Raw genomic sequence first — 56,157 nt, 5'->3', positions numbered from 1 at the left:
CGACGCTCGGCCCGTGGGGAACTTCACGAGACCGAACGTTGAACATCGTGCGCTCGCAAAGCCCTTGCGGCCCGCGGATGTCAGGCGGCGGACTGCTCGGTGGTGTCGGCGCTCTCGTCCACCGGCAGGGTGATGAAGAAGCAGGTGCCGCGGCCCACCTCGCTCTCGACGCGAATGTCCCCGCCGAGAGAGGTGATGATGCGGTGGCACACAGACAGCCCCAGCCCCGTGCCCACACCGACGGGCTTGGTGGTGAAGAACGGGTCGAAGATGCGCCGCAGGTGCTCGGCGGGGATGCCGGAGCCGGTGTCGCGCACCTCCACGGTGACCAGACCGGGGCTGGAGATGCTCGCCACCACGCGAATCTCGTTCTCCTGGACCCGGCCCGGCTCGATGGCGTGCGCCGCGTTGATGAACAGGTTGAGGAACACCTGCCCCAGGCGCGCCGCGTTGGCCCGCACCGGAGGTACCCCGCCGCACTCCTCCACCAGACGCGCCCGGTCGCGGACCTCGTGCCGGGCCATCTTGGCCGAGCCCCGCACCACCGACGCCACGTCCACCGGGCCGAGCGCCACGTCATCCGGCCTCGACAGCGACTTGAGGTCCTGCACGATGAGGCGCACGCGCTCGGCGCCCTCGCTCGCCTCGGAGAGCGCCGCCAGCATCTCCTGCCGGGTGTCCTCGGCCGGAGCGCCAATCAGGTCGCGCATCTCCTGGTGGACGTAGCGGAGGTTGCTGAGGATGAAGGCGAGCGGGTTGTTGATTTCATGCCCCACGCCCGCGGCGAGCCGGCCCACGGAGGCGAGCCGGTCCGCGAAGAGCAGCTGCTCCTGGGCGGCCTGGAGCTGCTGGATGCTGTCCTGCAAACGGGCGTTGGTCTCGGCGAGCTCGGCGGTGCGCTCGAGCACCGTCTTCTCCAGCAGGGCGTTGTAGCGGCGGGCCTCGCGCTCGGAGACCTCGGCCTCGGCGCGGATGAGCCGTTGCTTCTCCTCCAGGGACTCGCGCAGTTCCCGGGCCATCCGGTCGAAGGCGCGCGCCAGCACGCTCAGCTCATCGTGGCCCACCCCGGAGGTGTGGATGTCGAAGTCGCCCCGCCCGATGCGCGCCGCCACGGAGGTGAGCTCCTTGAGCGAGCGCCGCATGGGGGCGATGATGGCGAAGGCGAGCGCCAGCACGAGCACGAAGCACAGCACGGGGAAGAACATCGCCAGCATCTGGCCGAGCCTCGCGCTCTCGTCCCACCGGCGCCGCAGCTCGCCCAGCTCGGCGCGCTCCTCCCTCTGAAGGTCTTCGATGTGCACACCCACGCTCTGCTCGAAGCGCGTGTACAACAACCACTCCACCGTGGACCCCACCGAGGTGCCCTCGGGGAGGGCGCGCACGCGCGACTCGGCCCACTCCGCCCAGGCCTGCAGGGCCACCCGGAGCTCCTGGTACTCGTGGCGCTCGTGCTCGGTCGTCCGATCCTCCAACCACCGGAACTCCCGGGACAGGGTGTCCTCGAGCCGCACCATCTCCGCGTCCACCCGGGCCATCAGCTCGCGCCGCACGAGCGCGGTGTCCCCCCCCGACAGCCGCGTCTGGGCAAGCTGGTTCAGGTAGGGCCAGGCGAGCGCGTGCAACCGGCCATAGGTGTCGAGCTGATCCTGGGCAATCGTCACCTGGTCGCGGATCATCTGGCTTCGACGCGAAGCGTCGAACAGATGGATGCCCATGAGGCAGACGAGCACGACCGCCAACAAAGCGAACAGGAACACCTTGGCGCGAATCGTCATGGCCCGTCCCCGGGTCGACCCACCAGCACCCGCCCATGCTCTCATGGAGGACCCGCACCACGCGAGTGGGGGTGCCCGAGTATTGGGAGGAAGGGGCGGTCAGGACGCCCGAACGCCCCCCGTCAGCGCCCCGCCATGACCGAGCAACCCCTCCCCTCCTTCGAAGCCATCCCCGTCCCGTCCGCGCTGGGACACCTGCGCCGCTTCCCGATGGATGGCGCACTGCTGCTCTTCGAGCGGGACAGCGGGCTGAACGCGCTGTGCGAGGGACAGGAGACGGCGCACCTGCGCCAGCGCGCGCCGAGAGCACTCCAGTTCGGCATCACCAATCGGTGCAACCTCGCGTGCACCTTCTGTTCACGGGAGGTGGGAGCCCAGAGCGCCTGGACGGCGGACGAGGCCTTCACGATGCTCGCGGGCCTGGCGGAGGCGGGAGTGCTGGAGGTGGCCTTCGGAGGGGGTGAGCCGTGGGTGTTCCCCCGTTTCGAGGAGCTGGTGTGTCGGCTGTACGACGAGACGCCGCTGGCGGTGAGCTTCACCACCAACGGGCTGGCGCTCAATGCACGGCGGCTGGCGGCCATCCGGGGCCGCTACGGGCAGTGCAGGCTGTCGCTCTACGATGACAATGATTGGCGGCGGAAGGTGGCGGAGCTGGCGGACGAGGGAGCGCGCTTCGGCGTCAACTACCTGGTGACCCCCGGACGCCTCGAGTCGATGGAGACGGTGGTGCTGGAGCTGGTGTCGCTCGGCTGCCGGGACGTGCTGTTGCTCAGCTACAACGGAGCGGACCGCTCGCTGCACCTGTCTCCCGGACAGGCGAGGGACCTGGCACGGCGAGTGGGCCTGCTGGGGCGGGGACTCGAAGGCCGATGCCAGCTCAAGCTGGACGTCTGCTGGGGCGAGCGCATGGAGGGAGTGCCCCGGCTGTTCCAGCGCTCGGACTGCGGCGCGGGGCGGGACTACCTGGTGCTCACGAGCGACCGGAAGGTGATGCCGTGCAGCTTCCACCACGTGGCCATTCCGGTGGGGGACGCGGCGGACGTGATGCGGGTATGGCACGAGCGGCGGACGGAGCTGTCCTCGCCCTCGCGCCTGCCGGGGTGCGCGCGCGTGTCTGGCTATGGGCTGGAGATGTACGCGGGAGCCGGGTCATGAGAATCCACCTCTGGAACGCCTTCGCGAGCAACAACAGCGGCAGCTTCACCATCGTTGGCCGGTTCCCCTCGGAGGAGCTCGCCCGGCAGGTGGCGGCCGAGCTGTCCGAGGTCCTCTCCGCGCATGCGAAGTGGCGCATGGCGACGGCAGGCACCCGGAACAGGGAAGAGTCGGAGACCGTCTCGCCGATCCGGACCTTCGTGCGGGAGCACAGCCTCACGGAGTGCGAGAACGACCTGGCGGACCAGGGCCAGCTCCACGCCTGGAGCACGGGTCATCAGGTCTTCCTCTATGACCCGAACGCCCTCTGGCTGCTGGACTCCTTTACGGAGTTCCTGCGGATCCGAGGCGGGAAGCTGGAGACGCGCATCAACCATGCCCACGGCAACATCGTGAGCATCTTCGAGCTGCGTGGAACACCGCCGAAGAAGGAGAAGTCCGCGATGGTCTCCACCCTGGTGGAGGAGCTGCACGCGGACGATGGACCCCTGTTGAAGTGGGCGGCCTTCCGCATCCGCCCCACGTGGAGGGAGGGCTTCAAGCCGGGCGAGCCGGTGCTGACGCTCGGCACGGTGTTCCGGAACCTCGCCGCGGGCTTCACCGGCGTGGAAGAGATTGCCCGCCGCCATGGCTTGGAGGTCTCGGTGCGGCTCTTCGAGGAGCATCACCCGAAGGATCCGCTGGCCTCGCTCCGGCCGAGCCGTCCGCCGCTCAAGCGCAAGCTGTTCGACGTCTGGATTCTCGATGCAGGGCACTCGCCGAAAGAGGTCGCGCACCGGTTGGTCCAACTGAGGTCCGGTGAGCACATCAGCCAGGGAGACTTGTTGAGGCTGATTCCGGAGGCGATGCTGCGACGGCTCGGCAAGACCCGGGCCGAGGAGGCCGTGCGGTTGCTGCGCGAGGCCGGCGCGGACGCGGAGTCACGCCCCTCGGACCTGTAGGACTCAAGGACGCGGGGCCCGGACGATCCTCCCCTGCAATCGCTTGTAGATGTCGAGCACGAGCCGCAACTCGTGCTCGGTCCGCTGCTCGATGGCGCCGTAGTCCCGGCTCTCGTAGCTCTCCCAGACGCCCTTGCTGGAACCCTTGCGCTCGCGCAATCCCAGACGCCCGGCCATCTCCCGCGTCGTCTTCGGATAGAGGACGGGCTCCTCGGGGAACAGGAAGCTGGCCTCGTTGGCGAGATCGATGGGACGCGCCTTGAAGAAGACCTCGAACAACTCGTGCGGACTGGCGATCTCGTTGAAGAGGGCCCGGCAGTAGAGCGCCGGCAGGTCGAACTTGGCGATCCCCGCGCCACAGACGACGAGGTCCACCGCCGGCTTGCCAAGAATCCGGACGTTCTCCTCGCGCTGCCGCCTCCACTCCTCCTCGAACCGCGCCTTGATGGCCGAGAGCAGGGCGGCCTCGGAGCCGAAGTTCCAGAGCCAGAGCCCCTGGAACTCGGGGGCGTCCGGGATGGGGTCCTCGAAGCGCTTGCTGAAGAAACAGCCGCCCAGCAGCACGTGTCCCGGCCGCGCGGGGTTGACGACGAGCGAGCTCAGGCTCGCGGTACGGTCGTCCGGAGGCGCATAGGCCTCCAGGTCCAGGAACAGCATGAGACACCTCGCCGGAGCGGGGGAACACCGACAGGACGAAGGCTACCACTCCGCTGGCACGCGGGGAGCGGCGTGAGACTGACGACACTCGCGGCGCCTGGGTTCAGGACATGGACACTCCCCTTGTCCTGCATGCGTCACCCGTTCGGAGAGTGGCGGCCGGGTGGATCGGAAGATGTTTGGATGAATCGGCGCGGACCCGCATTCCCAGGAGGACCCCCGTGCCGACCCTCAAGCAGATGCTGTGTGCCGCGGTTGCGGCAGGGTGTTTCTTCAGCCCCGCTCCGGCCGGGGCCCGTTTCGGCAAATCGGGTGGCTCCGGCTCCTCCGGTTCCCGCCCGTCTGGCGGCTCCGGCGCCCGTGCTTCCGGTGGCGCCAGTGCCTCCGGCTCTCATGCCTCCGGCCGCTTCACCGAGTGGAGGGTCCGTGAGCACCGCAGCAGCGGCGAGCAACAGAGGGTCCACGACGCCACGCCGGTGGGCCAGGAGTCCAACGGCGGCTCCACTCCGGACAATGGAGGAGGACGCCCGGACCGGGGTCCTCGACGGACCATCATCGTTCCGACTCCGGCGTGGATTCCTCCCCATGGAATCTACGCCTCGCACTACCGCCAGAGCGGCCCGTATCCGGTGGAGACCGAGGAGCCGGACGAGCCGAGCCATCCAGTCATGGTGCGGATGGGCGTGGAGGGCAACCGCCTGAAGGATGGCAAGACCATGAGCTTCAACCTGGGCATCGAGGAACGGCGCTGGGGCGTCGCCACACGGCTCACGGCGCTGACACTGCATGCGGACGACGGCTCGGACGAGACGGACCACATCCAACTGGTGGAGGCACACGTGACGCTCGCCCCGCTCGTGGGCGAGCACGGCCGGCTGAGACTGGAGGCGGGCGTGGCCGCGGCACGGGCCCCGGACGTCACCTTCGTGGGACCGAGCATGGCGGTGTCCTTCGAGCGCTGCCTCATCGGCGCGATGGACCTGGAGGGCCGGCTCCAGTGGGTCCCCATGCCGCACCTGCAGTTGGACGGACAGGCGGGACTGGCGGTGCACATGGGTGTGATGACCGTGCGCGCCGGCTGGCGAGGGCTGCTGCTGGATGATCGCGGCCTCGTGGACGGCGTGGTGCACCGGGACACGCTGGGCGGCCCGTTCGCGGGAGTCGGCCTGAACTTCTGAGCGAGTCATTTTGCCGCCCCGCGTGAGGGCCTCTCCCCCTGTCTGGTTGGGTGCCCTGCATTCTATTCTTCAGGGTTGTCTCACCTGGGGAAAGGCCAGCGCCATGGCGAATGACTACCGAAGTCCTGGGGCGGGGGATGGCGGCGGTACGCAGCTCGAGGCTCGGAGAGGGAGGACGGGGGGCCCGCCGCGCTGGGCACCCGCAGGGGCCTTCGGGCTCATCGTGCTCTTCCTCTTCGCGGCGTGCACGACGCACGCACCGATGGCGGGGATGGGCGGAGTGCAGAGCCGCAGCTGGCGGGAGCAGCCCGAGGACGACGCGGCCCAGGCCGGGCCGGTGACGGAGCCGGGACTCGAGGGCGTTCCAGTGCTCGATGTGGTGGTCCTCGAGCCCGGGCGGGTGAGGACAAGGCCCGTTCCCATCACCAAGGCGGAGTTTCGGGAGCACGTCGAGCGGCTGGCGCACGGCCAACAGGGCCAGGGCAGTCCCCAGGAAGTGGCGGCGGCAGTGCTCAAGGTCCAGGAGTTGCTGCGCCAGGCCGGTGAGGCGAGGCCGGTCTCGGACGTGGAAGGGGCGGGGAGATTTACCGGGGAGTGGGAACCGTGGGCCGAAGGAGGACGGGGACGGGTGAACGCCCTTTTGCCCGAAGAGCAGTGGGGGCCCGTCCGGCTCGAGCCGCAAGCCGAGGCAGAGCTTCGGGCGAGGTACGAGCGTTTCTGCATCGTCCGAGGGGGCGGTGACTGTCTCGAGCTGTTTGCGGATGGTCCCTACCTTCGCTCGGATGACAGGAGCACTCTCGCCCTGGCCCTGGCCTTCGGCTCAGTCCTGGACGAGACGTATGCAGCGCTCGGGCGGGAGCTGAACCCCAAGGCGCTCCTGGCCTCTATCGTGTGGATGGCGAGCATCTACATGGGCCTGTGGCTGTTGCCGGAGCCGGTGACGAAGGGCGTGGCTGCGGTGCTCACGGTGGCGCTGGTGGCCTGGCTCGGCATCGACACCGTGTGGGGCCTCATGGACGGCTGGGCGGAGCTCGTCATGAAGGCGCGGGTAGCCACCACCTTTGACGAGTTGCGTGAGGCCGGGGCGGGCTTCGCCAAGGTGCTGGGGACGGACGCGGCCCGGGCGATGATCATGGCGGTGACGGCGCTGACGGGGCGGACGCTGGCGGAGGTGGGCCCGGCGTTGCGCTCGCTGCCGAGCTTCCGGCTCGCGCAGGTGCAGCTCGCTGAGCAGGGAGGCCCGGCGTGGGTGTTCGTGCGGGTAGAGCAGGTGCAGACGGTGGCTGCCTCGGCGGAGGGCGCCCTGGCGATGACAGTAGGGCACGAGGGTGCACTCGCTGGCGCGATGATGAGCAGCAACAGCGCGGCGAGCGCCACCTCAAACGGGTCTCCCGGCAACGAGGTGTACCGGCACCGCAGTGGCAACAGGCAGGTGGAGCGAAACGGCGAGCGGTGGCACCTGCCACGGGGAATGTCCGTCAACGACATTCCGGCCTCGGACCCATTGGGAGACCAACTCCAGACGGCGGCGAAGGAGGTAGCGGCCAGCTGGAGCAAGGAGACTTACGGGCCGAAGGTGACAGCGGCGATCCAGCGAATGCTCAAGAGAGGACTTGTGCATCGTGCGGAGCTTCTTGAGCGCCAGGCGCGAGGACGCTGGGTGGAGGAACAATTGCGGCTACGCTTCCCCCATTTGAAGTGGAACAGAAGGGGCGTTGACGTCACCGGACCTTCGGGCCAGAAGTACCACTACGAGATTCTCTCGGGCACCGAGTCGAACTTCGAGATTCATGGGCGGCGGTTGGCGAGCACGTTCTTTCGTATGATCTTCTTCTGAGGGCCCGTGACTCCGAACATCCACTACGAGAACCGAGAGATTGAAGGGGAGCGGCTGGAGCTGACGGATAACACCGCCATCTACTGGCTCGGGCCGAACATCACGCTGCGCGGGTGCACCGTATTACTCGGTGTTCCGGGACGGTGGCTGAGCCTCGTGTCGGGACGACTGATCGACTGCACCATCCAGGTGAAGCGAGAGCTCGCGGACTCACGCTGGACAACGATGGGATTGAAGGGCTGTCGTTTCAAGGGCCGGTTCAGCGGAAACGAGTTCGGGCACCGCCGCGGGCACCTGGACAATTGGCAGTTCGGGGGCGTGGAGGACTGTGACTTCTCCGAGGCCCGGCTGGATCTGTGTCGATTTCACGGCTGTGACATAAGTACGGTTCGCCTGCCGAAGTGGCCCTGCTTCACCATTGTGGACCCTCTCAAACACGGGCCGGAGCTGCTGAGCGTGCCATGGCCTGGGGACTTTACTCCGGTCATCCTCGAGGGGCCGCTCCAGGAACAGCCATCCACGGTCGCTCTGACGTTCTACGCACCTGCGGAGGCCAAGCGCTCGAGGGCGACGCTAGAGGAGTTCAAGGCGGCCGTGGAGCGGTTCGACTTCATCGTGCGGTGATGGGCCGGTGAGCAACGATGACCACTCGAAGTCGCCTCCATTTGACTGAGCGTCTACGCGCCAGCGTGTTGGCGGCTTCCTGACCCCTCGTTCGCACCAGGCGCCTCGGACGTCATCCATCGAATCGCCTCCTTGCCTGCCTGGGCGGCCAGGGGGGACCCCGCCTCCGCCACCGAGGAGGACTCCCGGAGCGGGGGCTTTCACGATATGTGGGGCGGACCCCAGGAGCCCGCCGCCATGACCCACCGTCCTCCCTGCCGCCCGCTGCCCGCGGATGGCCGTTTCCTCCAGGCGATCGCCCCCACGCCGCTCGTCCCCGTCCGACTGGAGGCGGAAGGCCCGACCATCTGGTGCAAGCTGGAGTTCCTCAACCCGAGCGGCTCCACGAAGGACCGCATCGCGCGCTACATGCTGGAGAAGGCGTGGCGGCTGGGCGAGCTGTGCCCGGGCGGCGAGGTGGTGGAGGCCTCGAGTGGCTCGACGAGCATCGCGCTGGCGCTGGCGTCGGCGCAGATGGGCTTGAAGTTCACCGCGGTGATGCCCGAGGGCGTCACGGGCGAGCGCGTGCTCACCATCCGGGCCTACGGCGGCAACGTGGAGCTGGTGCCGCGCGACACGGGCATCCGGGGCGCCATCGCGCGAGCGGAGGAGATTGCCCGCGAGCGCAAGGCCTTCGCGCCGCGCCAGTTCGAGAACCCGGACAACGCGGAGGCGCACCGGGTGTGGACGGGCCAGGAGATTCTCTCCCAGGTGCCGGGCGGGCTGGTGCACGCGGTGGTGAGCGGCGTGGGCACGGGCGGCACGGTGGTGGGGCTGTACCAGGCCTTCGCCGAGGCGGGCTGTCCGGTGGTGCCCTTCGTGGCGCGGCCCATCTCGGGGCTGGGCAGCGACATGGAGTGTTGCAGCTTCAGCTCGCGAGTGCCGGGCGTGGTGGACGGCCTGTCGAGGCTGTACCGCGAGGCGGACCTGCCGGGGCTGGTGGAGCTGAACGTCTCGGACGAGGTGGCGGTGTGCACCGCGCGAGCGCTCATCCGCCGGGGCTTCCCGGTGGGGCCCTCGTCGGGGCTCAACTACGCGGCGGCGGTGGAAGCGGCGAAGCGGCTGGGTCCGCAGGCGCAGGTGGTGACGCTCTTCCCGGATCGGATGGAGCGCTACTTCTCCACCGAGCTCATCCAGCCCGAGAGCGTCGCCTGAACACGGGACGATGAGGGGGCACCCATGACCGTCACCCGGGCCACCACGGTGGCCGCTGAATCCGAGCTCGAGGAGCTCCGCATGCTGCACGCGCTCAACCGCCAGGTGGACTCGCTCCTCGAGGAGTGCATGCGGGAGCAGTGCTCGCTGGCGCAGACGTTCCACCGGGTGCTGCCGGCGGTGTTGCGGGAGCTGGGCGCGCAGGGCATCGCGGTCACCACGCGCAACGAGGAGCTGACCGAGCAGACCTTCCACGCGGGGGACTTCGGCGGCGTCTTCCCGGGCACGCTGCTCACCGGGGCTCGCGGCACGCGGCGCGAGGGCGACGGAACCCTCGTGAGCCAGGACCTGGACGTCATGGGCCAGACGGTGGGGCGCATCGGCCTGTACCTCGCGGGAGACCACACCCGGCCCGAGCAGTCCGAGCGCCTGGAGCGCATGCTGGACACCGTGGCCGAGCAGCTCGACACGGTGCTGCTGCTCGTGCACACCGCGTGCGAGAAGCAGGAGCTGATCCTCCGGCTCAACCACCTGCTGTCCAACCCCGTCTTCGAGGCGGGCATGGATCAGGTGGTGCTGACCCTGGCGCAGCGGGTGCGGGTGCCGGGCTTCCTGCTGATGTACCGGGACGCGGTGAGGCCCTCGGTACTGCACTACCGCACGTACCGGCACGGGCACCTGGAGCATGAGTCGGGCGACAAGCCCTCGCCCGAGCTGGACGCCCTGCTGCGCGCGCACGGCACGGAGCTGATGAACCCCGGAGACGAGCGGCTCAAGCGAGCGCTGGGCGAGCCCCGGGTGCTGGAGGCGGTGCTCATCGCGGGCCACCTGCAGAGCAACCAACTGGGCCGCATCCTGCTGTGGTCGGGCGAGGAGGGCTTCTCCAGCTACACGATGGACCTGGTGCGGGTGCTGGCCTCGACACTGAGCCAGCGGCTGGTGGACTACAACCGCGAGCGCACGCACCTGTCCCAGTTCTTCTCGGCGGACACCATCGACGAGCTATTGCAGTCCGCGGACTACGCGACGCGCTACCTGACGAGCCGGGACGAGGAGGTGGGAATCCTCTTCGCGGACATCAACGGCTTCACGCGGCTGTGCGAGCAATTGGAGAGCCCGGCGCGCATCGGCCGCTTCGTGGACCGGTGGAGCGCACGGATGGTGGAGCTGCTGTGGCGGCACGGGGGCGTGTTCGACAAGATGGTGGGCGACTGCATCATCGGCCTGTTCGGCCCGCCGTTCTTCCGAGGCACCCGGCGCGAGCGGGCGGAGGCGCTGGTGCGGGCGGCCTGTGACATCCAGCGCGTGACGGCCTCGATGAGCACGGACCCCGAGGTGCGGACCATCTGCGAGCGGGTGGGGATGCAGGGGCTGGGAGTCGCGGTGGGACTCAACCTCGCGCCGACGCTGTGCGGCCTCTTCGGCCCGAACCAGGACTACACGGGCTTCTCGACGGGGATGAACCAGACGGCGCGGCTGCAATCGCTGGCGGGCTTCCGTGAGACGTTGGTGATGGAGTCGGTGAAGCAGGCGCTGGAGGGAAGCCAGGACCCGTTCATCCACTCCCTCACGTACGGCCCGCTGACGGAGACGCCGGTGAAGAACGTGGCACGTCCCCTGCGCCACCACCGCCTGCTCCTGCCGGATTGAGCCCGGCAGCCCGACGCAGCACGCGCACGCGGTGCAGGGGCAGCACGAGCGCCGTCAACTGCACCTGCAGGAGGCACAGGGGCACGAGGCTCACCAGGCCGGAGCCTTGCCGTTGCAACACGACGGCGTACGAGGCCACGACTCCGCCGACCACCGCCACGACAAGCCACATCACCCGGGAGCCCATCTTCATCGTCATCGTGCCAACCTCGTGAGCAGGACGGCCGGGTACATTGCGACCTGCGTGCCACCCACGCCCCGCCTCGGAGGCGACCGATGCGAGGCGGGAGCACCGAGGCGTTTCGCCACGGGGAGGGGTGCGGCATTCTGGGAGACTGTGGCGATACGCCACAGTGCCCTGGGGTGAGCCAGCGCCTACGTGCGGAAGGGCCCGGTCACCTCGAAGGTGATGCCGCCGCTGCTGGAACCGGAGGTGCCACGCTGCGAGCTGAAATACAGCCGTTTCCCATCCGGGCTGAACGCGGGGCCGGTGATCTCCGAGCTGTTGTGACCCACGAGTTGGATGAACGGGGCCACCACGCGGTCCGGAGTGATGATGCAAAGCTGCAGGTCGCCCCCGTCCTCGGCCACGTAGATATCGCCGAACGAGGACACGGTGACGTTGTCCACGCCGGTGAGGGGCGAGTTCGGATAGAGGTTGTCGTCGTAGATGATCTCCAGCCGCGAGGTGGCCACGGTATAGGCCCACACGCGGTTGTCGCCCTTGGTGGTGAAGTAGACGGTGCCGCGGTCGTACCAGCAGCCCTCGCCGCCGTTGAAGACAGAGGTCTGCGAGGCATTGGACTGCTGCGAAGCGGGCTTGGAGGCGGACACGGCCACCCACGTCACGGTGGCGCCGGTCAGGGGGTCTCCCGAGACACGAGCGGCCTCGAGCGTGCCAGCGCTGAGCGAGGGATAGGAGGACGGGGTGAAGCGGTAGAAGCGGCCGCTGGTGCTGTCCTCGGTGAGGTAGAGGCGGTGGTCCACGGGGTCCACGGCGACGGCCTCGTGGGCGAAGGTGCCGAGCGCGGAACGCACCACGCCCTGCGAGGACTTCGTGGGGTCGCACTCCCAGACGCGGCCGCCGGAGAACTCCTCGCACGAGAGCCAGGTGCCCCAGGGAGTGGGACCGCCGGCGCAGTTGGAGGTGGTGCTGGAGAGGATGCGGTACGCGCCGACGATGGAGCCACCGCCGTCGAACTTGATGGCCGAAACGCCACCCGAACCGGAAGACAGCTCGGAGTTGGAGGTGTAGATCCACCCGCCGCCCGAGACGGGGAAGCACGCACCACCATCCGGCGCCCCGTGCCAGGTGTAGCCGGTGCTGGCCACCTTGGAGCTGGAGCGCGCGACGATGCGCGAGGAGAAGCCGGCGGGCAGGCGAACGCCGTTGGCATCGGCGGAGCCGGACATGGCGCCGTAGGGGCTGTTGCCAGGCTGGGCGGGAGCGGCATAGGCGTTGCGCCAGAAGGACGGCCCCAGGGCGAGTGCCGCTCCACTGACCGTGGAGAGACGCAGGAAGTTGCGACGGTTGAGCTGCATGCGAGCCTCCGGTTCGACGAGGAAGACCAGACTCACACGAGTTCACGGGAGGCTCGGGTCAACTCCCCGTAAGCAATGGCTGACAGGAACGTCACGCGGTCGCGCGGCCCACGGCGAGGAGGCCCGCCGCGGTGTTACGGGAAACAGGGAGCACCAGGCCGGAGCGCTGGGACTGGAGGCCCGGCCAGAAGAGGGAGCGCCATGCCGCCACTGTGGGAAGCAGACGTCACCCTGACCCCAGAGGGTGCCGCCCGTCTCGTGGAGCGGCAGTTTCCGGAGCTGGCACCGGCGAGACTGGAGCCGCTGGGGACGGGCTGGGACAACACGGCGTACACGGTGAACGGACACTGGGTGTTCCGCTTCCCGCGCCGGAAGATCGCCAGGGGATTGCTGGAGAACGAGGCCCGGCTCCTTCCCCTGCTCGCGCCCCACCTGCCGCTGCGCATCCCCGAACCGGTGTGGCTCGGCCATCCCGAGGGCGACTACCCCTATCCGTTCGCCGGATACGCGCTGCTGCCCGGGCGCACGGCCTGCGCGGTGGCGTGGACGCTCGAGGAGCGCCTGAGCAACGCCGCGACACTCGGCAGATTCCTGGCGGCACTGCACGGCATTCCCGTGGACGATGAAACGCTCACGCGAGGCCCGGGGGACGAGCTCGCCCGCGCGGACCTGAGGAAGCGAGCACCGATGATTCTCGAGCGGCTCGAGAAGCTGGAGACCGACGGCGCGGACGTGAACGGGGCGGCGGTGCGCACCTGGGTGTCACGGCTGGTGGACACACCGCCGTGGACACGGCGCGCCTGCTGGGTGCACGGAGACCTCTACGCGAGGCACCTGCTCGTGGACGAGCACCACGCGGTGACGGGGATGCTCGACTGGGGAGACGTGCACCTGGGGGATCCGGCAATCGACCTGACGCTCGCCTTCAGCTTCCTGCCGCCGGAGGCGCGAGACGTATTCCGCGAGGCCTACGGAGACATCGACGAGGCCACGTGGGACCGGGCGCGCTTCCGGGCGTTCCACTACGGGGTGGCGCTGCTGCAGTACGGGCGAAGCGAGGGAGACGAGGACATTGCCCAGGTGGGCCGCGACGCACTCCGTTACGGAGCCGCCGTGTAGCCCCCGCTCCCTCGTGGCTCAGTTGTTCGACCGCTGCCGCTTCACCAGGTGGTCGCCAAAATCCTCGCGCAGCTTCGACTTGAGGAACTTGCCGGTGGAGGTGCGCGGAATCTGCGGCACGAAGACGTAGTCATCCGGCAGCCACCACTTCACGAAGCGCTTCTCCAGGTGGGTGGCGAGCTCCTCCCTCGAGGCCGATTGGCCCGGCTTGAACACCACCGCGGCGAGCGGACGCTCGTCCCACTTGGGATCCTTCGCGGCGAACACGGCGGCCTCGAGCACGGCCGGGTGGGCCATGAGGGCGTTCTCCAGGGCCACGGAGCTGATCCACTCGCCACCGGACTTGATGACGTCCTTGGAGCGGTCGGTGATGCGCACGTAGCCCTCGGCGTCGAGCGTGACGACATCCCCCGTCTTGAACCAACCATCCGGGGTGAACCGATCCGCGCCCTCGCCGCCGTAATACGAGGAGGCGACCCAGGGCCCACGCACCTCCAGCTCGCCCATGGTCTCGCCGTCCCAGGGGAGCACCTGGCCCGAGTCACTCACATGCCGCACCTCGACGAGGGGAATGGCATAGCCCTGCGTGGCGCGGAGGGCGAGCCGCTCGGCCTGGGGGAGGTGCTCATGCTGGCGGCGCGGGCGCGCGAGCGTCCCCACGGGGTTCATCTCGGTCATGCCCCAGGCGTGCGTGACGACGAGACCATGGCGGTGGAGGAAGCCCTCAATCATGGCGGGAGGAGCCGCGGAACCACCGATGGCCATGGTGCGCATGGCGCGCAGGTCCCAGCGCTTCGGCTCCTGGTCGAGCAGCGAAAGGATGCCGAGCCAGATGGTGGGCACGCCGGCGGCAAGGGAGACACGCTCATCCGCCATGAGGTCCAGGATGGACTTCGGGTCGAGGTGGGGCCCGGGGAAGGCGAGCTTCGCGCCGGTGAAGACGCCCGCGTGGGGCATACCCCAGGCGGCGGCGTGGAACATGGGCACCACGGGAAGAACGGTGTCCGTCTCGCAAATGCCGAGCGCATCGTTCATGCACAGGGTGAGCGCGTGCAGCACGCAGGAGCGGTGGCTGTAGAGGACACCCTTGGGGTTGCCGGTGGTGCCGGAGGTGTAGCAGAGCATCGCCGCGGAGCGCTCGTCGAGCTGGGGCCAGGAGAACGAGTCCTGCTCGGGGGCAATCAGCTTCTCGTAGTCGAGGCGGCCCTCTGGGGTGGGGCCGTCATCGGGGATGACGATGACGTGCTCGACGGAGGGAACGGAGGCGATGAACTTCTCGAGCAGCGGGAGGAGCGAGCGGTCCACGACGACGATGCGGTCCTCGGCGTGGCGAGCGATGTAGGCGAGGTCGTTGGGGTGGAGACGGAGGTTGAGGGTGTGGATGACCGCGCCCATGGCGGGGACGCCGAAGTAGAGCTCGAGGTGCTGGGAGTGATTCCAACAGAGCGAGGCCACCCGGTCGCCAGGCTTCACGCCGAGCCGGGCGAGCGCATGGGCGAGCTTGCAGGTGCGCCGGTAGAAGTCGGCATAGGTATAGCGATGGAGCGACTTGTCCGGCTGGCGGCTGACAATCTCCGAGCGGCCGAAGTAGGTCCGGGCGCGCTCGAGGAAGTGGGTGAGCGTGAGCGGGAAGTCCATCATGCGTCCGGTGAGCATCGGTGCGTCCCCCTGATGTGAGAAGGAGGTGGATGCTAGCGATTCGCTCACCGGAGCACACGGAATGACATGTCCATGCGCCCGGATGGCGCACTGAGTCAAACGCGGACCTACTCCTTGCGCACGCGCAGCACGACCTTGCCGGTGGCCTTGCGCGAGTCCAGCTCACGCAGCGCCTGGGCGGCCTGCTCCAGGGGGAACACCTGGCTCACCACCGGCTCCACGAAGCCCTTGTCCGCCAGCGCCGCCAGGTCCTTGGCGATCTCCGCCGTGAGCTTGGGCTCCTGCATCACGAACGCGCCCCAGGCCACGCCCACCACATCCACGTTCTTGAGCAGCAGCCGGTTCACCTTCACCTCCGGAATCCGGCCGCCCGCGAAGCCCACCACCAGCAGCCGGCCCTCGGGAGCCAGACACTTGAGGCTCAGGTCGAAGATGTCCCCGCCCACCGGGTCCATCACCACGTCCGCGCCCCGGCCCTGGGTCGCGTCCTTCACCTGCGACACCCAGTCCCCCGTGGACAGCAGCGCCTTGTCCGCGCCCGCGCTCCGAGCCACCTCCGCCTTCTCCTCGCTGCTCACCACCGCGAGCACCCGAGCCCCCGCGCCGCGGGCAATCTGGATGGTCGCCGTCCCCACGCCGCCCGCGGCGCCGTGCACCAGCACCGTCTCACCTGCCTTGAGCCGGCCCCTGCGGTGCAGCGCGAAGTGCGCCGTGTGGTAGTTCATCACCGTGCCCGCGGCCGCCTCGAAGCTCCAGCCCTCGGGGACGCGGAACGTCATTCCCGGAGGCGCCGCCACCACGTCCGCCCAGCCCCCGAGCATGGTGAAGGCCATCACCCGGTCTCCCGGCTTCACCCCCGAGCCCGAGGGAGCGCTGCGCACCACGCCCGCCACCTCCACGCCCGGCACGAAGGGCAGCGGCGGTTTCATCTGGTACTGGCCCTTCGACAGCAGCAGGTCCGGGAAGCTCACTCCCGCCGCCACCACGTCGATGAGGACCTGCTCTCCCGCATCGGGCTCGGGCACGTCTACCAGCTTCAACCCCTCGGGACCGTCCAACCGCTCGAGATGCAACGCGCGCATGGTGTTCCTCCTCGCGGACCCGCCGCCAAGCGGACCGCCTGGGTGTGAATTGGAGACGCTACACAGCACGGCATCCGCGCAGAACTCCGCAATGCACGCACCGAGCGTCATCCAGCCAACGTCCCGGCGCCCACGGGGGCCCTCTCATGCATAGAGAAGACCCCCTCCCCTGCCCTCTCACCGGGGAAGATGGGGGCACACACGGGGACACCACGGATGGCACCGCCCACCCACGCCTACGAGCTCACTCGGAGCCAGAAGGCCGTCACGCTCACGGGCGTGCTGCTCGCCCTGCTGCTCGCGGCGCTCGACCAGACCATCGTCGCCACCGCGGGCCCGGCCATGCAGGTGGACCTCCACATGGATGCGGCCCATTACCCGTGGCTCACCACGTCCTACCTGGTGGCCTCCACGGTGATGCTCCCCATCTACGGCAAGCTGTCGGACATCTTCGGCCGCAAGCCCATCCTCATCGCCGGCATCGTGCTCTTCGTCACCGGCAGTGTGCTGTGCGGGCTGTCGCGCACCAGCCTCCACGTCATTCTCGCCCGAGTGGTGCAGGGCCTGGGCAGCGCCTCGCTGTTCACCTCGGCCTTCACCGTGGTCGCGGACCTGTTCCCTCCCGCGGTGCGAGGCAAGTACCAGGGCCTCTCCGGTGCGGTCTTCGCCCTCGCCAGCGTGGTGGGCCCGCTGCTCGGGGGCTTCCTCACCGACCAGCTCAGCTGGCATTGGGTCTTCTTCATCAACCTCCCGGTGGGCGTGGTGGCACTCACCTTCATCCTCCTCAAGATGCCCTCGCTCCTCCCCACGGCCGGCGAGACACGCCCCCGGCTCGACCTTGCGGGAGCCCTCGCGCTGGTGCTCGCCGTGGTGCCGCTGCTGCTCGCACTCAGCCTCGGCCGAGGCCGCGGCACACCGGCGTCCGAGGGCGGCTACCCGTGGGGCTCGGCGCCCATCCTCGGCCTCTTCGCGCTGTCGGCCGTGGGCTTCGTGCTCTTCGTGCTCGCCGAGCACCGGGCGAGCGACCCGTTGCTCGACCTCGAGCTCTTCCGCAACCGCGTCTTCGGCGTGGGCAACGCCACCGTCTTCATTCTCGGTGCGGGCTTCCTGTCGGCGGTCGTCTTCCTGCCGCTCTTCATGGTGAACGTGGTGGGCCTGTCGGCCACGCGCTCGGGGCTCACGCTGACCCCGGTCACCCTGGGCGTGGTGGCGGGCAACGTGCTGGCGGGCCAGCTCGTCTCACGCATCGGCCGCTACAAGGCGCTGATGCTCGGCGCGCAGGTGGTGCTCACCGTGGGCTATGCGCTCATGGGCTTCACCCTCACGCCCGAGTCCACGCAGGCCGAAGTGACGGCGAAGATGGTGCTGTTGGGGCTGGGGATGGGACCCTCGCTGCCGCTCTACACGCTGGCCATCCAGAACGCGGTGCCACCGGGACAGGTGGGGGTGGCCACCTCGACCGTCACATTCTTCCGGCAGATGGGCTCCACGATAGGCGTGGCGGTGCTCGGAACGGTGTTCGCGGCCACCCTGTCCTCCTCGGTGACCGAGGGCATGGCGAGGGCCACCGCGAACCTGCCGCCCGAAGTGCGCGAGCGGCTCCAGGTATCAGGGACCGGAGGGAGCGGAGGCGAGGGAGTGGAAAGCGGACAGGCCTTCCCGGCGAAGCAGCTCGAAGCGGACCTGCGCAACAGGTTCGCGGCGAGGGAGCGAGACGTGGAGGCGAGGCTCGAGGGCCCCGCGAGGACCGAGGCGATGTCCCAGCTGCAAGCCGAGGAGACGCGGGTGATGGACGCGGTGGCCGAAGTGGAACAGGCGCAGAAGGAAGGCTTCACGCGGGCCATCTCGGCCATCTACCGCCTCGCCATCCTCGTCTCGGTGCTGGGCTTCATGCTGACGTTATTCATCCCGGAGCGCCCCCTGCGCCGCACCAACGCGCCCCTGCCGCCGGAGTAATCCTCCACGAGCGGGCAGCCAGGCGCTCGCGCAGACATTCAGGGCAGAACGGTGCCCATCATCATGACTGTAGCGCTTCAGGTGGAGAGGATGGCTATCAAGGGGTTCAGCCCATGGCTTGGTAGAGACTGAAAACTGACAGCAGCATGACCAGTACAAGAGCGTGAGCTGTCGGTTCGAACCTGAAACCGACCATGCACAGCACCTGTAGCTCCGGGTTTTCTCTGTGCCCGCCGGGTCCAACCAAGCGTGTGGACAGGCCTACCGCCAGCCCCTACCATCCCGCGCCATGCACCCCTCCTCGCGTCATGCGAGCCTGATGCTCGCCATCTGCACCCTGGCCATGTCAGCCACGCCAATGGCTGCTCACGCGCAGAACACCTTCAGCCATTACCTCACCGCCGCAGTGCGGCTCTATGACGCGCTGGAGTATGAGCAAGCGCTGGAGCAACTCCAGCAAGCCAAGGGGTTGGCCCGTGACGCAGAGCAGAAGGTGACCATCGCGTTGCACGAGGGCATCATCCTCGCGGACATGGGCAAGCGGGAACAATCTCAAACAGCCTTCAAAACAGGGCTGCGACTCGACCCCAAGGCGAAACTCCCGCTTGAGGTCTCGCCCAAGATCGCGCATGACTTCGAGGAACAGAGGGCTCGCGTGTACCAGGAATTGGCCAGCTCCCTCGAAGAGTCGAAACAACCCGCCATTGCCAAGACGGATAGGCCCGAGCAACTGACGGAGGGACCCGATCTGCGTGTACCTGCGCCGGTGACTCCCACGCCGTATGCGACGGGTGTGGTGGAGCATTCGCGCAAGCGGGTACTCGTAGCGCCGCTTGTGCTTGCGGGCGTGGGCATAGCCGCCATGGGTGTGGGGGCTGTCTTCGGTCTCCAAGCGCGCTCCAGCGTGAACGATGCTCGCAGAGCCTCCTTCCAGGATGAGACCCACGCCCACCGGGACGACGCCGAGAGCAGCGCTCGTGTGGCCAACGTGATGTTTGGCACGGCGGGACTCGCGGCAGTGGGAGCGCTCGTTACCTGGGCGCTCTCTCCGACGGATCGCGCGCTCTCGAAGGAGGTTCGCTGATGCGCCGCCTGGCAGGATGGATGGGCTTGCTGTGGCTCGTGGCCGGATGCACGGTACCTGGCCTGGATGATCTCCTGAAGGAGAAGACACGCGACTGCAATGAAATGCACCCCTGTGACAAAGGATACCTGTGCATCCAAGCAGTATGCGTCTTGAATCCTTGCGGTGAGTCCATGGCGACAGTGGGGTACCCTGATGCGGACGTGGATGGGTATGCCGCGAAGGACTCGGCCTATGAAATCTTCTGCGGCCACATGCCGGCCGGTCATACCACCCAACTCGGCGATTGCGATGACGGTGACCCGAACAGCTGGCCCAGCGCTCACGAGGTGTGCGACGGACGGGACAATGACTGTGACGGAACCATCGACCAGGGCACAAGTTTACCCTGGTACCCCGACAAGGATGGTGATGGATTTGGCGACCGGGACGCCACACCACTCTGGAGCTGCACTCAGCCGCCGGGTTCGGGTACCTCCCGCTACGTGCAGAACGCCACGGATTGCCGGGACTCGGACGCGCGGACGTACCCCCGCTCGGATGCCAACGAGGCGCGGTGCGATGACCTGGATGACGACTGCGACGGCACCGCGGATGAAGGCTTCGCCAAGGGCACCGCGTGCAGCACGCCCTGTCCCGGTGGGCAGTACGTCTGCAACACCAGCCATGACGGACTGGCCTGCAACGCCCCCGCCCCCACGTCCTACTACCCGGACGCGGACGGTGATGGCGCGGGCGACGAGCGCGCGGCCCCGGTCCCGGTGTGCCCCGGTGCGACGCCCCCCGCGGGCACCGTCGCCAACAAGGACGACTGCGATGATCAGGACGCTCGCAACCGGCGCGGCAGGGCCGAGGCATGTGACGATCGGGACAACACCTGCGACGGGCAACGGGACGAAGGCGGCGTCTGCGGAGGCAAGGGATGGAGCGTGCTCTCGGACCCGGCGCTGACCGGCACCCGGCAGTGGAAGACCGTGGCGCTCGGCCCGAACGGTCTGCCGGTCTGGGTGGCGGGCAGTAACGGCGCGCTCGCGGTGCGCACCGCCGCGGGGCAGCCCTTCAAGAGCCTCGATGCGAGCTGCGGCAACACCAACTGGCGTGCCGCGTGGGTGCGGCCCGACGGTCACGTGTTCCTGGCCGGCGACACCGGGAGCGTGGCCGAGCACGACGGCAACACCTGCTCCAATCAAGCGACCATCTCCCTCAACCTCGTGGGCATCCAGGGATTCGGGACGACGACGCCGCTCTACATGGTGGACAGCCAGGGACGGATGTACACGTGGACGCCGGGCAACACGCCACAGGAGCACTACAACGAGACGCCTCCCACCTACTACGGCCTCCACGGCCTCTCGCCCACGCAGCTCATCGCCGTCGGTGACAAGAATGGCAACGACACGGTGCCGTACATCATCAGCTACCCCGGCAGCGGCGGTCTTCCGGCGAGGACCCAGCACACCCTGACGGGCGTGCCCGGAGGCTACAGCGGCGCCCTGCGTGCCGTGTGGATGGCCAGCGCCAGTCTCGCCTATGCAGTGGGGGACGCGGGCCTGGTGATGAAGTGGAACGGCGCCACGAACTGGACGCGCGTGAGCCCGCCTTCGGACGGCCCCTCGGCCGCCTTCACCAGCGTGGTGGTGCTGGACCCGTCCTCCATCTACACCACCGATGCCAGCTCCCTCAGCACCGGTGTCATCCGACGGCTAAGTGCTACGGGCTGGGTCACTGCGCGAACCGTGGACAAGCCCCTCCGGGATCTCGCGCTCAACTCGCCGGACGACATCTGGGCGGTAGGCGACGACGGCCGCGTGGTGCACTTCCCGGAGTAAGCGCACGTACATCTCCTCGGGCAGAGCCTCCTCGGCGCGCAGACGCGCCTCGGTGACCTCGAGCGCCTCAACGCAGATGTCGGTGCCCCGGAAGCCTCGCCCGAGCCGCGCCTCCGCCACGCCCCCCGAGCCCATGAACGGATCCACCACCACGTCTCCGGGCGCACTGCTCTGCCGGGTGCGCACCTCGCTCACGCCGGTGGGCTTCTCCGCCGGGTAGCGTCCACCAACTGCTGCATCCGCTCGGCCGTCAGCATGAACTCCGTGATGCTGACGCCCACGTTGTCGATAGACACCGTGCGCCCAGAGCCACCTCGTCTACGAGCGGGCAACCAGGCGATCGACCAGGCGTTCAAGGAGGAAAGGTGCTCGTCCAAGACCCTGGGACGCGTCCCCAGGCCTATCTTCTGGCCATCCAGGTGACCATGAAGCCGCTCCATATCTCAGAGGACATCCTACCGATCGCCGACTTCAAGGCCCGTGCATCTGAGGTGGTCCGCCGCCTGCGGGAGCACCGGCGTCCGGTCGTCATCACCCAGAGCGGCAAACCCGCCGCGGTGCTTCTCTCGCCGGAGGAGTTCGACCGGCTCACCTACCAGGCGCAATTTCTCGGGACGGTCGGTGAAGGTCTTGCCGATGCCGAGGCAGGCCGCGTGGTTTCCGATGAAGGGCTCGGCAAGTTGCTGGATGACGAGTTCGGGAAGCGTGAGAGTTGGAGACGGGGGCTTTGAAGGAGGGAAGGTGACTCCGGACCGCGCGAGCGGTGAAGGCCGTGTCTCCGTGCTCACGGCAGGCGTCGTCGGATGCGCAGCCAGTCGATCAACTCGGGGTGCTTCCGCAACACACCCGATTTGCAAATGGATCTCAAGACATTGAGCGCATTCTTGATGCTGCGCAATTTGCGGATCGTATCAATGGGGGTGATCCGCAGGTCCAGTGGGGACACCAACTGGACCACCTCCTCAAAGGACAGGGTAGCGGTTCGCCGGAACCATGCCACAATCACCGCGGGATCCAGAACGGTGTCACCTTCCCGCGCACCGAGTTCGCAGATCATCCACGCTCGCAGGTTCATTGCCGAGTATGTGAGAGATTCTGCGATTCCATCGGGTGAGCGTTTGGCGATATCGCCATACACCAGCAGGGCGATGTTTGCCCATGACAAACTCCGCTCTTCTCTTGCCCGCGTCGCGGCAGCAAAAGCGAACAGATCCCAATTGAAGAACTCGCCGTCTATGGGCTCACCAATGATGAGCCCGTCGAGCCATGCCCACACCCTCTGGTGGGGCCACTTCAAGACGGTTTGCAGAAGATCGCTCTTCGTTTCCATCAGTCCCTTTCAAGGAGGGAAAGTGATTCCGAACTTGGCGAACGCCTGTCGCCCGATTTCCAGCGCGTTGGCGCTCACGGCCCTGGACGCCCCTTTCAGGAAGTGACCACTGTTGGGAGTGATTGCAATGCCGAAGCGCGTGGACCCATGAATAGCGATCTGTGCTTCACCGGCAGCCAGCACAGGTTGACCGCCACTGGCGACAGCATGTGAGATCTCAAGGGCGCGCCAAGTGTGTGGAATGATCTTCAGCTCACCTTCTTGGGTAACGACCCACTTGATTGTTCCCTGGTTCGCATAGTCCAGGAATTCGGGTGAGTCAACGCCAACGGGTCGGACACCAAGCCGACGGGCCAGGTCCAGTTCCCAAGAGAGGTCATCCGGCAACTGGTTCTTGAGGAGCCTCTTTGGAGGAGCGTTGTCCGCTGCCGGCGAGCTCACGCTGCCGCCCGGACCCCGCGAGGACATGGCCACCGCGCCCGGCGCAAGGGCGATGGTGAAGCCCTCGGCGGACACGGCCACCGACTCCACCTCTGCCACCGCCGCCAGCTGGAAGCCACCCTGCGTCTCCGCTAGCACCGCCGCTCGCGAGTAGCCGGGCAGCCCCGGCCCCGTCATCGCCAGCCCCGCCGTGTTCCCGATGGCCGCTGTCACCAGCATGATGAAGATGCGCGCGACGTTCTTGCTCATCACCCTGCCGAACCGCTCGCCGACCTCCCGTAGCTGGGCAAAGGACGTGACCCCCTTCACGTCCTCCACCAGTTGCATCCAACCCTGCATCAGGCTCCAGACCGTATCGACTCCCAGATAAGCGATGAGCGAGGCCGTCAGGATGGCAGCCAGGCCCTTGGACGCCGGCTCGGGCAGCAGCCAGAGCGTCATATACATGGCCATCGCGGAAACGATTGTCGCCCGCACGGCCTCGGGATTGGCCATGTCCTTGAAGGCATCCATCGTCTCGTTCCACACCGCACCCAGGGCGAACTCCATGGCCAGTGCGTACCGGCCATCCTCATTGAGGAGGGGTCCATCCTTGAGCAGCGAGAGGCAGTCCCGGGGACGCCCCTTGTGCTCGCACCAGCGTCCGTAGGCCTGCGTCAGCTCGAGGTACACCCCGGCCATCCGCTGCACGGATTCCGCTTCGGAGTCCAGCAGCAGTTGCCGCCCCGTCCACTTCAGGTAGACCTCTTCCTGCCAGGGGGAGTCGAACATCAGCCTCCGGGCGTTTCGCAGGGGATTCGAAGCGGGCCGCACATCCCGGGCCAGCTCCGCGAGCGCCTGTTTGAATTCGCCCTCGCGCAGCTTCACCGGCTCCTCGCCGCCGCGCGGAACATGGACGAGGAGCTTTCCCCGCCCCGTATCCAGTCGCACGGCACGGGTGGTGGTGCCACACCCGACGAGGAGCAACAACAGCACGGCCCAGGAGCACCGCTTCATGAGATTCACACCCGGCATTGTTCTCTCCCATTGGGTAGCCATACTCATTCTGTACCCATAGGGTCTGACGGAACCCGGAGCCGGGAGTGTCACGACAGGAAGCAGCCCTCCGCGCCTTCTTCCCCTCTGGTGAACAAGACGGGGTCAGTTCTCTGGGCCAGGTGGGGGGCTCACAGCGCCACGCGCTTCTTGCCGCGCACGAGCACATCCCACCACTTGAAGGTCACGGCCAGGATGGAGTCCAGCTCGCGCGTCTCGTTCGAGGGCGCGAGCGTCTTCGCTCCAGGCAGGCAGTACGCCGCGATGGGGGAAGCGGAGAGGATGTGGAGGATTCCTTGCGAGAAACCATCCCCTGCGTAGGAGACGCAGACGGGAATCCGCATGCTCTCCAGGTCCTGCAGGGCGAAGGGAATCTTCTCGTCCACGGTGCCGACTGTGCCCTGGTACTTGCACTCGATGGCGAGCGCGGTGCGCGTGTCGTGCTCGAGCACGAAGATGTCGACGCGCCGCCCGCGTCCGGTGAGCGTCTTCCCAACATGCACCTCGCGGTACACCTTCACCCCGCGCGAGGCGTAGTTCTTCACGATGTATCTGGCCACCAGGTCCGCGTATTCGTGTCCAGTCATCCGAGCCTCCCACGCCTCTGGCAACTCACCCGCTCCGGGCCAGGCGCATCGCGCGCATCTCCGCTGTCTCCTCGGACACCGCGCCCTCGGCGCGCAGACGCGCCTCGGTGACGGTCAGCGCCTCGTCACAAATGTCGGTGCCTTGGAAGTCCCGCCCGAGCCGCACCGCCGCCACGCCCACCGAGCCCGAGCCCATGAACGGGTCCACCACCACCTCTCCGGGGGCGCTGCTCTGCCGGATGAGCACCTCGCTCACGCCGGTGGGCTTCTCGGCCGGGTAGCCCCGGTGGACGCGAGGCACCGGGAGCACGTCCGCGACACCGAGGTCGCTCAACCGCCGCCGGCCCTTCTCGAAGAAGAGGATGAGCTCGTAGCGGGAGCGGTAGTGGTAGCCCATGCCGATGTGCAGCTTGTCCCAGACGATGGGCTTCCAGAACCGAAAGCCCGCGGCCTCCGCGAGCGGCTTGGCGATGAACATCGTCTCGGGGTCACAGAAGAGATAGAAGTGCGAGTCCCGTTTCAGGACGCGCCAGACCTGGGCGAACAGCTCGGGGAAGCGAGCGTTCGGGAAGATGCGGAACCAGTGGTTGCTGGACGCCTTGCTGCGCTTGAGGCGCGTGGTGGTGCCGATGGCGCGGTGCTTCTCGAGCGACTCATAGGCGGGATCGGTGATGACGAGGTCCACCGAGGCATCCGGAAGGGTGCGGAGCCACTCGACGGCATCGCTGTGCGAAAGACGGAAGCGGGACATGAGGGTGTGCGCACCGGGGACAACCGGCGCGGGGGCCAACGTATCCCGGCAGTATGACGTCTCTCGCGCCCACCCTCCCCAGCGGGTCGGAAGAGATATTCAGGAGCGAGCAGATGGGTGGCTCAGCCCGCCGCCCGCGCCGGCGCCATCCGGTCCGCGTTGCGCGCGAGCCACTCCGTCGTGGCGAGCACTCCGTTGTCCACCAACTGCTGGATCTGCGCGTCCGTCAGCGTGAACTCCGTGGTGCTGACGCCCGCGTTGTCGATGAACACCGTGCGTCCCAATGCCACCTCGTCCACGTGCAGCAGGGTGGACGCATGCAACATGAAGCTGAAGAGCGCCTGGGTGTAGCTCTTGATTCCCGTGATGGGGACTGGCAGCAGCTGCCAGTTCTGGCGCGCGGCTTCTATCTGCTGCGCGGTGCCCAGGAAGAAGCCCAGCGTCTCGGAGCTCACACCCACCTCGGGAGGCACGGCCGGGGACCCGAGCGCCGGCTGGCGCCGCACTCCATCGAACAAGTCGATGGGGTAGTTCCACGACACGCCCCCATCCACGTACACGCACTGCTCGAACTGCACGGCCTCGAAGAAGAGGGGGATGCTCATGGACATGCGCACCGCGAGCCACAGCGGCACCTCCGGCCGGGTGCTCGCGGAGAACACCTCCGGGAGCTGACGGGTCAGGTTCGTCGCCACCACGAACAGCTTGCGGAAGCGGCCCGGCTCGCGCTGCGCCAGGGCCTCGAGCTGCGCGAAGGTGAGGTCCGACTGGGACTCGCCCAGCACCCGCTGGGTGATGCGGCCGATCTGCTCCCGACACCACTGCTCGAAGACGTTGCCCTCGTAGAGCCCGTAGTGCTCGACGAGCCGGCTGGCGTCGCGGAAGACCCAACCGGGCCCATCCATGAAGGTGGCGAAGTCGGTGCTCCCCAGAACGGAGCTCAGCTCCTCCGCCGTCGCGCCCACGGCCAGGAGCGCCGCGGTGATGGCCCCCGCCGAGGTGCCCGCCACGTTCTCCACGCCGCCCAGCAGGCCCTTCGCCTCCAGCACCTGGACGGCGCCCACGTAGGCCATGCCTTTCACACCACCGCCTTCGAAGACCAGATTCCGGATGGGCATGGCCCGGAAGCTAGCCTCCTCACGGAGAGGAGGTGAAGGCCATGGAGTCCGACGGGAGCCTGTCCGTCCGGACACCGAGGCCCACGCGCTCCACGGAAACGCCCGAATCACTCGCGTCCTTCACGTAGCTCGCGGGAACGGCCGTGACCCTCATGCCGCGCGGCTCACCCGGCTGCTGCTCCGCCGACTTGTCCGCGATGCGCTCCCGATTCGAGGAGGACGAGGAGCGCCACAGGGCCAGGTCCGCGGCCAGGCCGACGGCAAGGACCACCAACATGGCCATACCGCCAAAGGCTCTCTCTTTCATGGACACGTCCCCCAGGCAGCCGTTGGACTCGGTGCTGACAGGAGGATCGTGCCCTGTGTGGCAGCGCGGAGCAAACCCACGCAACGTGCGAGGTCCGCGCGGGCCGCTGAGACGCAGCGCGTAAAACCGGGCGGGCATGGCGCACCGTGTCGTCACGGGCGCCAGCGCCGAGGCCTTCAACAGCGGGAAGGACGGTTGCTCAGTAGGTGGTCGCGCGCACCGTCAGGCCCGAGAAGGCGGAGTAGGCGCGGGCGGAGATGTACCAGGTGCCCGCCGCGGGGTTGGGGATGTGGTGGTGGGCTGGGAGCCCTACGGACGTAGATGTCCGCGTCACCCGAGCCGCTGGAGATGTGCGCGTTGAGCACCGTGGTGCCGGCGGGCACGGTCACCGTGAAGTGCTTCCAGGCGCTCGCGCTGGCCGACCACGAGTCCTTGCCGCCCACGCCCATGACGCCCGCGGCGAGCTGCTCCGCGGTGATGTCCTCCGGGTACGCGGCGTCCGCGTCCGCGTTGGAGACGATGGGCACATCGACGGTCTGGAGCGTGTCCGGGGACGAGCCGCCGGAGGAGAGCGAGCCCCAACCCGTGACGGTGGAGATGACGCCCGCGTTCGTCAGGGGGCCACCTGAGCCAGGACGTGCAGGTGCGCGTCCGCGTCGGCGGCTGACGCACCACCCGCCCCGTGTCACGCCGGAGCGGGCGCCTGCTCGGACGCGGGCTGGCGCCTGCGCTCCTCCGCCTGGGTGATGGCCCACGCCGCGTTCACCATCCCGATGTGGCTGAAGGCCTGTGGGTAGTTCCCCAGCAACTCTCCGCTCTCCGGCTCCACCTCCTCGGACAGCAGCCCCACATCGTTCACATACTCCACCGCCTGCGTGAACGTCTCCCGAGCCCGCTCCACCTCGCCCGCCAGCGCGTACGCCTGCGCGAGCCAGAAGGTGCACAGGAAGAACGTCCCCTCCTCTCCCAGCAGTCCATCCGAGGCCCGGTAGCGGTACACGAGCCCCCGGTCATCCGTGAGGTCCGTGGAGATGGACTCCAGCGTGGCCCGCATCCTCGGGTCGCTCGCCGGCAGGAAACCGGCGATGGGCAGCATCAACACCGACGCATCCAGCACGTCCGAGTCGAACGCTTGCGTGAACGCGCCCACCCGCGCGTTCCACCCGTGCTCCAGGATGGCCGAGCGGATGTTCCGCCGCACCCGCTTCCAGCGCACCACGCGCTCCGGATCCGGGTGCAGCAGGTCCTTCATGTCCAGCGCCCGGTCCAGCGCCACCCAGCACATCAGCTTCGAGTAGAGGTGGTGCCGAGGCACGTCCCGCATCTCCCAGATGCCCTGGTCCGGCTCGGCCCAGCGGTCCGCCGCCGTGTCCGCCAACGCCATCAGGAACTCCCGCCCGGCCTCGTCCAACCCCCCCAGGTACTCCCGCAGCCGGTGCGCCGCTCCGAGCAGCTCGCCATACACATCCAACTGCCGCTGCTGCCACGCCCCATTGCCCACCCGCACCGGGAAGCTGCCCCTCCACCCTGGCAGGTGGGGCAGCATGCGCTCGCTCAAATCGTGCTCACCGCCAATGCCAAACATGATTTGCAGGTCCTCGCCCCGGCGCAGCTGCGTGATGGCCGAGGTGAGGAAGTCGAAGAAGCGCGAGGCCTCGTCCGGACAGGCGGCCACCCAGAGCGCCTCCAGCGTGAGGCTCGCGTCGCGCAGCCACGTGTAGCGGTAGTCCCAGTTGCGCTCGCCGCCCACCGACTCCGGCAGGGACGTGGTGGGCGCGGCGACGATGGCGCCCGTGGGTTGGAACGTAAGCGCTTGCAGCACCCGGCCGCTGTGGTGCACCAGCTCGCGCCAGGGGCCCTCGTAGCGCTGGTGCAGGGAGGACCAACTGCGCCACCCCTCCACGGTGTCCTGGAGCCACGCGTCTATCTCCTCCTGGCTCCAGGCCCGCAGCGGCGGGTGCCACCACGCGCGGTGCTGCAGGGCGAAGCCCACCGACTCCCCGGCCCGCAGGATGAAGCGCCCGAAGGCATTACAGTCTCCGAACTGAAACCGCACCGGCGAGGACAGCCGCAGCATGTCCGCACCGCCCTGCGCCAGCACTCCGCCCTCCACCTCGCGCAGCAACGGGTGCACCAGGCCGTACTCGGGCCGGGGGCAGAAGTCCGTCTCGAGCTCCACCTGGCCCTCCACGCATGCCACCCGGCGCAGCACCAGGCCGCCGGGCGACTCCGCTCCCAGCTCGTGCCCGCGCTTGCCCCGGCCCAGCGCCATTGCCTCCACCTGCACCGCGATGCCGGTGGGCGTGTAGTGCAGTGTCTCCAGCACCAGCGTGCGGTCGAGGTAGCGCCGGTGCGAGCGGCCCTTCACCGGCCGGAGCACCCAGTGCCCGGCGGCCGGCCCCAGCATCCGGCCGAACACGGAGGGCGAGTCGAAGCGTGGGCAGCTGAGCCAGTCCACCGAACCGCGCCGGCTCACGAGCAGGGCCGAGTGGCAGTCGGACAGCAGGGCATAGTCGGAGATGGGCGGCGCGCGCATGGAAGGGTCTCCCGCCCGTGAATCTAGGAATGCCCGGGTGCCGCCACGGCCCTCGCCTCTGGAGGAAGGAGGCGGCCTCAGCCCGGGAAGCGGAGGAGGTAGGCCTCGAGGTACACGGAGGGCGTGTCGAGGTCTCCCGCGGGCTCCCGCACGAAGCCTCGGCGCTGGTACATGCGCGCGACGCCCTCGGCGCCCCGGCGCACGTGCAGGCAGATGGCGGGCACACTCCACTCGCGAGCCACGCGCTCGGCCGCGTCCAGCAAAGGCGTGGACAGCCCCCGGCCATGAAAGTCCACGGCCGTGGCCAGGTGCCGCAGGTCCGCCGCGCCAGGCACCCACGCCTCCGCTCCCGGGGCTCCCGGCGGCCACAGCGCCACCGTGCCCACCACTCTCCCCTCCAGCTCCGCCACCAGCACCTTCGCCACCGCGCGCTTGCTCGCCACGTCGCGCAGTTGCCGCTTGCGCTCCTCCGTGTACTGCACCTCCGGCAGCTTCTTCGCGTACTGGGTGATGAAGGCCTCCACCAACAGCTCGCCAATGGCCGCGTCGTCCTCGGGCCGCGCCTCGCGGATGACCAGCCGCTCCTTCCATTCCGTGCTCATGTGCTGGCCTCTACCACGGACGCGCCTGCCCCGTGGCCATTCCGAGCACCCGGACCCACACCCATGCCCTCAAATCCCTTTCATCTCCACGCCACTCTTCCAGCCATACAACCCGACGTGTTGGGTCCGATGTGGTGGCACGCCCTACCGGGTAGCACCCGACCCGGCGGGTCCTCCTCCACTCCGTCACCCAGGCTCGAAATGGGCCGGTTTCACTCCCGGGCCCACCCATCCCTACCCGAGGAGTGAGCCCCTGCCTAAAGCTTTTCAGCCTCACTGCGTCGGCCAATGGCTTGCACTCAAGTCGTTTCGTCAACTGCAAATCAACTCAGGACAAGATCGCCAGAGTTGATTATCGTGTCAGAACCGTGCACCCAGGCGATCCATCCGAGGAAGGAACCCCTATGGCGAGCGCAGCCCACAAGCTCGAGCTCAACCCCGTCGCTCCTGAAAACCTCCTCGATCCGGTGCCCCTCTATCGGGAGTTGAGAGAGAACGACCCGGTGCACTGGTCGGAAGCGGTGCAGTGCTGGTTCATCACCCGCCATGAAGACGTGGTGAACGGCTTCCGGGACCCGCGCCTGAGCGCCAACCGGGTGAAGTTCTACGAGGCGCAGCTCCGGGGCCAGGGCCCGGAGATCCTCCCGGACTTCCTGAAGGTACTCCCCAACCAGATGTTCATGCGGGACGGCCGCGAGCACATCCAGATGCGCCGGCAGGTGGCCGGGGGCTTCTCGCCCCAGGGGCTCGACACCTGGCGCCCGGCCATCCGCCGCACCGCCGAGCAGCTGGTGGAGCGGGTCCAGGCGCAGGGGTGGATGGACGTGGTGGAGGCCCTGTCGAACCAACTGCCCCCGCTCGTCATCGCCGAGGTGCTCGGCGTCCCGCTGCAGGACCGTGAACAGTTCATGGAGTGGGCCGAGCCCCTCGCGGACTTCAACGCGCCCGCGGCAGGCACGGACATGCTGGCCCTGGCCCGCCGGGCCAACACGGCCATGCGCGAGCTCTCCGGCTACCTGGGCAATGTCATCGAGGAGCGCCGGCGCGCCCCGGGCGAGGACCTGCTCAGCAAGATGATCCAGTCCCAGGAAGAGGGGCAGATGACGCCGGAGCAGCTGGTGGCCAACGCCATCCTCATCCTCGTGGCCGGGCACATCTCCACCACGGATCAGCTCAGCAACAGCCTGCATGACCTGCTGACGCACCCCGATCAGTTCAAGAAGCTGCAGGAGGACCGCACGCTGGTGCGCTCGGCGGTGGAGGAGATGATGCGCTTCAACACCGCAGTGCCCAACATCCACCGCATCGCCACGGAGACCTTCCAGCTGCGCGGCAAGACAATCCGCAAGGGGGACGTGGTGTTCATGTGCATGGCCTCCGCCAATCGCGACCCCGAGGCCTTCCCCGACCCGGATCGCTTCGACATCACCCGCGACAGCAACCACCAGAAGCACATGAGCTTCGGCTTCGGGCCGCATCACTGCCTGGGGGCGGGCCTGGCCCGTCGCGAGCTGGAGATCGCCTTCGAGGTGCTGCTCGAGCGTCTGCCCGGCCTGAAGCTGGACACGGAGGAGCTGCCGCAGCTCAAGTGCCACAGCCTCATGTTCCGCGGCTTCGAGAAGCTCTCCGTCCGGTGGTGACACGGCGCGAGGCGCGGGCGTAGGCGGGGGCTGTCCGCCGCGCGCCGAGCGCCACCGCCACGAGTGCGAGCACCCCGGCCAGGGCGCTCGTGCCTCCGCTCGAGCCGAAACCGCTGACGCGCACTCCATCCACAGCCGCGGAGGCGGCAACGCTCGCCAGGGACTGGGGTGCGGAGCTACCCAGGGACTCCGAGCATGTCCTCCGCACACCAGACAGCCGTGAGGACACGGAATCGTCCGGGATGGAGGCCCGGGTGGCATCGACGGCGGCCCCATCTGACACGTCACCCGCGCGGAACGTCACACGGGACTGCTCGTACCAGACAGACGGGCTGGCGTGCGCTGCGGCTGGGAGCACGGTGAGGCGCAGGACCAGGGGAGCGAGGAGGCGGAGCGAGAAGGACATACCTGGGTTGAACCGGCACCGCGAGCCCGTGACTTCCCCGAAGAAAGGGGGGCCCCTCGTTCTCCTGTCCGCTCCGTGGCCCGGGAGGCGGAGACGAGGATGCGATCCGCCGGGCACCGGAGCAGAGTGCCCCAACATGAGAGTCCCGCTCGAGCTCCGCCGCGCCTACAAGCTGCTCAACCACGGCCCCACCACGCTCGTCACGAGCGCGGCCCACGGCCGCACCAACGTGATGGCCGCCGCCTGGGCCATGCCGCTCGACTTCGATCCGCCCAAGCTCGCCGTCGTCATCGCCGAGGGCACCTTCACGCGCGAACTGGTGGAGGCCTCGGGGGAATTCACCCTCTGCGTGCCCACGCGCGCGCAGTTGGAGCAGGTGTACGCGGTGGGCTCGGTGTCCGGGCGCGAGGAGGACAAGTGGGCGCTGTACGGGCTGCGGCCCTCGCCCGCCTCGCGCGTGCAGGCCCCGCTGGTGGAGGACTGCGTGGGCTGGTTGGAGTGCCGGGTGCTCAGCGAGCCGGACGTGCAGCGCCGGTATGACCTGTTCATCGCCGAGGTCGTCGCGGCCTGGGTGGAGGACTCGGTGTGGAAGGACGGAGGCTGGGACTTCAGCGGTGGAGATTCACAGCGCTCCGTGCACCACATCGCGGGCGGGGTGTTCTTCACCACGGGCGAGCGGGTCCAGGCACAGAAGCCCACGAAGAAGTAGCGCCTCCCGCTCACGGGCTGTCGCCCAGGGTCCAGGCCGAGAGCGACAGTATGCTGGCTCTGATGAACCTCGGCGGAATCGATACGAACCTGGTCGTCGCACTGCACGCGCTCCTGAGCGAGCGGAACGTGACCCGAGCGGCGAGACGGGTGGGACTGGGTCAATCCGCGATGAGCCATGCACTCGCCCGGCTCCGCGACTGGTTTCGAGATCCGCTGCTCGTGCGCGTCGGGCGGCAGATGGTGCTCACCGAGCGCGCCCAGGCCCTGCTGGGACCCGCCGCGTCCGCGGTCTCCTCGCTGGAGCGGGTGTTCCAACAGCCCGAGCCCTTCGAGCCGAGAACCAGTAGCCGGGTCTTTCGCATCGCGTCGACCGACAATCTGGAGCTCTACGCGCTCCCGAGGCTCGCCGCCATCCTCGCGAAGGAGGCCCCGAACGTCGATCTCCGGTTCCATCATCTGCCCAAGGACTGGATGACCGCACTCGAGCGCGGGGACTTCGAGCTGAAGCTCGGCCGCCAGTACCCGATTGCGCCGACGCTGCGCGAAGAGGAGCTCTTCCGGGATCAGCTCATCTGCGTGGTGCGGCGCGGACATCCGCTCGCGGGAACCCGTCTCACGCTCCGTCAGTACGCCGCGGCCTCCCATGTTCTCATCTCACCCGGAGAGACGGCGCGCAGCACCATCGATGAACTGTTGGCACAACGCGGGCTTCAGCGGCGGATCGCCATCACGGTCTCCCACTTCCTCGTGGCCCCGTTCGTGGTCGCGGCCTCGGATCACCTGCTGACGATTCCAAGCCGTCTCGTGGAGGCCGTAGCCCCCGCCCTGCGGCTGGAAACGGTGACAGCTCCGCTCCGCACCGAGGCGTACACGATGACCCAGGTCTGGGCCGAGCGGTCCGAGAGTGACGCGGGGCACCGATGGCTCCGGAACGCGCTCCGGCGCGCAATCGGTGCATGACGGGAGGCAGGAATTCCCAACCATCGACGCCATCGATTCCACCCATGCCAACAATCGGTTGGACGGCGAGCCAGACCACCGCCTATAGCGCCCCCCTCTGGCAGGTGGAACCAGACGAGGTCCAGCACGATGATCGTCGAGTACATTCGTTACAAGGTAGAGCCCGGTACGGGCGAGTCGTTGATCCAGGCCTATGAGGCCGCGAGCGAGAGCCTGCGCGCATCGCCTCATTGCCAGGGCTTCGAGCTGACGCGCTGCGCGGAGTCACCCGAGACGTTCATGCTTCGGATTCTCTGGGATTCGGCGGAGGGGCATCTGAAGGGCTTCCGCACCAGCCGGGAGTTCGGTTCGTTCTTCCAAGCCGTGAAGCCGTTCGTGAAGAGCATCGAGGAGATGCGCCACTACGAACTGACGAACGTGCGCTGGACGCGCGGATGAGTAGCGAACAGCAGGTTCCGACCCTCTTCGAGTGGATGGGAGGGATGCCGGCGCTGGAGCGGCTGATGGAGACGTTCTACCAACGCGTCCCGGGAGACGCGCTCCTGGCCCCGGTCTTCGCCCGGATTCCCGCTGAGCACGCGAAGCATGTCGCGGCCTTCGTCGCGGAGGTGTTCGGGGGACCGAAAACCTATAGCGCGACGCTCGGGGGGCACCCGAACATGGTTCGTCACCACATCGGGCGCGCCCTGAGCGAACCGCAACGGCGGCGATGGATGCAGTTGCTGCTCGAGTGCGCGGACGACGTCGGGCTCCCGGACGACCCGGAGTTCCGTTCCGCGCTGGTCGCGTACCTGGAGTGGGGGACGAGGCTCGCGGTGATCAACTCGCAGCCTGGCGCGGCCGTGGAGAGCGCCGCGCCGATGCCGGTATGGGGCTGGGGCGAAGTGAAAGGCCCCTACGAGAAGGGGTGATGGGCGTCACGGGCCCGCGCTGTCCATCCCTCCCTCCGCCGTCACTTCTGGCCGGGCGATGGGGAACTCGCGCGTCTCGCACGGCAGCAGCTGGTGGCGCTCGCCCCGTAGCGCGAACTCGAGGGGCTCGGAGGACTGCCACCGGCTGTTGAGCACCAGCTTGTCCTGGGTGATCTCCACTTCCACCAGGAACCTTCGGTAGCGCAGGGAGAACTTCAGCCGCGTCATGCCCTCGGGCAGGTTCGGGTTGAAGTGCAGCACGTCCCCGCGCACCTCGATGCCCGTGTACGCCCGCTGCATCAAGTCCACCGTCCCCGACATGGCGCCCAGGTGGATGCCCTCGGGCGTCGTCCCGCCCTGCACGTCCGAGATGTCGCTCTTCAACGCCTCGCTGAACAGCTTCCACGAGCGGGGGCGATCGCTGCGCGCCAGCACCCACGAGTGCACCACGCCGCTCAGCGTCGAGCCGTGGGACGTGCGCTGCAGGTAGTACTCCACCGTCCTCGGAATCATCCCCGGCTCGAACGGGTATCCCAGCCGCTCGAAGAGCTCGCGCAGCTCCTCCGCCGAGAACAGGTAGAGCAGCATCAGCACGTCCGCCTGTTTCGACAGCTTGTAGCGGTTGGGCGAATCCCCCTCCGCCTCGAGAATCCGGTCCAGCCGCTGGATGTCGCTGTAGCGCGTTCGGTACGCCTCCCAGTCGAACTCCTGGAGCTGCTCGTAGCCCTCGAACTGGCTCAGCACGCCGTCCGAGTGGAACACCAGCCGCATCTTCCGGCTCACCTCGTCCCAGTGCGCCAGCTCGGCCGGGCTCAGCGCCAGCGTCTCGAGCAACTCGTCCCGGCGCTCGCCGGGCAACAGCTTCAGCACCTCCAATCCCTTGCACAACACCCACACCGCCATGAGGTTGGTATAGGAGTTGTTGTCCAGCCCCGGCCCGGCCCGGTTCGGGTAGCCCGTGTGGTACTCGTCCGGCCCCATCACGCCCTTGATTTCGTAGCGCCGCAGTGCCGGGTTCCACAGGGCCATGCTCGCCCAGAAGCGCGCCAGCTCCAGCAACATCTCCGCGCCGTAGAAGTACAAGAACTCCACATCCGCCGTGGACTGGTAGTAGTGCCAGACGTTGTAGGCGATGGCCGCGTTGATATGTCTTTGCAGCCACGTCACGTCGGGGACCCATCTGCCCGAGCGGGGATTCAGGTGCAGCCGCTGGCTCTCCTCTCGCCCGTTGCTGCCGCTCTGCCAGGGGAACAGGGCTCCGCGGAAACCCTCCTCACGAGCCGCCTCGCGCGCCCGCCGCAGCCGCCGGTGGCGGTAGCGCAGAAGCGCCCGCGTCAGGGCCGGCAGCCGCAGGTTGAGGAAGGGGAAGACGAACAGCTCGTCCCAGAAGACGTGGCCCCGGTACGCCTCGCCGTGCCACCCGCGCGCCGGCACACCCACGTCCTGGTCGATGGAGTGCGGCGACACCGTCTGTAGCAGGTGGAAGATGTGCAGCCGCAGGGTCCGGTGGATGTGGTCCGCCTCGGACAGCTCCATCTCCAGGTCGGCCCGGCGCCACAGGTGTGACCACGCCTGGACGTGCGTCGCCACCAACTCATCGAAGCGCCCGGGCGCCACCGACACCGCGTGCTGGGCCTCCATCGCGGCCTCGGACACCGCGAGGTCCCGCGACGAGTACAACGCCACCACCTTCTCCACGGCCAGCCGCTGACCCTCGCGCAGCTCTAGCGTGAACTCGTGCGCGAGGTAGCCCTCCTCCTCAGCGAGCCCCCGCCGCGCCCTAGCCGGTTGCCCGTCGACATACAGCCGCGTCCGTGCCGCCTCCGCCACATCCAGGCGCGACTGCACCGTCTCCACCTCCAGCAGCAGCGTCTCCGCGTCCACCTCCTCCGTCATCAGCGTGCGCAGGTGTTTGCAGTTGAGCTGCCGGTAGCGCGGCACGCCCCCGTTCACCACCCGCCCGTCCAGCGCCGAGCGCACGTGCACGCGGCCACTCCAGTTCTCCGGCACCAGCACCAGCTCCTGTCCCGCCAGGTGCTTGTCACGCATGTGCACGAAGCGCCGCTGCTCCACCCGCGTACGCCGCCCCTGCCGATCCTCGAAGCGCACCGTGCGCAGCAGCAGCCCGCGCGCCAGGTCCAGCACCTGCCGGTACTCCAGCAGCGCCACCGCTCGCGCGTTGAACCAGTCGCCGCCCTCGAGCCGGAAGGTGAGCGGCAGCCAGTTGGGCATGTTCACCAGGTCCTCGTTCTCCACCACCCGCCCGGCCAGGTCCGTCTTCAGCCGGTTGTACCCGCCCGCCAGGTATGTCCCCGGATAGTGCGTGTCATCCGCCTCGGCCTCCGGTGCCGCCCCGCGCGTGGCGAAGTAGCCATTGCCGAGCGTGCAGAGCGCCTCGCGCAGGCCCTCTCGCTCTGGCTCCAGGCCCTCGTAGGTGAAGCACCAGTGCTCGCGCCTCATCGCGTCGTCCCTCCAGCGCGAGCGATGAGCAGCTCCAGGAACTGGCGCACCTCCTCCACGTTCTTCAGCGCGAAGTCCGCCGCCGTGGGCCGCTCCACCTCGCCCCGCACCACCAGCCCGAGGCCCCGCCCCCGCAGCATCTGGAAGGCGTTCTCGTCCGTGAGGTCGTCCCCCACGTACACCGGCAGCACGCCCTCGCCTTCCAACCCCAGGGCCCGCAGCAGCCACTCCACCGCCCGGCCCTTGTGCCAATCGATCGCGGGCAGACACTCGAACACCTTCTTCCCTCCGCCCTTGCGCAGCCGCGGGTGGCGCGCCAGCACCGCGTCCACGCCGCGCTCCACCTCGGGCACCCGGGCCTCCTCCACGTGCCGCCAGTGCACTGCCACGCTGAAGCGCTTGCGCTCCAGCTGCACGCCAGGAATGCCCCCGAGGGCCGCCTTCAATTCCCGCTCCGCCGCGTCCAGCTCGGGCAGCAGCGCCCGGGCTTCCTCCACCTGGAATTCGCGCCCGTCCGGCCCCTCGATGTCGAAGCCGTGGCTGCCCGCGTAGAGCACGCCCTCCAGCCGAACGAAGCCCTTCAGCACGCGCAGATCCCTCCCGCTCACGATGGCCACCGGGTAGCGCCGGGCCAGCTCCGCCAGCGTGGACCGCATGGACTCCGACAGGCACGCGGCGTCCGGATCCGGAACGATGGGCGTCAGCGTGCCGTCGTAGTCCAGGAAGAGGGCCACCTGACGGCCCTCCATGCGGCGCAGCAACTCTTCTCGCCGAGCCAGCGCCGAGGGCACTTCCTGCATCGGCCGCATCACTGCCCTCCTTCTTCCACCGTGACGGTGGACAGGTCCGTCACCTCCAAGTGCGCGCCGGCCCGTACCAGCGCCCCCACCGGCCCCGCGCGCCGCACGCCGATGACGCACCCGAAACGGCCTCGCCGGCCCGCCTGCACTCCAGCCTGCGCGTCCTCCAGCACCACCGCGCGCTCCGGCGGCACGCCCAACCGCCGCCCCGCTTCCAGGAACGTGTCCGGCGCCGGCTTGCCCGGCAACCCGAGCCTCCCCGCCTCCACACCATCCACCCGGGCGTCGAACAGGGGCTCCAGTCCGGCCGCTCGCAGCACCGCCTCGCAGTTGCGGCTGGCCGACACCACCGCCGTGCGAAAGCCCGCCGCCCTCAGCCGTTCGAGCAACGCCACCGCATGCGGGTAGACCTCCACGCCCCGCTGCTTCAACGTCTCGAGGAAGTAGCCGTTCTTGCGCTTGCCCAGGCCCCAGACCGTCCGCGCATCCGGGCCGTCCTCCGGCGAGCCCTCGGGCAGCGAGAGGCCCCGGCTCGCCAGGAAGCAGCGGATGCCGTCCAAGCGCGGCCGCCCGTCCACGAACCGCTGGTAGTCCTCTTCCGAGAACGGTTGGAACGGCTCGCCACTGCGCTCCAGGTACGTGTCGAACAGGCGCTTCCACGCGGCGGCATGCACCTGCGCCGTCCGCGTCACCACCCCGTCCAGATCGAACAGGGCCGCGTCGAACTCGCGGCGGGACAACACGACGGCAGCACGCTCGGGCGGCGGAGAAGGCATGGCGGTGACCCCTACGGAGGACCCATTACGTCCCCTCCGCACCGTGTACACGCCATCCCCCTACAGGTAGGGGCGCGTGCGTGCCGCGCCCCGAGGACGGACTGGTGTCACATACTGATTACACTCAAAGTATAAAAATTCAGGGAGGGTTGACGGATTTCAAGACAACCCTTTACGCTGAGCGCAGCGGCTTCAGCGGGGGTGCGTCGTCTGAACAGTCGAGCATCCCCGGCTTCTTGCCGACGTCACGGTCCCCTATCATGGATCCGTCGGATGTCGAATCCAGGGAGGGTCTCCATGCGACCCGCATCTCAAGTTGACGTGACATCCAGCGAGCCTCCCTCCACCCCTTCGCAGGCCCATGCGGAGTCCCAACCCAGCGGGTTGGCTCCCGCCGAGACACCGCCCCCGCTGCTCGGGTCGGAGACGCCTACGGAGAAGTCCCTCTCGGTGGTGAACGCCAAGACGGCCGAGGCTCCGCCCTCGCGCTTCGCTCCGGGGTTCGCCGCCAAGATGAACATGGTGGCGGATCTGCTCCTGGTGGTGGCGGCGCTGCTCATCTCCACGACGCTGATGGGGCATGATCTCCATCTGGAGCGCACGGACGTCTGGGTGCTGCTGGGCGTGGGAGTGGTGGCGTGGCTGGTGGTGGGCACGGCGCTGTGCCTCTATGACGTGCGGTTCGCGAACCGCGAGCGGCTGGATGACCTGGCGCTCATCTCCATCCAGGTGATGGTCGTCACGGTGGTGCTCTTCCTCACGCGGTTGGTGCTGGGCACCGAGTCGTGGATCGTCGCGCTGAGCCTCTTTCCGCCGCTGCTGTGGCCCTCGGTGGCGCTGCTGCGCCTGTACTTCTTCCGCAACCTGTCGGTGCAGGAGCAGCCGCTGGACGAGGTGCTCATCATCGGCGTGGGGGCCATGGGCCGGCTGACGGGCGAGGACCTGAACTCCAAGCATCGCCGCAAGGTGATTGGCTACCTGGGCTTCAGCAACGAGTCGGCCTCGGCGGCTCCGCCGGCGCCGCTGCTGGGCGCGGTGAAGGACCTGGAGCACATCCTGTGCACGGTGCCGGTGGACGAGGTCTACATCGCCGGCAACATGCTGAAGCACTCGGCGGAGATGCAGGCGGCGGTGAAGCTGTGTGAGAACTTTGGGATTCCCTTCGCGCTGCCGGCGTACCACTTCCGGTTCGACCGGGCGCGGCCGGTGGATGACCATGCGATCTCGGACGGCTACCTGCATTTCATGACGCATGCCTTCCAGCCGCACCAGATGGCGCTCAAGCGGCTGTTCGATATCGTCAGCTCGGCGGCGGCGCTGGTGGTGTTGTCGCCGCTGCTCATCGGGGTGGCGCTGGCGGTGAAGCTCACCAGCCGCGGGCCCATGTTCTTCAAGCAGAAGCGCGTGGGGCTGCACGGCAAGCCCTTCCACATGCTCAAGTTCCGCTCCATGGTGGTCAACGCCGAGGAGCTGAAGGCGAAGCTGGAGGCGCAGAACGAGCAGACGGGCCCGGTCTTCAAGATGAAGAACGACCCGCGGATTACGCGGGTGGGGCGCTTCATCCGCAAGTACTCCATCGACGAGCTGCCGCAGCTCATCAACGTGCTGCGCGGCGAGATGAGCGTGGTGGGGCCTCGGCCGCCCATCCCCAGCGAGGTGGAGAAGTACTCCGCCTGGCAGCGGCGCCGGCTGTCGGTGCGCCCGGGCCTCACGTGCATCTGGCAGGTGTCCGGCCGGAATCAGATCTCGTTCGAGGAGTGGATGTACCTGGACATGCAGTACATCGACCACTGGAGCCTCAAGAACGACATCAACCTGATCCTCAAGACGGTGCCGGTGGTGATTACCGGCAGCGGCGCGAGCTAGGTCAGTGGGGCGCGGGGCCCCGAGTTCGGGGCTCAGCGCACGGGCAACTCGCGCAGGGAATACTCCTCGAAGCCGAGTCGGCGCAGGGTATCCGCGAAGCGCTCGGTGATGACGATGACGCCGTGGTGGTCGCGCAGGCGGAAGATGTCCAGGTGCTCCGGCAGCGAGGCCTTGTCGAGCATGGGCTGTTTCGACGGACCTGAATCGTAGCCCCCACACGTCTTACATGGTTCGTTATTGCCCGGGGGTAGGCAGTCCGGGTGGTACAGACCGTGCTGTTCCATCTCCAGTTCCATCAACTCGGGTGCATTGCGCTGCCGGAAGCGCAGCTCGGTGCGGCAGCCCTTCAGTCCCCGGAGTCCTTCGGCCTGGAGCTGCTCCAGCGCATCCCGGCGGATGATCACCCTCCACGAATACAGCATGTAGAGCTGGGCGAAGTTGCCACGAGCCGAACCGATGAGCGGCCCGAAACCCGTGCCAGGAGTCAGCCGCGCCCAGGCGGGAACCAGGGGCCGCACCATCGCGCGCAGACGCTCGAACTTCTCGAAGTCCTCTTCCAGCCAGGCCTTCTCAAGCTGCTTCGCCTCTGGCAACCCCGATAGATCCACACTCGGATAGACCTCTGAGATGCCACCCCAACTGGAGTCGCACGTGGGGCAATGCACGCCGGGCAACCCCCACTTTCGCTTCGCATTGTACTCGCCCGTGTACCGCATGCTGTCGGCCGGAACGGAGTCCAGTTCGTAGAACTTCATCTTCTCCTCAGAACTCGATGGGGGGAGGAAGCCATGGCGCGCGCCCCCTGGAGAGGGCAAGACACACCCACCTCCACTCTGGTGCTCACGATAGCTCACCCGGTGAGATGCACCGGGCCGGAAGGTGCCGCGCTCAGGCGCTCTTGCGCACTCCGGCGACGTCCTCCACTCAGGCCGCGGGCAGATGCTCCAGCTCCAGGTCGATGTGCTTCGCCTCCGGAATGACGGCTCGCACCTCGGCCTCGATGGGGTCCGGGCTCAGCGCACGGGCAACTCGCGCAGGGAATACTCCTCGAAACCGAGCCGGCGCAGGGTGTCCGCGAAGCGCTCGGTGATGACGATGGCGTTGGTGAAGTTGCGCAACCGGAACACGTCCAGGTGCCCTGGCAGCGAGGCCTTGTCGAGCAACGGCTGCTCCGGCAGAGAGAATCTGTATCCACCGCACGTCACACAGGGCTCCGCCTTGCCCGGCGGTAGGCAGTCCGGGTGGAACAGGCCTAGCATCTCCACCTCCAGCTCTATCAACTCCGGCGCGTTCCTCTGACGAAAGCGCAGCCCGGTCCGGCCCCCCTTGAGTCCCCGCAGGCCCTCGGCCTGGAGTTGCTCCAGAGCATCACGGCGAATGATCACCCTGTCGGCGTACAACATATGGAGCTGCGCGAAGTTGCCCCGGGCCGAGCCCACGAGCGGGCCAAAGCGGGCACCAGGAACCAGTGGCGCCCCCGCCGGCACCAGGGGCCGAACCATTTCGCGCAGGTGTTTGAATCTCTCAAGGTCCGTTTCCAGCCAAGCCTTTTCGAGCTGCTCCGCCCCAGGCAGGCCCGACAAATCCACGTTCGGGTAGACCTCCGAATCTCCGACATAGGGGACATTGCATGAGGGGCATTGAAGGCCGGGCAGGCCCCACTTGCGCCTCGCGTTGTACTCGCCCGTGTAGCGCAAGCTCTCGTACGGAGCGGAGCTCAACCGGTAGAACCTCATTTGCTCCTCAGAACTCGATGGGCGGCGGCAACTTCGTCTTGCCATAGTACGGTTCGAGAGGTGCCATCAAACCGAAACGCACGCATAGCTCCCACGCGTGCTTCCAGATTTCCTCCTTCGTCACGTAGCTGGAACCTTTCTCCAGAATGAACTGCCGCCACGCCGCGTTCCAAGCGCCACCGCTCGCTCCTCGGTGAATGCTTTTGTGCAGCGATGTCTCGATGAACATCGTCCATTGATGGATGTCGATGCCCTTGCTCTCGAACCACGCCTTGAACTCCTGCGGGAAGATGTGGTGCTTCTCGTGAGGCCGGTTCGCCTTCGCATCGATCTCCGCCAGCAACTTCTGCTGACTGGGCAGCAGGTGGCGGAGATGGTGGTTCCTCCACGGGATGATGAAGACGGCGCCCTCCTCCTGCGGCCAGGGCTGCGGACGGCCCCAGTACCGCATGGGTGAGTTGCCGGCGCCCGGCAGGTACACCCCCACCGCGCCCGAGCCCCGTGTCTTCACCACCTGCCCGGACGCCTCGTCCTCGCCCCCGCTCTCGGCCAGCTCCGCCACTGCCTCGCAGCGGAAGAAGCCGCACACCTCCTCATCACAGAAGAAGGCCAGGCACGCGTCCGCCTCCTCCCGCTCCGCCTCTACAGCAGTGGCTTCGAGCCTCTCCTCCTCGTGCAGCGACGGGCCTGAGGCCGCACACCCGGACAGCAACACCCCGAGCAGCAGCCCCCAGAGTCTCCACGTCTTCATGGCGTGCATCCCCCTGGAGAGGGCAGACCCCCCCTCTCCACTCTGGTGCTGACGATAGCTCACCCGGTGCGCTGCTCCGGGCCGTAAGGTGCCGCACTCAAGCGCTCTTGCGCACTCCGGCGACATCCTCCACGGAGGCCGCGAGCAGATGCTCCAGCTCCAGGTCGATGTGCTTCGCCTCCGGGATGGCGGCTCGCACCTCGGCCTCGATGGCGTCGATCTCCTCGCTCAGGGCGCGGATGAGGTGCTGGGCAACAGGCCGCAGCGCCTGCTCACGGGCCTCGCCCGAGGGCAGCTCGCCCAGGCCCCTCAGCGCCTCGGTCAGCCGGGCCGTGACGAAGGTCTCGCTGAAGCGAACCTCCGCCTTGAACTGGAAGACCTCGGGCGTGAGCTGGCGCGTCTTCACGTCGTGGATGTCCGCGATGCTCGGCCGGGCGCGCACCATGTCCACGAAGCGCTGCTCCACCTCGTCTGGCACGGCCCGGCCCAGCAGCAGCGAGCGGTTCTCCAGCACGAGATAGATGGCGATGAGTCCCAGCAACAGGCCCACGATGATGGAGGCCAGCGAGTCGAAGACGGGATTGCCAGTCACGTAGGCCAGGGAGATTCCCGCGGCGGCGAGCACCAGGCCCAGCACCGCCGCGCCATCCTCCAGCAGGATGGCCACGGTGGCGGGGTCCGCCTTCTCACGCACGTAGCGGAAGAAGCCCATGCCGCCCGACTGCTGGAACACTCCGCGCACGGCCATCAGCAGCACGCCGCCCTCCACCAGGAAGGAGAAGCCCAGCACCGCGAAGGTCACCGCGCCGATCTCCGGCTGGTGCGGGTGCAGCAGCGACGTCAGCCCGTGGTACACGGTCACCCCGCAGCCCACGAAGAAGATGCCCGCGGCGGAGAGGATGCCGAAGATGAAGCGCTCGCCTCCGTAGCCGTAGTGGAACTCCTCGTCCCGCTCGCGGACGGCGCGCTTGAGGCCCAGGAACAGCAGCACCTGGTTGCCCGTATCCGCCGCCGAGTGGATGGCCTCCGACAGCATGGCCCCCGAGCCGGAGACGGCGAACGCGAGGAACTTCACCAGCGTGACGAGCACATTGCCGGACAGCGCAACGAGGACGGCTTTGACCGAGGAGGCGGGAGCGGACATGTCGTGAGATTCGAGGAGTTCAAACAGTATCACGGCACCCCGCCTGCGCTGCTGGAGTCTGGAACGGACCCGGCGCCAGGGAGGGAGAGGTGCACGCCCGCCCGCTCTACAGCCCTGTAGCCGTTTGTTTGACGGGGGAGCATCGCTGTCGTTCACTGCACGCTGCCTTTCCAGTCGAGGACTCCGTCATCGAAACGCCCCAGACGAGCGCGGCGGCACCACGGGCCGAGCCCGCCCAGGTGGACGCCCATACTTCCCTGCGCAACGCCCTCAAGCTGGGCGGGTCGCTGATGGTGACGTATGGCATCGCGCTCGTGATGAGGGTGGTGCTGCCGCGGTACCTGGGGCCGGAGAGCTTCGGCCGGTACAACTGGGCGGACGGTTTCTCCGGGGCCTTCTTCGTGCTCAGCGCGATGGGCCTGGACGTCTACATCCGCAAGGAGGTGGCCGTCCGGCGCGAGCACGCCAGCGAGTTCTTCGGCGGCACGCTGCTCTTGCAGCTCGGTCTGGCGCTGGGGCTGATTGGCGCCATGCTGCTGGTCATGCGCGCCGGAGGCGAGCCGCCGGAGGTGCAGACGCTGGCTCTGCTGCTCGGCGTCTACCAGTTCTTCTTCCGCCTCAACGCCATCCTCGCCGCGGTGCTGCACGCCCGCGAGAAGGTGGATGGCCTGTCGGTGGCGCACGTCGTCATGAAATGCATCTGGGGCGGAGGGCTGGCGCTGGTGTTGCTGCTGCGCGCGCCGCTGCCGTGGCTGGCCGCGCCCTTCATCGGTGCCGAGGTCTTCAAGGCCGCGTTCCTCTTCCACCTCACGCGCGAGCACGCCGGGTTGAAGATGCGGCTGGACGTGCGCTCCACCGTCACCGCGCTGCTGGCCGCCCTGCCCTTCTTCATCAACGAGGCGGCGCTGGCCACCAACGGCCGCGTGGACGTGAGCATCCTCGGCCTCGTCGCCAACAAGACGGAGGTGGGCTACTACGGCGCCGTCTGGGGCATCGCCGGCATGACGATGCTGCTCTCGCCCATCCTCAGCTGGGTGCTGCTGCCGATGATGTCGCGAGCGGCGGCGAGCTCGCGCGAGGAATTCACCCGCATCCTCCGCCGGGGGCTCGAGGGCGTCGTCTCCGTCTCCATTCCCGTGACGCTCGCGATGGCGCTCGGGGCGGAGACCTGGGTGAAGCTGCTCATTGGCGAGGCCTACCTGCCGGCCGCGCCGGTGCTGCGGCTGCTCGCCCCCATCTTCGTGCTCACCTACGTGGCCACCGTGTGCGGCAGCTGGCTGATGGCCGACAACCGCACCTGGACGGTGACTCGCACCTCCATCCTGGCCGCGGTGCTCAACCCGGCGCTCAACCTGCTCCTGATTCCACCCTTCCTGCGCTGGCTGGGACCCGCGGGCGGCGCGAGCGCCACCGCCATCTCCCTGGCCACCTGCGAGGTCATCGTCACCATCATCCTCGTGTCCGCCATCGGCTCGCGCGCCTGGGACGCGCGGGGGCTCGCCGTGCTGGGCAAGACGCTCGGGACGTGTGCCGCCGTCGCCGCCGTGCACCTGATGCTGGGCCGGCTGGGGTTGGACTCGCGCGACCTGGCGCGAGGGCTGGCCCGCATGGTGCTGGACGGCGTCCTCTACGTGTCCCTCATCCTCCTCACTGGCGCAGTGCGCAAGGACGAGCTGCTCGGGCTGGTGCGCATGGTGCGCAACCGCCGCAAGCCCCAGACCGCCCCCGAGCCGCCTCCCTCCGAGGCCCGCGCCGCATGAAGTCCCCTCTGCCCGCCATGAGCCGAACCTCCCTCCGCTCCCCTGCCCTCCGCCGCTGGCCCCTGCTGGCCTCGCTCCTGCTGCTGTCCGCCTGCTACCAGCCGGGCCGCTTCGTCTGGGTGGACGACTACCGCGAGCCGCAGCAGCAGCAGCAGGACGAAAACTATCTCATCCGCAAGGGCGACGTTCTCACCGTCAACGTGTGGAATCAGCGCGACATCTCCGCGCGCATCCGCGTGCGCGATGACGGCCGCATCAGCCTGCCGCTCCTCAATGACGTGGACGCCGCCGGGCAGACGCCGGCCGCGCTCGCCCGCGCCATGGAGCAGAAGCTCAAGGACCTGGTGGCCAACCCCGTCGTCACCGTCATCGTGGACGAGGCCCAGCCCATCAAGATCGCCGTGCTCGGCGAGGTGCGCAACCCGGGCAAGAAGATGCTCGAGTCGGGCTCGGGGCTGCTGCAGGCGCTGTCCGAGGCCGGTGGCTTCACCGACTACGCCCGGGAGGACGCCGTCTACGTGCTGCGCAGGGAGCCCGGCTACCCGGCGCCGGTGCGCATCCGCTTCACCTACGCCGCGCTCACCCGGAGCGAGGGGACCGCCCCCACCTTCCGGCTGAAGACGGGCGACGTGGTGGTGGTGGAGTAGACATATGGCGCTGCCCGCACTGGCCCTCGGCTGGCTGCTGGTGGCCTCCGCCCCGGCCGTCAAATACAAGGCCTCGGCCCGCATCGAGTCCGTCGTCCGCACGCCGCTGCTCACCGAGCTGGCGTCCACCACCGTGGTGTCGGACCTCATCATCGCCCCGCGCCTGGACGGTGTCCTCTACACCAACCTGCTCGAGGTGAAGTTCGCCTACGAGCCCCAGTTCCTCGTGCGTCAGGTGGCCATGCGCCCCACGCTCGAGATCCTGCAATCCGTCTACACGCGCGCCGACTACAAAATCCGCCGCGACCTCACTCTGCTGGCCGTCCACACCACCACCTTCGGTGACTTCCCCCTCGACCAGTTCGGAAGCGGCGCGGGGACGGGCAGCCTGCCGGTGACGCCGGCCGCCAAGTCGCTCGGCAGCAGCGCCTACATCTACACGGAGACCGCGGCGGGCTTCTGGACGTCGCTCGGCATCAAACGACTGTCCATCGCCGGCACCCTCGGATGGGTCGTCAACGGCCTGTTGGATCCACCGGTGCGGCCGCTGCGGCGCGGCAACGCGGCCTACCCCCAGCAGCGCTACCCCGAGCTGCGCCTCCAGTCCTTCTATGGCGCCACGCGTCGCGACTACTTCACGCTGTCGTTGTACGGCCGTGATGTGGCCTTCTCCACCGGCAACCGGGACGCCGTCCTCCAGTTCGCCCCGGGCCTCCAGCACCAGTTCACCCCGCTGGTGGACCTGAGTGTCGAGCCTGGTATCGCCGTGGGTAGGACCTACCCGCGCCGACCGGATGAGTTACCCACGAACATGGTGATGCCAACCCTGGAAACCACGCTCAACACGCCAGTGCCGATCGGCAACCACTGGCCGGTGAAGGCCAAGGTCCGGGCGCGCTACCTGCCGTACATGGATCCCCTGACGACGAAGCTCATCCCCCGGGGAGGATGTAGGCCTGGACCTGGAGTGGAAGGGCCGGCGCGAGGCGAAGGTGCTCGGAAAGCTGCGGTATGCTCATTCGCTCACCTCGGGCGTGCACCGCAATGACGCCGAGACCCGGGTGGAGCTCGAGGCGCTCTACCCGCTGCCGCTCTCCCGCTACCTCTTCGTGCAAGGGAAGGGGTGGTTCACCTGGATGAACCACGTGGTCCTCGACGCGGCGCCCGTCGTCCAGTGGTACACAAGCGTTGGATTGGTGGTCCGCTATGATCGTGGTAGGCTTTAGGCGCACCAGGTCATGAAGAAATTCATCCTGATGTCGGTGCTGTACGCCATCATCGTGTTGCCCATCCTGGCGGCGAGAGAGCGCAATGCGGTTCGCGGCGTAAAACGGGCGGTGGCGATGTTCGTGGCGTACAACTTCCTCTATGCCTTCCTCGTCCTGGTCATCTGGACGTCGATGGAAGACTGAGAACAGGCACGAGAGATTCTATGGCGCAGCAGCAAGGAACCGTCCTCGTCGTCGAGGACTCGCCCATGTTCCGCAAGATGCTGAGTGACATGCTCCAGGTGCTGGGCTTCACGCGCATCCTGGAGGCGTTCAGCGGACAGACGGCCATGGAGCTGCTGGAGGAGCAGCGCCCGGACTTGGTGTGCCTGGATCTGACGCTGCCGGACATCTCCGGCTACGAGGTGTGCGAGTACATCCGCGCCACGCCGGCCCTGAAGGAGATTCCGGTGCTGATGATCTCCGCGCGCACGCAGACGATGGACCGGGCGCAGGCCGAGGAAGCCGGGGCGAGCGGCTACCTCATCAAGCCCTTCACCCCCGAGGACCTCCAGCAGCAGGTGGAGCGGGTGATGGCGGCGCGTCCTCGGAAGGAGGGGTAGCGCCATGGCGCCCCTGCGCGACGAGCTGCCCGAGGTGGAGAAGGCCCAGGCGAACATCTTCGACTGGGAGGCGCTGCGCGACTACTTCGGCTACGTGAAGAACGCCATCCTGCGCCACAAGCTGCTGGCGCTGGGCACCTTCGTGGTGACGGCGGCGCTGGGGCTGGCGCTCGCCAAGTTCCTGCCGCGCAGCTACTACTCGGAGGCCTCGCTGCTGCCCAAGCGCGCCTCCACCATCGCCGCGCTGGTCAACCCGGACCGGATTCCGGCGTTGGATCCGGACCCGCCCAACCCGCTGCGCCCCCCGGGCGAGGTGGACTCGGTGACGCGCTCGGCCGCGCAGGCGGTGATGCGGCGCGAGAACCTGGTGGCCCTCATCAAGCGGGTGAACCTGCTGGACCGCTGGGACGCCACGCGTGCCCCGCTGCTGCGGCTCAAGGACCAGGTGATGCACCTCATCTCCGGGCGCCCCACCGAGGACATCAAGCTGGATGCCATGGTGGGCATGCTGGAGAAGTCCCTCTCGGTGAACACCGATGACGGCAAGGTCGCCATCGGCGTCATCTGGCCCGACCCCCAGCTGGCCTACGAGCTGGTGGATGCCGCTCAGCAGAGCTTCCTCGAGGCCCGCCAGAAGGAGGAACTCGCCAGCATCACGGACGCGCTCGGCATCCTCGAGGAGCACGAGAAGGTCGCCTCGGAGAACTACAAGAAGGCCTTCCTGGAGTTCGAGAAGATCTTCGAGCAGATCATGATCGAACGCCGGCGCGCGGTGGGAGACCCGCGCGTGGGCGGCTTCAACACCGACCAGCACCTGGCGGAGCTGCGCTTCCTCATCCGGGCCAAGCGGCGCGCCATCGGGGACTCCGAGGAGCAGCACAACCGGCGCCTGGAGGGGCTGAACGCGGAGCTGGTGGCGCAGAAGAAGCTCTACGGGGACAACCACCCCGCCATCATCGAGCTGCAGCAGCGCATCGTGGGTCTGCGTGCCCAGGGCTCGCCGCAGACGAAGGTGCTGCAGGGCGAGGAGAAGGAGCTGAACGCGGAGTACACGCGCTTCGGAGGTGGAGCCGTGCCCTTCCCCGACGAGCCGATGCCGGACCCGTATGGCCTGGAGCGCGTGCTGATGGGCATCCTCCCGGCGGTGTCGGAGAATCCCAAGGCGGCGGTGTCCCTGGACGAGGTGCGCGCGCGCACCATCATGATGCAGCAGCTGCGCAAGCGCATCGACGGCGCGAAGCTGGAGCGAGACATCGCCCAGGCCTCCTTCAAGTACCGCTACACCCTGCTCACCCCGGCCGAGTTCCCCCGCACCCCGGTGAAGCCCAACGCGAAGGTGATCGCCATCGGTGGCATCGTGGCGGGCCTCATCCTGGGCATCTTCGCGGCGCTCGCGAGGGATGTGCTCAGCGGCCGGTTCCTCCAGGCCTGGCAGGTGAAACGCGGCCTGGGGCTCCCCGTGCTGGCCGAGCTCGAGGCACAGCAGCCTCCGATGGAGACCCAATCTCAATAGCGCGGAGCCCCCGCGCCCCACCCGAAGTCCCCCAGAAGCCGTGATGCTGCTCGATCTGCTGCTCGTCCTCCTGGCCCTCCCGGTGCTCGCCGCCGCGGGCTATCTCCTACTGCTCACGCTCCTGTCGGGAGAGAAGGCGGCACCGCCCCGGGTGACACCGCGGCTCAAGTTCGACGTCATCATCCCGGCCCACAACGAGGAGGCGGGCATCGCCCGCACGGTGGCCAACCTGTCGCGGGTGGACTGGCCGGTGGAGCTGCGGCGCATCCTCGTGGTGGCGGACAACTGCGCGGATGCCACGGCGGATCGGGCGCGCGAGGCCGGCGCCACGGTGCTGGTGCGCCACAACAAGGAGCTGCGCGGCAAGGGGTACGCCCTGCAGTACGCCTTCGAGCAGAGCCTGAAGGACGGCTTCGCCGACGCGGTGGTGGTGGTGGACGCGGACACCGAGGTGACGAGCAACCTGCTGCACGCCTTCGCGCTGAGGCTGGAGGCGGGCGCCCAGGCGGCGCAGGCGCACTACGGCGTGCTCAACCCGCATGCCTCGTGGCGCACGAAGCTGATGGCCGTCTCCATGGCGCTCTTCCACAAGGTGCGCTCCCTGGGCCGCGAGCGGCTGGGCGTCTCGTGTGGTCTGCGCGGCAACGGCATGTGCTTCACCCACGCCATCATCCGCCAGGTGCCGCACGACGCCTTCTCCATCGTGGAGGACCTCGAGTACGGCATCCGCCTGGGCCAGGCCGGCCACCGCGTGCACTACGCCTGGGAGGCCGAGGCGCTGGGCGAGATGGTGTCCTCCGAGAAGGCCTCGCGCTCGCAGCGCCGCCGCTGGGAAGGCGGACGCATGGCGATGATGCGCAAGTTCGGCCTGCCCCTGCTCGCCGAGGGCCTGAGCAAGGGGGACAAGGTGCTGGTGGACCTGGCCATGGACCTGCTGGTGCCGCCGCTGAGCTGGGTGGTGCTGGGCGCGGGCGGAGTGACGGTGGCCGCCGCGGCGCTGTCGCTGTGGCAGGGGCACGTGGCGCTGTCCGCGTACGCAGGGGCGGCGAGCGTGCTGGCGCTCGTGCTCTACGTGATGCGTGGCTGGTGGGTATCCGGTATGGGCCTTGGCGGGCTGTTGGCCCTGGCACGGGCGCCTTTCTATGTGGCCTGGAAGATCTGGCTCATGATGAGCCGCCCCGAGGAGAAGAAGGGCGAGTGGGTGCGCACGGCGCGCGAGACCCAGAAGCCCTGATGTAACAGCGGGAGGGGGTACCCGCTTCGGACGACGATGCAAGCCTTCCTCTCGCGCACGCCCGTCTTCATGACGTTGCTGGCACTGCTGGTGCTGGCCACGGTGGGGCTCGTCATCGCCGCCCCCGCGATCGCGATTCTTCCGGTGGCGGGCGCCGCCTTCCTGTGGTGGGTGTGCCATCAGCCGCTGCGCACGCTGACCTTCGCGATCTTCGCCATGGCCGTCACGGTGGACCTCGTCCCCGAGGTCCCCTACGAGGGCAAGTGGCAGTCGCCGCTGTACTTCCCCGGCAAGCTGATCTTCACCATGCCCGGCATGTCCCTCCCGCTGATGGACCTCGCCGTCGTGGGGCTCATCGGGTTGATGATCTACCGGCGCGCCACCGGCATGAAGATAGACCCGCCCCCGCTGCCACTGCCCAAGCCGGTGGTCATCGCGATGCTGGTGGTGCCGGCCACCATCCTCTGGATGCAGGTGTGGGGCATCTACATCAACGGCGGCGAGGCGCGCGTGGCCAGGTGGCAGTGGCACCAGATGATGTCGCTGCCGCTGATGGTGATGTGCTTCAACTCCGCGGTGCGCGGCCCCAAGGACTTCCACATCCTCGGGCGCATCATCGTCGTGGCCTGCTGCACCAAGGCCATCCTGGGCGCCTGGTTCATCGTGATGATCGCCCGGCCCCGGGGCTACTACTTCGAGTACGCCACCACGCACTCGGACTCGATGCTGTACGTGACCGGCCTGGCCTGCGTCATCTGGTCCTGGATGGAGCAGCCCACCCGGAAGCACTTCTGGCGGATGGTCTGGGTGGTCTCCATCATCATGATGGGCATGCACTACAACGACCGGCGCCTGGGCTACGCCAGCTTCCAGCTGTCGCTCATCTTCGGGTACTTCATCAGCCCGTGGAGCGGGATGAAGCGCAAGCTCACCCGCGTCGCCCTGCTCCTGCTGCCCCTCTTCCCCTTCTACGTGGCCGTGGGCTGGGCGAACCCCTCGGGCATCTTCGCGCCGGTGGGCATCTTCAAGTCCATGCTGGTGGGCGAGAACCTCGCCAAGGGCCAGATGGACTACCGCGACATCGAGAACCTCGATGACGTCCACACCTGGAACCGCAACCCCATCCTCGGCTCCGGCTGGGGGCACCCCTTCGACGAGGTCATCAAGCTGCCCGACATCTCCCACGCCTTCGCGGACTACCTCTACCACCCGCACAACTCGGTGCTGGGACTGCTCGCCTTCGGCGGGGTGGTGGGCTTCAGCGGGCTGTGGATGTGGATACCCATCGCCGTCTTCCTGGCGGTGCGCGCCTACCACCGCGCCCATGAACCGCTCCAACGTGCGGGTGGATTGGTGGCGCTGTCGGTATTTGTGGCCTATACCCAGCAGTGCTTTGGCGACATGGGCAGCATCAGCTGGCTGGGGGCCCTGCTCGCGGCGATGGCCATCACCTGTGCCAGCCAGCTGTCCGTGGTCACCAACGCCTGGCCAGCATCCCAGCCTCGGCGAAATGAAGTCTCAGAGCCCGAGAATTCGCGCAGCCCGGTAGGAAATCTGGTATGATACCGCACCGCAAACCGAAGAGGCCACGAAAATACGACAGTAAGGGCTCGAGTCCGGTCTCTTCCGTGGTGCCAAACGCCCGGCGACGCGGTAACATGGGCTTACCCATGTTCGAGCCTCACGACAAGAAGACGAAGGGTGGCTCGCGAAACGGGGGTCCGCCCAACCCACCGGACCAGCGGCGAGTGGTGCAGCCGCTGTCGGTGGTGCGAGGCGCCCGTCCGCAGGCAACCCCTCCGTCTCCTCCGGGTCCGCCGCCCCCCACCGGGGAAGTCGCGGCGGCCGAGGTCGTCGAACAGCAGAGGCCCGTCAGTACCACTCCCTCCAGCACGCTGCTGCACCTGTGGGCGATGCTCAACCAGCGCGGCCGTTGGTCGTCGCTGGTGGTGGTGCCCTCGCACGAGGGCGGCTCGGGAGTGCAGGCGGCGCAGGCCATCCTCGAGGTCGCCAGCAAGCAGGGCAGCACGCCCGTGCACTTCCTGGATGCCGAGGGGCTGGAGCTGGGCGCGGCCCAGCACGTGGTGGCGGAGATGATGGCGTACGTGGAGCAGGGGGACCGGGTGGTGGTCCTCATCGACTCCGTCGTCGCCAACCCCGTGGGCCTGGAAGTCGCGCTGGCGGCCGAGCGGGCGCTGCTCACCGTGTCGCTCGGCGCTTCGGATTACACCTCGGCTCGCCGTACGCTGGACCTGATTGGGAAGGAGCGCTTCCTCGGAAGCGTTACTCTCCAGCCCTCGTCCGGAGCCCCGAAGAAATGAGTGCAGCCCCCGGCGCCTCTGGCGCCGTTGTTCCTCCCCGGCCCGTGGCCCAACGCCCGCGGCTGAGCGTCGTCGTTGCCACCTACAACCGCACGGACCTCATCCAGCGCCTGCTCGGGCAGTTCGCCCGGCAGACGCTTCCGCCCTCCGACTTCGAGGTGGTGGTGGTGGACGACGGCTCGCGCGAGCCGGTGGCGCCCCACCTCGAGAAGTTGACGCTGCCCTTCACCCTGCGCGTGGAGACGCAGGCCAACGCCGGTGCGGCGGCGGCCCGTCACCGCGGCGTGCTCGCGGCGCGCGGCGAGGTGGTGCTCATCACCGACGACGACATGCAGGTGGCCGACGAGTTCCTCGCCCGGCACCTCTCGCGCCACCCGCCCGGCTCGCGCAACGTCGTCATCGGCAGCATCCGCCCGGACCCGGCCGTCTCGGACATGCCGCTCTTCGAGCGGTGGTACGCGTGGCTCAACAACCGCATCGCCGCGAGCATGAGCGGCCCCAAGCGGCGCGCCCGCGGCTGGCAGCTCTTCACCGGCAACGTCTCCTTCCGTCGCGAGGACTACGTGTCCGCCGGCGGCTTCGACAAGAGCCTCGGCCAGTCCGAGGACATCGAGCTGGGTGTGCGCCTGGAGAAGGCCGGCTGCCGCTTCGAGTTCTGCACCGAGGCGTACGTGCTGCACGGCTCGGATCACACCAGCTTCGAGAAGTGGCAGAAGCGCGCCAACCGCTACGGCGTCTTCGACATGCGCGTGGCGGCCAAGCACCCGGACGTGCCGCAGGTGGACCCCTGGCGCTACCTCTTCGAGATGAACCCGCTGGCCCGGCCGCTGCTGGCCGCCGCGGTGGTGGCGCCCGAGACCTCCCGCCCGGTGACGCAGGCGGTGATTGGCGCGGCGCGGCTGGCGGACAAGGCCGGGCTGACGAAGGCGGCCTACGCGGGCACCTCGGTGACGTACGTCATGGAGTACCTGCGCGGAGCGCGCACCGAGGCGGGCTCGCTCGCGAAGGCGGCCCGGCACGTGGCCCGCTTCGCCTTCACCGCCGGCAAGCCCGGCCAGGTGCTGAAGCTGGCGAAGGCGCTGAAGGATGACGCGCTCGAGGTGGCTCGCTCCGAGTACGGCCAGCCCGGCGTGAAGGCCGTGGCCGCCATGGTGCTCACCTCGGACGGCTACCGCGTGCTGGCGCTGCAGCGGCTGCGCGAGGCGGCACGCGCCCTGGGCATTCCGCTCGGCAACCACGCGCTGCGCGTGGCCCAGACGGCAGTGCTCGGCGTGGAGATTGGCAAGGACGTGGAGCTGGGCAGCGGCGTGTACTTCGTCCACAGCCTGGGCACCGTGGTGGGCGGCGACGCGAAGGTGGGCGACCGCGTGCGCTTCTACGGCAACAACACCGTGGGCACCGCCAAGGACGACGGCTACCCCGTCATCGAGGATGACGTGTGGGTGGGCGCCGGCGCTCGCATCCTCGGCCCCATCACCATCGGCGCCCGCTCGCGCATCGGCGCCAACGCGGTGGTGCTCCAGGACGTGCCCCCGGACAGCGTCGCCGTGGGTATCCCCGCTCGCATCGTCCCCCGGAAGGACGTGGACGACGAGTGATGCGCGGGTCCGGCAGGAGCGCTTCACCCAGGCACGGCAAGCGGGCCCACGTGGCCCTGCTGGTCGGCGTGTGCCTGTGCGCGCCCGTGCTGGACTCGTGCCGGCAGAACACCTCCCAGGCGGCCACCGGAGCGCAGACCTCGCCCTCGGGTGTCTACAACATCCCCCCGCTCACCGAAGCGGCCTGGGCCGGTGGCCTCCAGGCGGGATGGAAGGACGAGGGCTGGGCCGAGCGCGATCTGAAGAACCCCGGCCCCGCGAAGCTGCGCATGGCCAACCTGGGCGGATGGATGCTGCAGAAGACGGGCATCCAGGGCGAGTTCGGCGGGCTCGCGCTGCGCTACCGCGCGCCCTCGGGCTTCGGAGCGTTCCTCGAGGTACGTCTGGACTCCGAGGGCGAGACGCTCTTCCCCCGCGTGCGCGTGGATGACAGCCACGTGGCTCGCCGCGAGGGGGATTGGGTGCAGCTCTTCGTCCCCTTCGCCCAGCTCAACCCGGAGAAGGTGCCCTTCACCCGCATCGTCATCCGCGCCTTCAAGAAGGTGAGCAACGACTGGGTGGAGCTGGACCAGGTGGGCCTCACCGCTCCCGGTGGCATGACGCCCGTCGAAGGCTCCGCCCTGGCGCAGCAGCAGATGCTGATGCCGGGCGAGGCTCCCAAGGCCATCGTCGAGCCCGTGGACCTGGCCTATGACAATGGCTTGCAGGCGGGCTGGGAGGACCATGGCTGGTCCGAGCGCGAGCTGAAGGGCGCGACGCCCGCGAAGCTGCGCATGGCCAACCTGGGCGGCTGGATTCTTCACAAGAAGGGCCTCCAGGGCGAGTTCGGCGGACTGACGCTGCGCTACCGCGCGCCGGCCGGCTTCGGGGACTTTCTCGAGGTGCGCCTGGACTCCGAGGGCGAGATGCTCTTCCCCCGCGTGCGGCTGTCGGACACGTACGTCACCGCGCACGACGGCGAGTGGACGCAGGTGTTCGTCCCCATGGACGAGCTCAACCCGGAGAAGCACCCCTTCACCCAGCTCGTCCTGCGCGCGCACAAGAAGGTGGGCAACGAGCAGGTGGAGTTCAACCAGGTGGGCCTGGCACGGCTCGTCACCACC

At 68.2% G+C, this 56,157-nt stretch carries 51 protein-coding genes and 2 pseudogenes (1 of these 53 cut by a window edge); 31 read left to right on the top strand and 22 right to left on the bottom strand.

What is annotated here, in order from left to right:
• Positions 1-80: 80 nt before the first annotated feature.
• Entirely contained in the window at positions 81-1,775 is a 1,695-nt protein-coding gene (locus tag DAT35_RS53160; protein ID WP_108077155.1) for an ATP-binding protein, read from the bottom strand.
• Between the two features lie 135 nt (positions 1,776-1,910).
• Between DAT35_RS53160 and DAT35_RS58570 the strand changes: the two genes are divergently transcribed.
• Together DAT35_RS58570 and DAT35_RS53150 are read left to right on the top strand one after the other, a co-directional pair.
• A complete protein-coding gene (locus DAT35_RS58570; RefSeq protein WP_158502275.1) occupies positions 1,911-2,930 on the top strand; it encodes a radical SAM protein in 1,020 nt (339 codons plus the stop codon).
• Positions 2,927-3,871, top strand: coding sequence for a hypothetical protein (locus tag DAT35_RS53150; RefSeq protein WP_108077154.1), 945 nt, complete (start codon positions 2,927-2,929; stop codon positions 3,869-3,871). The genes DAT35_RS58570 and DAT35_RS53150 overlap by 4 nt, the downstream gene beginning before the upstream one ends.
• Positions 3,872-3,874: 3 nt before the next feature.
• Here the strand turns inward: DAT35_RS53150 and DAT35_RS53145 are convergent, their stop codons facing one another.
• A complete protein-coding gene (locus tag DAT35_RS53145; protein WP_108077153.1) occupies positions 3,875-4,528 on the bottom strand; it encodes a hypothetical protein in 654 nt (217 codons plus the stop codon).
• Positions 4,529-4,749: 221 nt separating this feature from the next.
• Between DAT35_RS53145 and DAT35_RS53140 the strand changes: the two genes are divergently transcribed.
• The 5 genes from DAT35_RS53140 to DAT35_RS53120 all read left to right on the top strand — a co-directional run bounded on the left by DAT35_RS53140 (position 4,750) and on the right by DAT35_RS53120 (position 11,011).
• On the top strand, positions 4,750-5,706 hold the full coding sequence (locus tag DAT35_RS53140) for a hypothetical protein (RefSeq protein ID WP_108077152.1): 957 nt from the start codon (positions 4,750-4,752) through the stop codon (positions 5,704-5,706).
• 103 nt (positions 5,707-5,809) lie between these two features.
• Positions 5,810-7,543, top strand: a complete 1,734-nt coding sequence (locus tag DAT35_RS53135; RefSeq protein WP_233262237.1) for a hypothetical protein — start codon at positions 5,810-5,812, stop codon at positions 7,541-7,543.
• Positions 7,544-7,549: 6 nt separating this feature from the next.
• On the top strand, positions 7,550-8,167 hold the full coding sequence (locus DAT35_RS53130; protein WP_108077151.1) for a hypothetical protein: 618 nt from the start codon (positions 7,550-7,552) through the stop codon (positions 8,165-8,167).
• Between the two features lie 237 nt (positions 8,168-8,404).
• Complete coding sequence (locus DAT35_RS53125) at positions 8,405-9,361, top strand: PLP-dependent cysteine synthase family protein (RefSeq protein ID WP_108077181.1); 957 nt, start codon at positions 8,405-8,407, stop codon at positions 9,359-9,361.
• 24 nt (positions 9,362-9,385) lie between these two features.
• Positions 9,386-11,011, top strand: a complete 1,626-nt coding sequence (locus DAT35_RS53120; RefSeq protein WP_108077150.1) for an adenylate/guanylate cyclase domain-containing protein — start codon at positions 9,386-9,388, stop codon at positions 11,009-11,011.
• A gap of 375 nt (positions 11,012-11,386) precedes the next feature.
• On the opposite strand, the gene DAT35_RS53115 is transcribed toward DAT35_RS53120, so the two are convergent.
• Complete coding sequence (locus DAT35_RS53115) at positions 11,387-12,553, bottom strand: alkaline phosphatase PhoX (RefSeq protein ID WP_108077149.1); 1,167 nt, start codon at positions 12,551-12,553, stop codon at positions 11,387-11,389.
• A 201-nt stretch (positions 12,554-12,754) separates the two neighbouring features.
• On the opposite strand from DAT35_RS53115, the gene DAT35_RS53110 reads away from it, so the two are divergent.
• Positions 12,755-13,672 (top strand): phosphotransferase, encoded by a 918-nt coding sequence (locus tag DAT35_RS53110; RefSeq protein WP_158502273.1) that lies wholly within the window; start codon positions 12,755-12,757, stop codon positions 13,670-13,672.
• Between the two features lie 18 nt (positions 13,673-13,690).
• Here the strand turns inward: DAT35_RS53110 and DAT35_RS53105 are convergent, their stop codons facing one another.
• Together DAT35_RS53105 and DAT35_RS53100 are read right to left on the bottom strand one after the other, a co-directional pair.
• Positions 13,691-15,328, bottom strand: a complete 1,638-nt coding sequence (locus DAT35_RS53105) for a long-chain fatty acid--CoA ligase (RefSeq protein WP_108077147.1) — start codon at positions 15,326-15,328, stop codon at positions 13,691-13,693.
• Between the two features lie 110 nt (positions 15,329-15,438).
• Positions 15,439-16,413 carry an NADPH:quinone oxidoreductase family protein gene (locus DAT35_RS53100; RefSeq protein WP_108077146.1) on the bottom strand — a complete coding sequence of 325 codons (975 nt, stop codon included), beginning with the start codon at positions 16,411-16,413 and terminating at the stop codon, positions 15,439-15,441.
• Between the two features lie 216 nt (positions 16,414-16,629).
• Between DAT35_RS53100 and DAT35_RS53095 the strand changes: the two genes are divergently transcribed.
• The 4 genes and pseudogenes from DAT35_RS53095 (at position 16,630) to DAT35_RS53085 (ending at position 21,282) form a co-directional block, all read left to right on the top strand.
• Complete coding sequence (locus DAT35_RS53095; protein ID WP_233262234.1) at positions 16,630-18,369, top strand: MDR family MFS transporter; 1,740 nt, start codon at positions 16,630-16,632, stop codon at positions 18,367-18,369.
• Positions 18,370-18,688: 319 nt separating this feature from the next.
• A complete protein-coding gene (locus DAT35_RS53090) occupies positions 18,689-19,453 on the top strand; it encodes a tetratricopeptide repeat protein (RefSeq protein ID WP_108077144.1) in 765 nt (254 codons plus the stop codon).
• A pseudogene (locus tag DAT35_RS62600) lies at positions 19,453-19,812 on the top strand (putative metal-binding motif-containing protein); the annotation flags it as partial. The gene DAT35_RS53090 and the pseudogene DAT35_RS62600, both read left to right, overlap by 1 nt.
• Before the next feature lie 126 nt (positions 19,813-19,938).
• Positions 19,939-21,282, top strand: a complete 1,344-nt coding sequence (locus tag DAT35_RS53085) for a putative metal-binding motif-containing protein (RefSeq protein WP_233262233.1) — start codon at positions 19,939-19,941, stop codon at positions 21,280-21,282.
• Between the two features lie 114 nt (positions 21,283-21,396).
• Here DAT35_RS53085 and DAT35_RS61600 read toward each other — a convergent pair.
• Positions 21,397-21,486: pseudogene (locus tag DAT35_RS61600) on the bottom strand (site-specific DNA-methyltransferase); the annotation flags it as partial.
• Between the two features lie 161 nt (positions 21,487-21,647).
• Here DAT35_RS61600 and DAT35_RS53075 point away from each other — a divergent pair.
• Positions 21,648-22,013: a type II toxin-antitoxin system Phd/YefM family antitoxin gene (locus DAT35_RS53075; RefSeq protein ID WP_199243276.1), complete on the top strand. Its 366-nt coding sequence runs from the start codon at positions 21,648-21,650 to the stop codon at positions 22,011-22,013.
• A gap of 53 nt (positions 22,014-22,066) precedes the next feature.
• Here the strand turns inward: DAT35_RS53075 and DAT35_RS53070 are convergent, their stop codons facing one another.
• The 9 genes from DAT35_RS53070 to DAT35_RS53030 form a co-directional block, all read right to left on the bottom strand.
• Positions 22,067-22,612 carry a hypothetical protein gene (locus tag DAT35_RS53070; protein WP_108077142.1) on the bottom strand — a complete coding sequence of 182 codons (546 nt, stop codon included), beginning with the start codon at positions 22,610-22,612 and terminating at the stop codon, positions 22,067-22,069.
• A gap of 9 nt (positions 22,613-22,621) precedes the next feature.
• Positions 22,622-23,920, bottom strand: a complete 1,299-nt coding sequence (locus DAT35_RS53065) for a hypothetical protein (protein ID WP_146210247.1) — start codon at positions 23,918-23,920, stop codon at positions 22,622-22,624.
• A gap of 299 nt (positions 23,921-24,219) precedes the next feature.
• A complete protein-coding gene (locus tag DAT35_RS53060) occupies positions 24,220-24,675 on the bottom strand; it encodes a PD-(D/E)XK nuclease superfamily protein (RefSeq protein ID WP_108077140.1) in 456 nt (151 codons plus the stop codon).
• A 25-nt stretch (positions 24,676-24,700) separates the two neighbouring features.
• A complete protein-coding gene (locus DAT35_RS53055) occupies positions 24,701-25,426 on the bottom strand; it encodes a site-specific DNA-methyltransferase (RefSeq protein ID WP_108077139.1) in 726 nt (241 codons plus the stop codon).
• Between the two features lie 122 nt (positions 25,427-25,548).
• Positions 25,549-26,544, bottom strand: a complete 996-nt coding sequence (locus tag DAT35_RS53050) for a patatin-like phospholipase family protein (RefSeq protein ID WP_108077138.1) — start codon at positions 26,542-26,544, stop codon at positions 25,549-25,551.
• Positions 26,545-26,563: 19 nt separating this feature from the next.
• On the bottom strand, positions 26,564-26,851 hold the full coding sequence (locus DAT35_RS53045; RefSeq protein ID WP_146210246.1) for a hypothetical protein: 288 nt from the start codon (positions 26,849-26,851) through the stop codon (positions 26,564-26,566).
• A gap of 176 nt (positions 26,852-27,027) precedes the next feature.
• Entirely contained in the window at positions 27,028-27,540 is a 513-nt protein-coding gene (locus tag DAT35_RS53040; RefSeq protein ID WP_158502271.1) for a trypsin-like serine protease, read from the bottom strand.
• Positions 27,537-29,387: a glycoside hydrolase family 15 protein gene (locus DAT35_RS53035; protein ID WP_108077135.1), complete on the bottom strand. Its 1,851-nt coding sequence runs from the start codon at positions 29,385-29,387 to the stop codon at positions 27,537-27,539. Before DAT35_RS53035 ends, DAT35_RS53040 begins: the two co-directional genes overlap by 4 nt.
• A 77-nt stretch (positions 29,388-29,464) precedes the next feature.
• Complete coding sequence (locus tag DAT35_RS53030) at positions 29,465-29,989, bottom strand: GNAT family N-acetyltransferase (RefSeq protein ID WP_108077134.1); 525 nt, start codon at positions 29,987-29,989, stop codon at positions 29,465-29,467.
• A 404-nt stretch (positions 29,990-30,393) separates the two neighbouring features.
• Here DAT35_RS53030 and DAT35_RS53025 point away from each other — a divergent pair, with 404 nt between their 5' ends.
• The 5 genes from DAT35_RS53025 (at position 30,394) to DAT35_RS60325 (ending at position 34,617) form a co-directional block, all read left to right on the top strand.
• The gene (locus DAT35_RS53025; protein ID WP_108077133.1) at positions 30,394-31,629 is read left to right on the top strand and encodes a cytochrome P450; all 1,236 of its coding nucleotides are present in this window, start codon (positions 30,394-30,396) and stop codon (positions 31,627-31,629) included.
• 542 nt (positions 31,630-32,171) lie between these two features.
• Positions 32,172-32,744, top strand: a complete 573-nt coding sequence (locus DAT35_RS53020; protein ID WP_108077132.1) for a flavin reductase family protein — start codon at positions 32,172-32,174, stop codon at positions 32,742-32,744.
• Positions 32,745-32,794: 50 nt separating this feature from the next.
• Entirely contained in the window at positions 32,795-33,706 is a 912-nt protein-coding gene (locus DAT35_RS53015) for a LysR family transcriptional regulator (RefSeq protein ID WP_233262232.1), read from the top strand.
• 129 nt (positions 33,707-33,835) lie between these two features.
• Positions 33,836-34,144: a putative quinol monooxygenase gene (locus DAT35_RS60330; RefSeq protein WP_199243275.1), complete on the top strand. Its 309-nt coding sequence runs from the start codon at positions 33,836-33,838 to the stop codon at positions 34,142-34,144.
• Complete coding sequence (locus DAT35_RS60325; RefSeq protein WP_199243274.1) at positions 34,141-34,617, top strand: group II truncated hemoglobin; 477 nt, start codon at positions 34,141-34,143, stop codon at positions 34,615-34,617. The genes DAT35_RS60330 and DAT35_RS60325 overlap by 4 nt, the downstream gene beginning before the upstream one ends.
• A gap of 6 nt (positions 34,618-34,623) precedes the next feature.
• Here DAT35_RS60325 and DAT35_RS53005 read toward each other — a convergent pair whose 3' ends face one another.
• Genes DAT35_RS53005 through DAT35_RS61590 form a run of 3 tightly spaced genes read right to left on the bottom strand, consistent with a single transcriptional unit; the run spans position 34,624 to position 38,653 of the window.
• Complete coding sequence (locus DAT35_RS53005; RefSeq protein WP_108077131.1) at positions 34,624-37,077, bottom strand: glycoside hydrolase family 65 protein; 2,454 nt, start codon at positions 37,075-37,077, stop codon at positions 34,624-34,626.
• Entirely contained in the window at positions 37,074-37,886 is an 813-nt protein-coding gene (otsB, locus tag DAT35_RS61595) for a trehalose-phosphatase (RefSeq protein ID WP_108077130.1), read from the bottom strand. Before otsB ends, DAT35_RS53005 begins: the two co-directional genes overlap by 4 nt.
• Positions 37,886-38,653, bottom strand: a complete 768-nt coding sequence (locus DAT35_RS61590; protein ID WP_108077129.1) for an HAD family phosphatase — start codon at positions 38,651-38,653, stop codon at positions 37,886-37,888. The genes otsB and DAT35_RS61590 overlap by 1 nt, the downstream gene beginning before the upstream one ends.
• 297 nt (positions 38,654-38,950) lie before the next feature.
• On the opposite strand from DAT35_RS61590, the gene epsZ reads away from it, so the two are divergent.
• Entirely contained in the window at positions 38,951-40,519 is a 1,569-nt protein-coding gene (gene epsZ / locus DAT35_RS52990) for an exopolysaccharide biosynthesis polyisoprenyl-phosphate hexose-1-phosphate transferase EpsZ (protein ID WP_304466091.1), read from the top strand.
• Between the two features lie 32 nt (positions 40,520-40,551).
• Here the strand turns inward: epsZ and DAT35_RS52985 are convergent, their stop codons facing one another.
• The 4 genes from DAT35_RS52985 to DAT35_RS52970 all read right to left on the bottom strand — a co-directional run bounded on the left by DAT35_RS52985 (position 40,552) and on the right by DAT35_RS52970 (position 44,150).
• Positions 40,552-41,274, bottom strand: coding sequence for a double-CXXCG motif protein (locus DAT35_RS52985; protein WP_108077128.1), 723 nt, complete (start codon positions 41,272-41,274; stop codon positions 40,552-40,554).
• Between the two features lie 258 nt (positions 41,275-41,532).
• A complete protein-coding gene (locus DAT35_RS52980; protein ID WP_108077127.1) occupies positions 41,533-42,255 on the bottom strand; it encodes a double-CXXCG motif protein in 723 nt (240 codons plus the stop codon).
• 7 nt (positions 42,256-42,262) lie between these two features.
• Positions 42,263-43,006: a TIGR02269 family lipoprotein gene (locus DAT35_RS52975; protein WP_158502269.1), complete on the bottom strand. Its 744-nt coding sequence runs from the start codon at positions 43,004-43,006 to the stop codon at positions 42,263-42,265.
• A gap of 97 nt (positions 43,007-43,103) precedes the next feature.
• Positions 43,104-44,150 carry a cation diffusion facilitator family transporter gene (locus DAT35_RS52970; protein WP_108077125.1) on the bottom strand — a complete coding sequence of 349 codons (1,047 nt, stop codon included), beginning with the start codon at positions 44,148-44,150 and terminating at the stop codon, positions 43,104-43,106.
• A 128-nt stretch (positions 44,151-44,278) separates the two neighbouring features.
• Between DAT35_RS52970 and DAT35_RS52965 the strand changes: the two genes are divergently transcribed.
• The 12 genes from DAT35_RS52965 to DAT35_RS52915 form a co-directional block, all read left to right on the top strand.
• Complete coding sequence (locus DAT35_RS52965) at positions 44,279-45,910, top strand: flippase (protein WP_233262231.1); 1,632 nt, start codon at positions 44,279-44,281, stop codon at positions 45,908-45,910.
• Between the two features lie 17 nt (positions 45,911-45,927).
• Positions 45,928-46,557, top strand: a complete 630-nt coding sequence (epsY, locus tag DAT35_RS52960) for an exopolysaccharide export protein EpsY (protein WP_108077176.1) — start codon at positions 45,928-45,930, stop codon at positions 46,555-46,557.
• 4 nt (positions 46,558-46,561) lie between these two features.
• Positions 46,562-47,605 carry a hypothetical protein gene (locus DAT35_RS52955; RefSeq protein ID WP_108077124.1) on the top strand — a complete coding sequence of 348 codons (1,044 nt, stop codon included), beginning with the start codon at positions 46,562-46,564 and terminating at the stop codon, positions 47,603-47,605.
• Positions 47,592-47,783, top strand: a complete 192-nt coding sequence (locus DAT35_RS52950; protein ID WP_108077123.1) for a hypothetical protein — start codon at positions 47,592-47,594, stop codon at positions 47,781-47,783. The genes DAT35_RS52955 and DAT35_RS52950 overlap by 14 nt, the downstream gene beginning before the upstream one ends.
• A 12-nt stretch (positions 47,784-47,795) precedes the next feature.
• On the top strand, positions 47,796-47,969 hold the full coding sequence (locus DAT35_RS60315) for a hypothetical protein (RefSeq protein ID WP_199243273.1): 174 nt from the start codon (positions 47,796-47,798) through the stop codon (positions 47,967-47,969).
• Between the two features lie 20 nt (positions 47,970-47,989).
• Positions 47,990-48,388: a PleD family two-component system response regulator gene (locus DAT35_RS52945; protein ID WP_108077122.1), complete on the top strand. Its 399-nt coding sequence runs from the start codon at positions 47,990-47,992 to the stop codon at positions 48,386-48,388.
• A 4-nt stretch (positions 48,389-48,392) separates the two neighbouring features.
• The gene (locus DAT35_RS52940) at positions 48,393-49,901 is read left to right on the top strand and encodes a chain-length determining protein (protein ID WP_108077121.1); all 1,509 of its coding nucleotides are present in this window, start codon (positions 48,393-48,395) and stop codon (positions 49,899-49,901) included.
• Between the two features lie 43 nt (positions 49,902-49,944).
• Entirely contained in the window at positions 49,945-51,135 is a 1,191-nt protein-coding gene (gene epsU / locus DAT35_RS52935; RefSeq protein ID WP_199243272.1) for an exopolysaccharide biosynthesis GT2 family glycosyltransferase EpsU, read from the top strand.
• A 36-nt stretch (positions 51,136-51,171) separates the two neighbouring features.
• The gene (gene wzy / locus DAT35_RS52930) at positions 51,172-52,698 is read left to right on the top strand and encodes an exopolysaccharide repeat unit polymerase (protein WP_108077119.1); all 1,527 of its coding nucleotides are present in this window, start codon (positions 51,172-51,174) and stop codon (positions 52,696-52,698) included.
• Between the two features lie 107 nt (positions 52,699-52,805).
• Complete coding sequence (locus tag DAT35_RS52925; protein WP_108077118.1) at positions 52,806-53,456, top strand: hypothetical protein; 651 nt, start codon at positions 52,806-52,808, stop codon at positions 53,454-53,456.
• Complete coding sequence (gene epsD / locus DAT35_RS61585; RefSeq protein WP_233262230.1) at positions 53,453-55,054, top strand: exopolysaccharide biosynthesis glycosyltransferase EpsD; 1,602 nt, start codon at positions 53,453-53,455, stop codon at positions 55,052-55,054. The genes DAT35_RS52925 and epsD overlap by 4 nt, the downstream gene beginning before the upstream one ends.
• A gap of 50 nt (positions 55,055-55,104) precedes the next feature.
• Positions 55,105-56,157: the start of a glycoside hydrolase family 44 protein gene (locus tag DAT35_RS52915; protein ID WP_233262229.1), read on the top strand. 1,662 nt of this gene lie beyond the right edge of the window; 1,053 of the gene's 2,715 nt are visible here — the first part of the coding sequence; its start codon is at positions 55,105-55,107; the stop codon falls past the right edge of the window.

The organism is Vitiosangium sp. GDMCC 1.1324, assembly GCF_003044305.1.
In the GTDB taxonomy this organism is placed as follows: domain Bacteria; phylum Myxococcota; class Myxococcia; order Myxococcales; family Myxococcaceae; genus Archangium.
The sequence above is the reverse complement of the archived record's forward strand: the minus strand, read 5'-3'. Positions and strand labels throughout refer to the sequence as shown.

Coding starts and splice junctions, on each gene's coding strand:
- DAT35_RS52980 (WP_108077127.1), bottom strand. CDS start 42,255: ATGAGGTTCTACCGGTTGAGCTCCGCTCCGTACGAGAGCTTGCGCTAC.
- DAT35_RS53090 (WP_108077144.1), top strand. CDS start 18,689: ATGCTCGCCATCTGCACCCTGGCCATGTCAGCCACGCCAATGGCTGCT.
- DAT35_RS52945 (WP_108077122.1), top strand. CDS start 47,990: ATGGCGCAGCAGCAAGGAACCGTCCTCGTCGTCGAGGACTCGCCCATG.
- DAT35_RS53145 (WP_108077153.1), bottom strand. CDS start 4,528: ATGCTGTTCCTGGACCTGGAGGCCTATGCGCCTCCGGACGACCGTACC.
- DAT35_RS53035 (WP_108077135.1), bottom strand. CDS start 29,387: ATGCGCGCGCCGCCCATCTCCGACTATGCCCTGCTGTCCGACTGCCAC.
- epsY (WP_108077176.1), top strand. CDS start 45,928: ATGAGCCGAACCTCCCTCCGCTCCCCTGCCCTCCGCCGCTGGCCCCTG.
- DAT35_RS53045 (WP_146210246.1), bottom strand. CDS start 26,851: ATGAAAGAGAGAGCCTTTGGCGGTATGGCCATGTTGGTGGTCCTTGCC.
- DAT35_RS60325 (WP_199243274.1), top strand. CDS start 34,141: ATGAGTAGCGAACAGCAGGTTCCGACCCTCTTCGAGTGGATGGGAGGG.
- wzy (WP_108077119.1), top strand. CDS start 51,172: ATGCAAGCCTTCCTCTCGCGCACGCCCGTCTTCATGACGTTGCTGGCA.
- DAT35_RS53135 (WP_233262237.1), top strand. CDS start 5,810: ATGGCGAATGACTACCGAAGTCCTGGGGCGGGGGATGGCGGCGGTACG.
- DAT35_RS53110 (WP_158502273.1), top strand. CDS start 12,755: ATGCCGCCACTGTGGGAAGCAGACGTCACCCTGACCCCAGAGGGTGCC.
- epsU (WP_199243272.1), top strand. CDS start 49,945: ATGCTGCTCGATCTGCTGCTCGTCCTCCTGGCCCTCCCGGTGCTCGCC.
- DAT35_RS60315 (WP_199243273.1), top strand. CDS start 47,796: ATGAAGAAATTCATCCTGATGTCGGTGCTGTACGCCATCATCGTGTTG.
- DAT35_RS53160 (WP_108077155.1), bottom strand. CDS start 1,775: ATGACGATTCGCGCCAAGGTGTTCCTGTTCGCTTTGTTGGCGGTCGTG.
- DAT35_RS53050 (WP_108077138.1), bottom strand. CDS start 26,544: ATGCCCATCCGGAATCTGGTCTTCGAAGGCGGTGGTGTGAAAGGCATG.
- DAT35_RS53115 (WP_108077149.1), bottom strand. CDS start 12,553: ATGCAGCTCAACCGTCGCAACTTCCTGCGTCTCTCCACGGTCAGTGGA.
- DAT35_RS53125 (WP_108077181.1), top strand. CDS start 8,405: ATGACCCACCGTCCTCCCTGCCGCCCGCTGCCCGCGGATGGCCGTTTC.
- DAT35_RS52975 (WP_158502269.1), bottom strand. CDS start 43,006: ATGAAGACGTGGAGACTCTGGGGGCTGCTGCTCGGGGTGTTGCTGTCC.
- DAT35_RS53015 (WP_233262232.1), top strand. CDS start 32,795: ATGCTGGCTCTGATGAACCTCGGCGGAATCGATACGAACCTGGTCGTC.
- DAT35_RS53030 (WP_108077134.1), bottom strand. CDS start 29,989: ATGAGCACGGAATGGAAGGAGCGGCTGGTCATCCGCGAGGCGCGGCCC.
- DAT35_RS53120 (WP_108077150.1), top strand. CDS start 9,386: ATGACCGTCACCCGGGCCACCACGGTGGCCGCTGAATCCGAGCTCGAG.
- DAT35_RS53055 (WP_108077139.1), bottom strand. CDS start 25,426: ATGTCCCGCTTCCGTCTTTCGCACAGCGATGCCGTCGAGTGGCTCCGC.
- DAT35_RS53005 (WP_108077131.1), bottom strand. CDS start 37,077: ATGAGGCGCGAGCACTGGTGCTTCACCTACGAGGGCCTGGAGCCAGAG.
- DAT35_RS53105 (WP_108077147.1), bottom strand. CDS start 15,328: ATGCTCACCGGACGCATGATGGACTTCCCGCTCACGCTCACCCACTTC.
- DAT35_RS52970 (WP_108077125.1), bottom strand. CDS start 44,150: ATGTCCGCTCCCGCCTCCTCGGTCAAAGCCGTCCTCGTTGCGCTGTCC.
- DAT35_RS53020 (WP_108077132.1), top strand. CDS start 32,172: ATGAGAGTCCCGCTCGAGCTCCGCCGCGCCTACAAGCTGCTCAACCAC.
- DAT35_RS60330 (WP_199243275.1), top strand. CDS start 33,836: ATGATCGTCGAGTACATTCGTTACAAGGTAGAGCCCGGTACGGGCGAG.
- DAT35_RS52955 (WP_108077124.1), top strand. CDS start 46,562: ATGGCGCTGCCCGCACTGGCCCTCGGCTGGCTGCTGGTGGCCTCCGCC.
- DAT35_RS53060 (WP_108077140.1), bottom strand. CDS start 24,675: ATGACTGGACACGAATACGCGGACCTGGTGGCCAGATACATCGTGAAG.
- DAT35_RS53100 (WP_108077146.1), bottom strand. CDS start 16,413: ATGCGCGCGTTGCATCTCGAGCGGTTGGACGGTCCCGAGGGGTTGAAG.
- epsZ (WP_304466091.1), top strand. CDS start 38,951: ATGCGACCCGCATCTCAAGTTGACGTGACATCCAGCGAGCCTCCCTCC.
- DAT35_RS61590 (WP_108077129.1), bottom strand. CDS start 38,653: ATGCCTTCTCCGCCGCCCGAGCGTGCTGCCGTCGTGTTGTCCCGCCGC.
- DAT35_RS53095 (WP_233262234.1), top strand. CDS start 16,630: ATGGCACCGCCCACCCACGCCTACGAGCTCACTCGGAGCCAGAAGGCC.
- DAT35_RS52940 (WP_108077121.1), top strand. CDS start 48,393: ATGGCGCCCCTGCGCGACGAGCTGCCCGAGGTGGAGAAGGCCCAGGCG.
- DAT35_RS53070 (WP_108077142.1), bottom strand. CDS start 22,612: ATGGAAACGAAGAGCGATCTTCTGCAAACCGTCTTGAAGTGGCCCCAC.
- DAT35_RS52925 (WP_108077118.1), top strand. CDS start 52,806: ATGTTCGAGCCTCACGACAAGAAGACGAAGGGTGGCTCGCGAAACGGG.
- otsB (WP_108077130.1), bottom strand. CDS start 37,886: ATGCGGCCGATGCAGGAAGTGCCCTCGGCGCTGGCTCGGCGAGAAGAG.
- DAT35_RS52985 (WP_108077128.1), bottom strand. CDS start 41,274: ATGAAGTTCTACGAACTGGACTCCGTTCCGGCCGACAGCATGCGGTAC.
- DAT35_RS53150 (WP_108077154.1), top strand. CDS start 2,927: ATGAGAATCCACCTCTGGAACGCCTTCGCGAGCAACAACAGCGGCAGC.
- epsD (WP_233262230.1), top strand. CDS start 53,453: ATGAGTGCAGCCCCCGGCGCCTCTGGCGCCGTTGTTCCTCCCCGGCCC.
- DAT35_RS58570 (WP_158502275.1), top strand. CDS start 1,911: ATGACCGAGCAACCCCTCCCCTCCTTCGAAGCCATCCCCGTCCCGTCC.
- DAT35_RS53025 (WP_108077133.1), top strand. CDS start 30,394: ATGGCGAGCGCAGCCCACAAGCTCGAGCTCAACCCCGTCGCTCCTGAA.